General features: G+C 43.6%; 52 protein-coding genes and 1 riboswitch (1 of these 53 cut by a window edge). Of the genes, 10 read left to right on the top strand and 42 right to left on the bottom strand.

Annotated features, from left to right (window positions below):
- On the top strand, nucleotides 1–178 hold the final stretch of the coding sequence (gene modB, locus PV403_RS16785) for a molybdate ABC transporter permease subunit (RefSeq protein ID WP_213529816.1). Its footprint begins 488 nt before the window's first position; only the last 178 of its 666 coding nucleotides appear in the window; its start codon lies off the left edge, out of view; its stop codon occupies nucleotides 176–178.
- 359 nt (nucleotides 179–537) lie between these two features.
- A riboswitch (cyclic di-AMP (ydaO/yuaA leader) is annotated at nucleotides 538–671 on the top strand.
- Between the two features lie 4 nt (nucleotides 672–675).
- Nucleotides 676–1,533, top strand: a complete 858-nt coding sequence (locus tag PV403_RS16790; RefSeq protein WP_213529817.1) for a C40 family peptidase — start codon at nucleotides 676–678, stop codon at nucleotides 1,531–1,533.
- Between the two features lie 434 nt (nucleotides 1,534–1,967).
- On the opposite strand, the gene PV403_RS16795 is transcribed toward PV403_RS16790, so the two are convergent.
- The 9 genes from PV403_RS16795 to PV403_RS16835 all read right to left on the bottom strand — a co-directional run bounded on the left by PV403_RS16795 (nucleotide 1,968) and on the right by PV403_RS16835 (nucleotide 13,171).
- A complete protein-coding gene (locus tag PV403_RS16795; protein ID WP_332085340.1) occupies nucleotides 1,968–2,639 on the bottom strand; it encodes a cell wall hydrolase in 672 nt (223 codons plus the stop codon).
- A 170-nt stretch (nucleotides 2,640–2,809) separates the two neighbouring features.
- Nucleotides 2,810–3,448, bottom strand: a complete 639-nt coding sequence (locus PV403_RS16800; RefSeq protein WP_332085342.1) for a cell wall hydrolase — start codon at nucleotides 3,446–3,448, stop codon at nucleotides 2,810–2,812.
- A gap of 140 nt (nucleotides 3,449–3,588) precedes the next feature.
- Entirely contained in the window at nucleotides 3,589–4,806 is a 1,218-nt protein-coding gene (locus tag PV403_RS16805; protein ID WP_213529822.1) for an MFS transporter, read from the bottom strand.
- A gap of 171 nt (nucleotides 4,807–4,977) precedes the next feature.
- Nucleotides 4,978–5,952 carry a hypothetical protein gene (locus PV403_RS16810; protein WP_332085343.1) on the bottom strand — a complete coding sequence of 325 codons (975 nt, stop codon included), beginning with the start codon at nucleotides 5,950–5,952 and terminating at the stop codon, nucleotides 4,978–4,980.
- Nucleotides 5,945–7,309, bottom strand: a complete 1,365-nt coding sequence (locus PV403_RS16815; protein ID WP_332085344.1) for a nucleotide sugar dehydrogenase — start codon at nucleotides 7,307–7,309, stop codon at nucleotides 5,945–5,947. The genes PV403_RS16810 and PV403_RS16815 overlap by 8 nt, the downstream gene beginning before the upstream one ends.
- Before the next feature lie 159 nt (nucleotides 7,310–7,468).
- The gene (locus PV403_RS16820; protein ID WP_213529826.1) at nucleotides 7,469–8,275 is read right to left on the bottom strand and encodes a response regulator; all 807 of its coding nucleotides are present in this window, start codon (nucleotides 8,273–8,275) and stop codon (nucleotides 7,469–7,471) included.
- A 40-nt stretch (nucleotides 8,276–8,315) separates the two neighbouring features.
- Nucleotides 8,316–9,710, bottom strand: a complete 1,395-nt coding sequence (locus PV403_RS16825; RefSeq protein WP_332085395.1) for a glycosyltransferase family 2 protein — start codon at nucleotides 9,708–9,710, stop codon at nucleotides 8,316–8,318.
- A gap of 22 nt (nucleotides 9,711–9,732) precedes the next feature.
- Nucleotides 9,733–10,932, bottom strand: coding sequence for a HEAT repeat domain-containing protein (locus PV403_RS16830; RefSeq protein WP_332085345.1), 1,200 nt, complete (start codon nucleotides 10,930–10,932; stop codon nucleotides 9,733–9,735).
- Nucleotides 10,933–10,948: 16 nt separating this feature from the next.
- Nucleotides 10,949–13,171, bottom strand: a complete 2,223-nt coding sequence (locus PV403_RS16835; protein WP_332085346.1) for a hypothetical protein — start codon at nucleotides 13,169–13,171, stop codon at nucleotides 10,949–10,951.
- Between the two features lie 802 nt (nucleotides 13,172–13,973).
- Between PV403_RS16835 and PV403_RS16840 the strand changes: the two genes are divergently transcribed.
- The 3 genes from PV403_RS16840 (at nucleotide 13,974) to PV403_RS16850 (ending at nucleotide 16,297) form a co-directional block, all read left to right on the top strand.
- Nucleotides 13,974–15,215, top strand: coding sequence for a DNA polymerase IV (locus tag PV403_RS16840; protein WP_332085347.1), 1,242 nt, complete (start codon nucleotides 13,974–13,976; stop codon nucleotides 15,213–15,215).
- Entirely contained in the window at nucleotides 15,212–15,547 is a 336-nt protein-coding gene (locus PV403_RS16845; protein ID WP_332085348.1) for a YolD-like family protein, read from the top strand. Before PV403_RS16840 ends, PV403_RS16845 begins: the two co-directional genes overlap by 4 nt.
- A 75-nt stretch (nucleotides 15,548–15,622) precedes the next feature.
- A complete protein-coding gene (locus PV403_RS16850; protein ID WP_332085349.1) occupies nucleotides 15,623–16,297 on the top strand; it encodes an SOS response-associated peptidase in 675 nt (224 codons plus the stop codon).
- Between the two features lie 188 nt (nucleotides 16,298–16,485).
- On the opposite strand, the gene PV403_RS16855 is transcribed toward PV403_RS16850, so the two are convergent.
- From PV403_RS16855 to PV403_RS16870, 4 genes are all read right to left on the bottom strand, one after another.
- Nucleotides 16,486–16,773, bottom strand: coding sequence for a stage VI sporulation protein F (locus tag PV403_RS16855; protein ID WP_213529838.1), 288 nt, complete (start codon nucleotides 16,771–16,773; stop codon nucleotides 16,486–16,488).
- 89 nt (nucleotides 16,774–16,862) lie between these two features.
- The gene (recG, locus tag PV403_RS16860) at nucleotides 16,863–18,908 is read right to left on the bottom strand and encodes an ATP-dependent DNA helicase RecG (protein ID WP_213529840.1); all 2,046 of its coding nucleotides are present in this window, start codon (nucleotides 18,906–18,908) and stop codon (nucleotides 16,863–16,865) included.
- A 15-nt stretch (nucleotides 18,909–18,923) separates the two neighbouring features.
- Nucleotides 18,924–19,784: a DegV family protein gene (locus tag PV403_RS16865; protein ID WP_213529842.1), complete on the bottom strand. Its 861-nt coding sequence runs from the start codon at nucleotides 19,782–19,784 to the stop codon at nucleotides 18,924–18,926.
- Nucleotides 19,785–19,808: 24 nt separating this feature from the next.
- A complete protein-coding gene (locus tag PV403_RS16870; RefSeq protein ID WP_213529844.1) occupies nucleotides 19,809–21,590 on the bottom strand; it encodes a DAK2 domain-containing protein in 1,782 nt (593 codons plus the stop codon).
- Nucleotides 21,591–21,922: 332 nt separating this feature from the next.
- On the opposite strand from PV403_RS16870, the gene rpmB reads away from it, so the two are divergent.
- On the top strand, nucleotides 21,923–22,111 hold the full coding sequence (gene rpmB, locus PV403_RS16875; RefSeq protein ID WP_047910965.1) for a 50S ribosomal protein L28: 189 nt from the start codon (nucleotides 21,923–21,925) through the stop codon (nucleotides 22,109–22,111).
- Between the two features lie 136 nt (nucleotides 22,112–22,247).
- Here the strand turns inward: rpmB and spoVM are convergent, their stop codons facing one another.
- The 16 genes from spoVM to PV403_RS16955 form a co-directional block, all read right to left on the bottom strand.
- Entirely contained in the window at nucleotides 22,248–22,325 is a 78-nt protein-coding gene (gene spoVM / locus PV403_RS16880; protein ID WP_091159225.1) for a stage V sporulation protein SpoVM, read from the bottom strand.
- A 168-nt stretch (nucleotides 22,326–22,493) separates the two neighbouring features.
- A complete protein-coding gene (locus PV403_RS16885) occupies nucleotides 22,494–22,754 on the bottom strand; it encodes a hypothetical protein (protein ID WP_160033586.1) in 261 nt (86 codons plus the stop codon).
- 2 nt (nucleotides 22,755–22,756) lie between these two features.
- A complete protein-coding gene (gene rpe, locus PV403_RS16890) occupies nucleotides 22,757–23,419 on the bottom strand; it encodes a ribulose-phosphate 3-epimerase (protein WP_213529846.1) in 663 nt (220 codons plus the stop codon).
- Between the two features lie 2 nt (nucleotides 23,420–23,421).
- Nucleotides 23,422–24,333, bottom strand: a complete 912-nt coding sequence (gene rsgA, locus PV403_RS16895; protein ID WP_213530259.1) for a ribosome small subunit-dependent GTPase A — start codon at nucleotides 24,331–24,333, stop codon at nucleotides 23,422–23,424.
- Between the two features lie 99 nt (nucleotides 24,334–24,432).
- Nucleotides 24,433–26,637: a Stk1 family PASTA domain-containing Ser/Thr kinase gene (gene pknB / locus PV403_RS16900; RefSeq protein ID WP_213529848.1), complete on the bottom strand. Its 2,205-nt coding sequence runs from the start codon at nucleotides 26,635–26,637 to the stop codon at nucleotides 24,433–24,435.
- Nucleotides 26,634–27,410 (bottom strand): Stp1/IreP family PP2C-type Ser/Thr phosphatase, encoded by a 777-nt coding sequence (locus PV403_RS16905; RefSeq protein ID WP_213529850.1) that lies wholly within the window; start codon nucleotides 27,408–27,410, stop codon nucleotides 26,634–26,636. The genes pknB and PV403_RS16905 overlap by 4 nt, the downstream gene beginning before the upstream one ends.
- Nucleotides 27,411–27,424: 14 nt before the next feature.
- Nucleotides 27,425–28,465 carry a 23S rRNA (adenine(2503)-C(2))-methyltransferase RlmN gene (gene rlmN, locus PV403_RS16910; protein ID WP_160033594.1) on the bottom strand — a complete coding sequence of 347 codons (1,041 nt, stop codon included), beginning with the start codon at nucleotides 28,463–28,465 and terminating at the stop codon, nucleotides 27,425–27,427.
- Nucleotides 28,466–28,751: 286 nt separating this feature from the next.
- Entirely contained in the window at nucleotides 28,752–30,167 is a 1,416-nt protein-coding gene (gene rsmB, locus PV403_RS16915) for a 16S rRNA (cytosine(967)-C(5))-methyltransferase RsmB (protein WP_442951770.1), read from the bottom strand.
- Nucleotides 30,164–31,126 (bottom strand): methionyl-tRNA formyltransferase, encoded by a 963-nt coding sequence (gene fmt / locus PV403_RS16920; RefSeq protein WP_213529852.1) that lies wholly within the window; start codon nucleotides 31,124–31,126, stop codon nucleotides 30,164–30,166. The genes rsmB and fmt overlap by 4 nt, the downstream gene beginning before the upstream one ends.
- Nucleotides 31,127–31,130: 4 nt before the next feature.
- Complete coding sequence (def, locus tag PV403_RS16925; RefSeq protein WP_160033598.1) at nucleotides 31,131–31,622, bottom strand: peptide deformylase; 492 nt, start codon at nucleotides 31,620–31,622, stop codon at nucleotides 31,131–31,133.
- A 63-nt stretch (nucleotides 31,623–31,685) separates the two neighbouring features.
- Complete coding sequence (gene priA / locus PV403_RS16930) at nucleotides 31,686–34,271, bottom strand: primosomal protein N' (protein WP_213529854.1); 2,586 nt, start codon at nucleotides 34,269–34,271, stop codon at nucleotides 31,686–31,688.
- Between the two features lie 4 nt (nucleotides 34,272–34,275).
- Nucleotides 34,276–35,487, bottom strand: coding sequence for a bifunctional phosphopantothenoylcysteine decarboxylase/phosphopantothenate--cysteine ligase CoaBC (coaBC, locus tag PV403_RS16935; RefSeq protein ID WP_213529856.1), 1,212 nt, complete (start codon nucleotides 35,485–35,487; stop codon nucleotides 34,276–34,278).
- Nucleotides 35,488–35,653: 166 nt separating this feature from the next.
- On the bottom strand, nucleotides 35,654–35,875 hold the full coding sequence (gene rpoZ / locus PV403_RS16940; protein WP_213529858.1) for a DNA-directed RNA polymerase subunit omega: 222 nt from the start codon (nucleotides 35,873–35,875) through the stop codon (nucleotides 35,654–35,656).
- 20 nt (nucleotides 35,876–35,895) lie between these two features.
- Nucleotides 35,896–36,471, bottom strand: coding sequence for a guanylate kinase (gene gmk / locus PV403_RS16945; RefSeq protein ID WP_191799079.1), 576 nt, complete (start codon nucleotides 36,469–36,471; stop codon nucleotides 35,896–35,898).
- A 13-nt stretch (nucleotides 36,472–36,484) separates the two neighbouring features.
- Nucleotides 36,485–36,745, bottom strand: a complete 261-nt coding sequence (gene remA / locus PV403_RS16950; RefSeq protein WP_006209218.1) for an extracellular matrix/biofilm regulator RemA — start codon at nucleotides 36,743–36,745, stop codon at nucleotides 36,485–36,487.
- An 83-nt stretch (nucleotides 36,746–36,828) separates the two neighbouring features.
- Complete coding sequence (locus PV403_RS16955; RefSeq protein ID WP_213529860.1) at nucleotides 36,829–37,719, bottom strand: YicC/YloC family endoribonuclease; 891 nt, start codon at nucleotides 37,717–37,719, stop codon at nucleotides 36,829–36,831.
- 175 nt (nucleotides 37,720–37,894) lie between these two features.
- Between PV403_RS16955 and PV403_RS16960 the strand changes: the two genes are divergently transcribed.
- A complete protein-coding gene (locus tag PV403_RS16960; protein WP_332085356.1) occupies nucleotides 37,895–38,299 on the top strand; it encodes an acyl-CoA thioesterase in 405 nt (134 codons plus the stop codon).
- Nucleotides 38,300–38,387: 88 nt separating this feature from the next.
- On the opposite strand, the gene PV403_RS16965 is transcribed toward PV403_RS16960, so the two are convergent.
- The 3 genes from PV403_RS16965 to PV403_RS16975 all read right to left on the bottom strand — a co-directional run bounded on the left by PV403_RS16965 (nucleotide 38,388) and on the right by PV403_RS16975 (nucleotide 44,126).
- Nucleotides 38,388–40,280, bottom strand: coding sequence for a bifunctional homocysteine S-methyltransferase/methylenetetrahydrofolate reductase (locus PV403_RS16965; protein ID WP_332085357.1), 1,893 nt, complete (start codon nucleotides 40,278–40,280; stop codon nucleotides 38,388–38,390).
- An 84-nt stretch (nucleotides 40,281–40,364) separates the two neighbouring features.
- Nucleotides 40,365–41,210, bottom strand: coding sequence for a diaminopimelate epimerase (dapF, locus tag PV403_RS16970; protein WP_213529866.1), 846 nt, complete (start codon nucleotides 41,208–41,210; stop codon nucleotides 40,365–40,367).
- Nucleotides 41,211–41,339: 129 nt separating this feature from the next.
- Nucleotides 41,340–44,126: a calcium-translocating P-type ATPase, SERCA-type gene (locus PV403_RS16975; RefSeq protein ID WP_332085358.1), complete on the bottom strand. Its 2,787-nt coding sequence runs from the start codon at nucleotides 44,124–44,126 to the stop codon at nucleotides 41,340–41,342.
- Between the two features lie 264 nt (nucleotides 44,127–44,390).
- Here PV403_RS16975 and PV403_RS16980 point away from each other — a divergent pair, with 264 nt between their 5' ends.
- On the top strand, nucleotides 44,391–46,130 hold the full coding sequence (locus PV403_RS16980; RefSeq protein ID WP_332085359.1) for an Rqc2 family fibronectin-binding protein: 1,740 nt from the start codon (nucleotides 44,391–44,393) through the stop codon (nucleotides 46,128–46,130).
- Between the two features lie 121 nt (nucleotides 46,131–46,251).
- Here PV403_RS16980 and PV403_RS16985 read toward each other — a convergent pair whose 3' ends face one another.
- The 9 genes from PV403_RS16985 to PV403_RS17025 all read right to left on the bottom strand — a co-directional run bounded on the left by PV403_RS16985 (nucleotide 46,252) and on the right by PV403_RS17025 (nucleotide 55,341).
- Complete coding sequence (locus PV403_RS16985; RefSeq protein WP_332085360.1) at nucleotides 46,252–47,142, bottom strand: PHP domain-containing protein; 891 nt, start codon at nucleotides 47,140–47,142, stop codon at nucleotides 46,252–46,254.
- Between the two features lie 67 nt (nucleotides 47,143–47,209).
- Nucleotides 47,210–48,142 carry a selenium metabolism-associated LysR family transcriptional regulator gene (locus PV403_RS16990; protein ID WP_332085361.1) on the bottom strand — a complete coding sequence of 311 codons (933 nt, stop codon included), beginning with the start codon at nucleotides 48,140–48,142 and terminating at the stop codon, nucleotides 47,210–47,212.
- A 107-nt stretch (nucleotides 48,143–48,249) separates the two neighbouring features.
- Nucleotides 48,250–48,687 carry a hypothetical protein gene (locus PV403_RS16995; RefSeq protein ID WP_191799070.1) on the bottom strand — a complete coding sequence of 146 codons (438 nt, stop codon included), beginning with the start codon at nucleotides 48,685–48,687 and terminating at the stop codon, nucleotides 48,250–48,252.
- Nucleotides 48,688–48,935: 248 nt separating this feature from the next.
- The gene (locus tag PV403_RS17000; protein ID WP_213529876.1) at nucleotides 48,936–49,205 is read right to left on the bottom strand and encodes a YlbG family protein; all 270 of its coding nucleotides are present in this window, start codon (nucleotides 49,203–49,205) and stop codon (nucleotides 48,936–48,938) included.
- Nucleotides 49,206–49,300: 95 nt separating this feature from the next.
- Nucleotides 49,301–49,741 carry a YlbF family regulator gene (locus PV403_RS17005; protein WP_332085363.1) on the bottom strand — a complete coding sequence of 147 codons (441 nt, stop codon included), beginning with the start codon at nucleotides 49,739–49,741 and terminating at the stop codon, nucleotides 49,301–49,303.
- A 127-nt stretch (nucleotides 49,742–49,868) separates the two neighbouring features.
- Entirely contained in the window at nucleotides 49,869–51,782 is a 1,914-nt protein-coding gene (locus PV403_RS17010; protein WP_332085365.1) for a helicase-associated domain-containing protein, read from the bottom strand.
- Entirely contained in the window at nucleotides 51,779–53,467 is a 1,689-nt protein-coding gene (locus tag PV403_RS17015) for a DNA repair helicase XPB (RefSeq protein ID WP_213529880.1), read from the bottom strand. Before PV403_RS17015 ends, PV403_RS17010 begins: the two co-directional genes overlap by 4 nt.
- A gap of 175 nt (nucleotides 53,468–53,642) precedes the next feature.
- A complete protein-coding gene (locus PV403_RS17020) occupies nucleotides 53,643–54,074 on the bottom strand; it encodes a CBS domain-containing protein (RefSeq protein WP_332085367.1) in 432 nt (143 codons plus the stop codon).
- A 124-nt stretch (nucleotides 54,075–54,198) separates the two neighbouring features.
- Entirely contained in the window at nucleotides 54,199–55,341 is a 1,143-nt protein-coding gene (locus PV403_RS17025) for a M20 metallopeptidase family protein (protein ID WP_332085397.1), read from the bottom strand.
- A gap of 201 nt (nucleotides 55,342–55,542) precedes the next feature.
- Between PV403_RS17025 and PV403_RS17030 the strand changes: the two genes are divergently transcribed.
- A complete protein-coding gene (locus PV403_RS17030) occupies nucleotides 55,543–55,890 on the top strand; it encodes a YugN family protein (protein WP_160033636.1) in 348 nt (115 codons plus the stop codon).
- 14 nt (nucleotides 55,891–55,904) lie between these two features.
- Entirely contained in the window at nucleotides 55,905–57,179 is a 1,275-nt protein-coding gene (gene ftsW, locus PV403_RS17035) for a putative lipid II flippase FtsW (protein ID WP_332085398.1), read from the top strand.
- 108 nt (nucleotides 57,180–57,287) lie between these two features.
- Here the strand turns inward: ftsW and PV403_RS17040 are convergent, their stop codons facing one another.
- Nucleotides 57,288–57,650, bottom strand: a complete 363-nt coding sequence (locus tag PV403_RS17040; protein ID WP_191799062.1) for an Asp23/Gls24 family envelope stress response protein — start codon at nucleotides 57,648–57,650, stop codon at nucleotides 57,288–57,290.
- Between the last annotated feature and the right edge of the window lie 21 nt (nucleotides 57,651–57,671).

The raw sequence follows: 57,671 nt of genomic DNA on the forward strand, positions 1-57,671 counted from the left end.
ATTTGGGGCTACACTCATGATTGCAGGCAATATCCCAGGAAAAACGCAGACTGTACCCACTGCTATATATATTGCTGTAGACAGCGGTAATACAACCATGGCTTGGGTGTGGACCGTCTCTATTATTGTTATTTCTTTCCTCCTTTTACTAATAACAGGCCGTAATAAAACGACATAAAATGATAACATCTTTGTAATGATCAGCCCAACAACCCGTTAATTCTAAAAATACGGGTTGTTTTTTTGGTATATTCTTACCAACTAACTAGAAAATAAAGGATATTATATGAAATAATAGATAAATATTTTGTAATAAAAATAAGAAAATTAATAATTTTGGTTACAATATTGTAACCAAAAAAGGTGTTTCAGTTCTTTAGATTAGTGATAAAATACCCCTTTTAAAGGAACTTAACCTCTCTACATAAGTATATAACTAAAAATTCTGCCAAGTTTTAGTGTGCAAAAGGTGAATCGCTGGTTACAAAATTGTAACATTCAACGCTTTTTTTATTATATATTAGTTACAGTTGATTAATATTAATAAAGCCGAATCTACTACTTAGTACGGGGGACGATTTACATACTTGGGGTGAATGGATGATGAAGATCCTAGAGTACCTTCTACTCAAACCCGTCAACTAACCTCGGAGGCTAATGGAGGAATAAATAATAATGATGAAATTTGGTAAATGTATGTTGTTAACTACTCTGCTTGGAGCAGGCTTAGTACTCGGAAATTCGCAAGTGGATGCATCTTCTTCAAGTTCAAATAGTGTAAATGTACAACTTAATGATAGTCTTGTTAATTTTGAAGATGCTTCTCCTTTTCTAGATAATAACGATAGAACGCAAGTTCCATTACGTAAACTTGCAGAAGAAATGAATTATACCGTAAGTTCTTCTAAATCAGGTTCAACTACAACGGTTACTATTAAAAAGAATGGAACCACGATTAAAATTAAAACAGGTTCTACAACAGCAACAGTCAATGGAAAAAGTGTAAGTCTTGATACTCAAGTATTTATTCGCGATAGCCGTACATACGTTCCACTTCGTTTTGTATCCGAAGCCATGGGAAGTGAAGTTGTTTGGAAAAAGAGCTACTCTCTTGTTATGGTAAGTACTACAGGTAAAACATATAGCCCGATTCTTGTAGGGAATGATCATGTAAAAGGAACGAGTATTGTTCAAGAAGCTACAAAATATATAGGTACACCTTATGTATATGGAGGCTCTACTCCAAGCGGATTTGACTGCTCTGGTTTCGTGAAATATGTTTTTGAGAAACACAATGTATCCCTTCCGCGTACAGCAGCTTCCATGTATAAGACAGGAACTTCTGTATCAAAGAGTAATCTGAAGCAAGGCGATCTTGTTTTCTTTAATACAACAGGTTCTGTCTCTCATGTTGGCATTTACGTTGGAAACAATAGTTTCATTTCTGCCACTACTTCCAGTGGTATTAAAATCGACAGCTTGAGTAACACTTACTGGGGTCCTAAATATGTAGGAGCAAAAAGTGTACTCTAATATCATAGATTAGAATGATAAGAAGACATTCACTCCGCGTGTTGGAGATGAATGTCTTCTTTTTGTCTTGTAAGATTTCTTATGGTGACTTTGAGTTATAGCGTGAGCAGGATCAGAGCCGAGAAAAATGAACGTCAGGCCATACGTAGAATGTTCACCAATGTCTACGTCAGTGTGGTTCACGAGTATATTGTTTTGATGGAGTATATTGTCCATCGGGTACATGAATGTACCACAGGCCGCACAAGGACACAGAACCAAGGTTTGTTGTTGTCTAACCATTCGCGTTCCTCTACTCTTCTCGAGGCACTAACTATAGTCAAAAAAGGTACGGCTCCTCAACTGTTTTGAGGAGCCGTACCTTTTCTTTATAAGAAGACTTTTAAGCAGTCTCCTTTAAGAACATCTTTTTTTGACTTCAATATTATAAATTCCTATTTTGTGAATACATGATTCCCTATTGTTTTTATAATAGGACGCGCTTTACTCCAAGCCGATGTAGCAATCTTAGGATTATAATAATAGAGCGCTCCCCCTGTTGGATCTTCGCCATTCAGCGCACGCTTCGCTGCTACATAAGCAGATGAATTAGGAGTGAGGTTATACTGGCCGTCATCCACCGCAGTAAACTGTCTAGGATGAAGGATAACATCTTTTATAGAACTTGGGAACTGATTAGACTGGACCCGGTTAAGGATGACAGCAGCTACCGCCACCTGTCCTTTTAATGATTCGCCCCTCGCTTCACCATTTACGGCTTTAGCCAAAGCATTCAGTGTAGTTCCTGCGGCAGGCACCTTAGCCTTCAAAGCGGATATCGTTCGTTTGCCTGCCTTTCCGTCTACAGCAAGACCACTCCGCTTCTGGAAGGTTTGAACGGCTTTCTCTGTTTGCGATCCATAGTATCCGGTTACGCCAGCAGACAAGTAGCCTAGCGTTCGGAGTCTCTCTTGCAGCTCTACAACTTCAGAGTGCTGAGTTCCTTTTTGAAGAAGCATTGCACTGGCCGGGGAAGCCGCTCCTACTGTACCTATTGCTATCGATCCGCTTAAAAGCAAACCTGCTGTGATTTTTTTCCATTTTTTGTTGTTATTTAATTTGTTCATATATCCTATGACAACCTCCAGATTCGTGATGTAAGTGTAATAGTGGGATCTGGCTTTGCCGATCCTGAAAAAAAAAGCCGGGAGAAAGGGAATTGTTCCTGCTTTCTCCCGGCGACGTGTTTTTCAAGTGCACTCATTCTTACAAATTCAATATTTATTTTGTAAAAGATTTATTTTGTGAAAACATGATTACCAAGTCTTTGTGTAACTGGCCTAGAACTCATCCAAGAAGATGAAGCATACTTCGGATTATAGAAGTATAGAGCACCTTTGGAAGGGTCATATCCTGTCAAAGCTCTGCGTGCTGCCTCATAAGCACCCGCCGTTGGCACACTTAGTTTGCCATCCGCTGCAGGTGTGAATTGTCCTTTTTGAAAAATCACGTTCGTAATGGCGTTCGGAAACGCCGAATTCTGAACCCGATTTAGAATGACAGCACCTACTGCAACTTGTCCAGTAAATGATTCTCCGCCAGCTTCATCTTGAATAATACCTGCCAGATGTTTTAACACTTTGTTATTAATCGGCGCTTTGGCTTTCAGTTTGGCTTCTGTCTTGGGACCAACCTTTCCATCGACAGCTAAGTTGTTCACCCTTTGGAATTTCTTCACAGCCGCAACCGTTTTGTCACCATAGTAACCGCTGATGCCAGCCCAGAAATATTTTATTTTATTCAGTCTTTCTTGGACCTCAACTACTTCGGAACTTCTACTACCCTTCTGTAGTGTCGCAGCACTAGCTGTTGATGATGCACCTAGTATGGAAAGAGCACAGGCACATGTTAAGATAAGTGTGGGTATTTTTTTCATTAGTCTTACATATCCTCCGTTTCATTCGTGATCAGATGCCTTGCATAAAAAAATCTCATCACTGAATTTGGCGGCGCTAAAAGTAACACCTAATGTGTACTATAACATAAGTTACAATTTTGTTACATCTGTCGATGGACCTAATCTACAAGTTCGGTGCCTTTTGTTTCCTTACCTAGCACGAGTACCGCTGCTGCACCAACTAATACCGTAACAAAGAACAAAGTGAATATTGTACTAAAAGAAACCCCTTTTTGGACCAAAAGACCTACAAGAAGCGGTGCAATAACGCCTCCTATTCGGCCAACAGACGCAGATAACCCCACTCCAGTAGAACGTGTTCTCAGCGGATATAGTTCCGGTGTGTATGCATACATGCCTCCCCAAGCTCCCAGATTAAAGAAAGAAAGTGACATTCCTGCAATAATTAAGGATAATTCGGAGCTGGCATTTCCAAACCAAAGCGCACTGAATCCTGTCATCACTAAATATACGACAAGCACAAATTTTCTCCCGAATTTCTCAATAAAGTAAGCCGCAGTAAAATAACCAGGCAACTGTGCGAGTGTCATAATAAGTACATACTGAAAACTTTTGACGAGTTCATATCCTTTTGATGTCATGACACTTGGCAACCATAAAAACATGCCATAGTAAGAAAATACAACCGTAAACCATAAGATCCATAACATCAGTGTGGTCTTCCGATGTTCTACGGACCAAACTGATTTGAATTTCTCTCCAAAGGTAACTTTTTTCAGTTCCTTTTTCTTCTTGAATTCAGGTGGATCCTGAATGGCTTTGCGTAAGTACAGCGCATAAAATGCCGGTAGTGCACCGATTAGAAAAGCTACACGCCATCCATACTCGGGGATGATGAAAAAAGAAATGAGAGCCGAAATAATCCAGCCTGCAGCCCAAAAACTTTCAAGCAGAACAACGGCTCGTCCTCTTTCCTTAGCAGATACCGATTCTGATACCAGCGTTGATGCGACTGGCAGTTCTCCTCCAAGACCAACCCCTGCAACAAAGCGAATGAGGCAAAGGAACACATACCCTGTAGCTAAAGCAGAAAATCCACTTGCTACCGAGAAAATAAGCAGCGTCCACATTAAAACGGCTTTTCTTCCATACTTATCAGCCAGCGTCCCTGCGAGGGCAGCTCCAACGACCATACCAATAGAAGTGGAACTTGTGATCAGCCCTACTTCGCCTGGACTGAGGAGCCATTCCTTCGCCAAAGCAGCTACGATAAAGGACATCATACCTACTTCCATGGCATCAAACATCCAGCTCAGCCCGGCGCTAAAGAGCAGCTTACGTTGTTTCGGATTCTGTAAGACTTCGAGTTTACTCATCGTAATACTTTTGCTCCCTTATGTAATGTATTTGAAGTGGAACCCATCATCTTATTTATAATGATTTAAGACAGCCTGTCAACAAAAAAAGAGAACAGTCTGCTTATGAAGTAAGCATACTCTTCTCTTTTTTCTACTAACTCTTATTTCCGCAACAAGATTTAGGTTTTCCTATTTATTTTCTTTACGAACAAGAGATACATCATCCTTCATTTTCTCATACCACACTTCATAATGATGTACCGCAAGTCCTGCAAAGGAATGATGTTTTGTGCCAAGTTCAGCCGCTGTTTCCATCTCTGATTCCATATTCGTAACTGCTTTCCGGTAAAAGGTTAGATGTTCGCCTTCCTCGGTATGACCAAGCTCGGCACCGATCCATACCTTCTTGTCCAGCTCATCTGCTTCAGCAAGTTCTTCCTTGGAGAGATCGTACATCTGCTGACCGCTGTCTCGATAAGCCATGATGGCAATTGCATCAAACTGATCAATCATCCACCGGCTAAGTGTACTCTTACCATCTGGACTTTCTCGCTTATCAAGCCAAAAAGGAACCGCTGCGCTCATATAGAGGCTTCCTTCAGACCCTGCCTGAATCCACTCTTCTATATTTGCGCTCCATTCTGCAATGACTGCTTGCTCCTCTTGTTCCCAGCGCCGCAATTGATACGGCTCGACATCGAACTGCACACCTGCAAACTGCTCCTCTGGTGCTGCTTCCTGGTTAAATTTCTTTACCCATTCCACCCATACGGTGCCTTCTTCTCGTTTTTCTGTATAAGCCCAGTCTGCATGACCATTGAGTGCATGGACTGAAATGTCGTGAGCTTGTGCTTCCGCATTAAAATGCCTGTATGCTTCATCAGACACGCTTTCCTTCGTTTGCAGAAAAACAGTATTCACCTTTTGTTCTGCTAAGAACATCACAATTTCATCTGTACGCTCTTCAATAATCGAAGCATCCCATAGCCATGTCGCTTTATTTTCATTCACCTCAGGTGATTTCAGCATGAAATACAGGATAAGTAAAAGGACAAAGATGATTAATAAGCTGCTTCCTTTTACCCATGCCGGCCATGTATTCCATGCATACCCTCCTTTACTCGGTGGCTTCTTCGCAGCGTTCACCGTATCTTTTTTAAGCAAATACCGCTTCTTCCTGCGACGTCACGGGATGCTGTACAGAGTGGCCTATTTTATAGATGTGCGGTAATGGGTATTCTTTGAATGCATTACGAGTGTCAAGTACAGGTACGCCCAGCGATGCGATTTCATCATACTCTAGATTTTTATGGTTCGTAATTAGAACGATGCAGTCATATCCTTTGAAGTTAGCTGGGTTATACTCCACGCTATGAACCGTTTCTCCATGTTTATCGCGGAAAGTATCTGCATACGGATCAAAGTACTCTACATTCGCACCTGCTTCTTTAAAGAGCTCGTAAACTTCAAGAGCAGGAGATTCACGAAGGTCCGCAATGTTTGGTTTGTATGCCATACCGAGCAGCAAAATGTTTGATTTACGAATGGATTTCGCATATTCATTCAGAATGGTTGCTGTTTTGTTCATTACGTAATACGGCATATTCTCATTAGTGGATTGAGCAAGTTCAATAAATTGGCTGTAGAATCTAAAACCTTTCGCTTTCCAGGATAAGTACATTGGATCAAGCGGAATGCAGTGTCCACCGATACCTGGGCCCGGATAGAATGGCATAAAGCCAAATGGTTTTGTAGCAGCTGCGTCAATTACTTCCCAAATATCAATTCCCATGCGGTCACACATCATCGCCATTTCATTCACAAACGCAATATTTACACTGCGGAATGTATTTTCAAGCAGCTTGGACATCTCTGCAATTTTTGGATTGGATACAGGAACTACCGTTTCTACATACTGGCTGTACAGTGCTGCTCCGAGTTTTAAGCACTCTTCTGTAGTACCGCCAATTACTTTTGGTGTATTAAAAGTAGTAAATCTGCCGTTTGACGGATCCACACGTTCTGGTGAGAAGCAGAGGAAATAATCTTCTCCTACTTTTTTACCAATCGCTTCAAGTTTATGCTCAATCAATTCTTCCGTTGTACCAGGATAAGTTGTGCTCTCAAGCGTGATGAGCATACCTTCCTTCATATGCAATTTGATTTGGTCTACCACGGTTTCAATGTATGATGTATCCGGATCCTGGTTTTCACTGAGCGGTGTTGGCACACAGATACTTAGTGCATCGATCACACGCAACATGCTGTAATCTGTTGTTGGCTGAAAGCGACCGCTTTGCATTACCGTTTTCAGGTCTTCCGAAGAAATATCATGAATATAGGACTCGCCTTGATAAATACTCTCCACTTTGGATGGGTCTAAATCAATACCGATTACCGTAAATCCTTGCTTCACCATTTCTACTGCGAGCGGCAGGCCAACATATCCTAGCCCTACTACACCCAACACGGCTTTCTTGCTTTCAATTGCGTTCATTAAAGTATGGAATTGCTCTTTCACAGTACTTCACCCTCCAAATGGAATTTTAGGTAAGCAGGTTGCATCATTTGATTGCGATGATACACAGCTCACTGACTTTTTATGTGTTAAATCAGGACTACCTTATCAGTTTGAAATCTACTATTTTACAAGCTACGATTACTGTAAGTGCTATGATTTCTATTGAAAACAGCGACGAATACGGGCATCGAGTTCCACAGGTGAAAAAGGTTTGGTTACATAATCTTCTACACCTTTTTCAAAACACTGGGTGATGGTCTGCTCTACTCGCTGGTCTGTCAAAACAATTACTTTTGGCTGCTGTTTTAGATCCAGGTTTTGAATCTGATGGATAAAAGGAACTCCACTCATTCCGTACAAATTAAGTTCGGTCAGAATAAGATCCGGTTCCACTTTTACAGCCATATCGAGGGCACTAAGTCCATCCACTGCTTCATAAATGTCATATCCTTGCAAAGCAAGGCGGATTTGAAGAAATTCTCTTGTTGATTGTTCTTGATCTACAATAAGAATCTTCCCTGGCCGTACCGCTGTTTCATTTGGTGTATATAATTTGATATCTGCATCCGTACTGAGTCTTGCGGATTCAGCCATACTTTTCAGCATGTGCTTGCTTGCTTTCCCCATTTCAGGGAAACTTGCAATTGTCAGACGCGGATCTACACCGGGTAACACTTGCATCAGGCTCTGTTTGATTAACAGTGCCTGATAGTGTGTACGATTAAGTGACATAAAAGGAAGGAAGACCGCAATCGTATTTGTCTGCGTATCTTTCCAGACCTGATATTCCGTTTCGCAGATCCTTGCGAGAATATCCTGCAGCTCCGCATCCGGCTGCTGGTCCCTATCCATGCAGTGGACAAACACAACGCCGCTGTTTTCGTTAGCCATTCCTTTTAACTGCTCATCCAGAATGTCATATACACTGTCCTTCATCTGGCGCTCAAGAGTTACTGTATTTGCCATAAGACTCATCTCCACCTTTCAACATTCACTTTTACCTTACTTAAGCAGCCTCTTCGGCTTTTGGTTCTTCCCAGCTCTGTCTTGTCATCGTTCCCCAGGAGTTATTCTTTCTCATAAACTGGATATGTCCTTGTACTCTCCAGAGGACGCCAAGCTGATGATACCCTACAAACTTAAGAGCAGAAAAAGCTAACATTTTCACAAGATCAGACGGTTTTGGATAACGGCGGAAAGCAATCTCTTCGAGAATCAGGGCTCCTACACTCAGCAGATAGCCGCTTAAGAAATTAAGGAGACCAAAAATCAATAGAACAGGCCATGCCGTCATATCCAGCATAACGTAACCTACTAAAGCTAGAAGTCCAGTAATCCGGAAATAAGGATTCAATGCCTCGAAAAAGATGTTATACGGCATCGTAAGCATTCCCATTGTTTTATACTTGGGTCTGAACATCATATTTCCGTTCTCCAGCATATTTTTCAGGTTTCCCCGACCCCAGCGTTTACGTTGATTCGAAATAATCTGGTACGTATCTGGAGCTTGAGTCCAGCAGACTGCCTCTGGACAGAATGCAATACGATACTTTTTCTTGTTTTCCAGCATATAGCGATGAAGCTTGATAATGATGTTCATGTCTTCTCCGGGATATCCATCACGATATCCACCTACTGCAATAACAGCCTCTTTCTTAAATACTCCAAAAGCACCTGAAACGATAATCAGCCCATTTATTGAACTCCAGCCAATTCGTCCGCCAAGGAACGCTTTTAAATACTCAATAGATTGAAACATCGGCCACATTTTACGCGGAAGTGACACATCTTTTACAGCACCATTTTCAATCTTGCATCCATTTGCAATACGAACATCTCCGCCGATCGCAACGGTTTCTTCTGGGTTCTCCAGATACATACGAGCCATGCGAATAAGCGCATCCTTCTCAAGTAAAGAATCTGCATCAATCGATGAGATCAGAGGATAATGTGAGAAATTAATTCCAGCATTCAGTGAATCCGCTTTACCGCCATTATTCTTATCAATGAGATAGAGAAAAGGATAATCCGGGTTATGATATACACCGCGAATCTGCTCACATCTGATCGTTCCACGGAAAGTCGGATTTTGAACGGGTTTAAGTCCGAATTCTTTGATGAGTACAGGTATCGTCTTGTCTGTAGAACCATCATTGACGACAATGACCTCGTATGTCGGATAGTTGAGTGTCATCAGACATTTTACATTTTCTATAATCGTCAATTCTTCGTTAAACGCAGGTACCAAAAGCGAGATAGGAGGAACGACATCCGATCCCGCTAAGCTTTTAAAGCTGGAATACTCTGCTCGGCGGCGAACTGTAAAGATATCTTTGTAAGAAAAACATAAAATTCCGAAATATAAGACAGTAACAAAAATAACGTAATAAATGATAACCATTCCATAGCCAAGCAATATATCTTTAAGCAGTGAAATCCCCTCCAATAACCTCTGACATACGGCGAGTTTGTTTTTCTTTCGGTGAAGTTCCGAAATAATGTTGATAGATTAGTCTTTTCTTGTTCAGTGACATCATTTTTTCAACTTCTTCTTGGCCGTCAGCCGTAGCCATCGCACGCTCTGTATAGGCAAGAGCTGCTTCCCTAGCCGTACCGCTTGCCGTAGCCGCTGTTTCGCAAAGCACTTCAAAACCGCGCACACCAAGTCCCGCAAGACTTTCTGCACTTTGATTACGCACAAGCACATCTGCATCGCTCAGTCCTTTTTGTAACAGCTGGATACTGTCTTCCGTGTGGATGGAACCAAGAGCGTTTGCCATTGCCGTTCTAACCTCAGGATTTGAATCTCGCATTAATTCTTTCATCGTTTGATCCTTGAGTACAGGACCTCTGCTTAGATAAAGTTTAATCGCATCTGTACGTATCGTTTCATCCTTCGAACGGAACAACCGGATAACAGCCGGCATCACTTCTGGAGATGTATAAGCATAGGAAGCAACGAGTCCCACTTTTACATCATTATAGTGATCTGATTCAAGCAGTTCTTGCAGCAGATTACTCGGTGTAAGACTCGTTTCCATCAGAATATCAGCAGCGAGTTCATAAACTGGTTTTCCTTTATCAAGGAGATATCTGAGCATCTCTTTCAGCTCAGCAGGCCGTTCTGCGCACTTCGCTACCGCTCTGGCGTATATGACAGCATGGGCTACCTTTTTTTCTTCTTTTAGCACTTGCAGCAAAGCTGTCGTCGCTTCGGCAGCTCGTATTCCGCCGAGCCTGTAAGCAGCTTCTATTGTTCTGCTGGTCGAGATGCTGTCAAGCTGTTTCATTTGCTTCGCAATATAACCCGTTTCCCTAGCTATGTCGCGTAGTTTTGCAGCATGCTCTCCTTTAATCTGATCATGGATGGCGATTAATCGATCCATAATTACTTCCTCTTCCATTTTTGTCAGTTTTCCTGGGGGAAGCTCAATTTTCTCATTCCCCGTCAGGTTTGCCTGAACATAAACGAAGTAATCCTTGTGTTTACTTGTATACTCTTCTTTTTTGCGTTCTTTTGAATTGTGGGTCGTTTTCATCGTTATGAGCAAACCGATCCCCACGACAATGAGTCCTGCGCACGAATAAAGGAAAATGTACGCCAGGGCCAAATTAGAAAACATGGATAAGTATCCTCCTTTATTTTTGCTGCGTTTGTAATTCTGAGTATGTTTCTTTCATGAGATCATAGCTCTTTTTAAAACGTTCACTATAATTCACAGTTTCCCATGGGTCCCATGAATAAGCCTGAATGTCTTGTATATCAAATGTATCCTCTTTGCCGCCAGGCCAAGATACGTTACCGCTGCTAAGATCAGTCAACCAAGGGATCAGCCGAATTCCTTCCGTTGTTACCGTCTGAAATTCCTTATTTTCTGTTAACGGGCTGTAATCAATGACCTGTAGTGAACTCGGATCTCCAAAACCAAGCAGCATCCACGGAATGCGGACCTCTATTTCTTTCCCTTCGTACTGCCAAAGGGTTAGTGAATCGTAATCAGCAGCATCGGGATTTGTCGTGCCCCGGTTTAACAGGCCTACAACTTCATCCATATAAGGGTGGGCATATTTGGTATCAGGCGGATTCATCAACAGACTGATGGCCAGCTTCCAAGGAACAAATGACGGTGTATCCTTTGTCTGTTCCTCCAGCATCCAATAGCCTTCCGGTCCATATAATCGCTGGTTAAAGTCATAGCTTTTCGCGATAGCTACTTCCGATTCCTTATCCTTGCCTATTGTAATCAGCGTTTCCAGATCTCCGCCTTTTAGTGTTTTATCTGGAAGAGATTCAAGCGGCTGATTGCCGCCAGGAAGCGTATCTGTACCGATATTCAACTTCGTCTTAGATGGATCAAATGGTTCATCGAGCGTAATCCCCATATATAGATAAGCTTCATCATGAGTTAATTGAATACTCTCGATGCCTTCTGTTTCCCCTTGCCAAAGCTTAATTTGTTCAGCCGGAAGCGTGGACCACTCATCCAGTTTCCCATCGATAAACAACTGGTTTTGTTTGCCTGCTTCCATGGCGAGAATACCGAACATCTTCTCATTCGTGAGTACGTTCAGCCAGTAAGCTTTACGATCTGCAGGAATTTCGAATGGCATCGTATTCCACGTCTTCTTAAACCACTCATCCTGCCACATGAAAAGAACAGCTCCGGCATATCCTTCATCAAAGATATCCTTGGTTAGCGACTGGTTAATCTCACCCTGTTCCTGCTCATTATGTCCCCCTTGATCTTTCCCTCCGGGACCATAATGAGATATTCCGAGAGAAGACGGAACTCCGTATTCTGTAATCATTATAGGTAGATCGGGAAACTCGGATTTAAGCTTACGTAAGTACGCTTTGTACGTGTTGTATTCCCCTTGTTCATCTTTTATCGTCTGCAGCGTTTTGTCTGTACGGAAGAAGTCTGGATAATAAGGATAGACGTGATAGGCTGCAAAATAACCGCCTTGCCAATTCACAGGTTCAATATGTCTCGCATCTACGCTTACCAAATCTTCTTCAAACAGCGGCTCGCCTGGATGTTCAAGCACATCGGTTGTAACCCAGTTGGTAAAAGTTAAGGGGTGTTCCCATCCGTATTTCTGTTCTTCCTTTGCTACTTCATCCAGCAGCTCAGCAAGCCAGTTCTCGAAGGGGCTCGCCTCTTCGGTACCTGAAAAGTGTTCACCGGCATAGCGAGGATGATCCGAATACTTGTTATTTGTTTCCTTTACCATCTCGGGGTCCCACTCGGTACCCAGATGCCATGCTAGCAGATACTGGCCTACATTCGCTCTGTACTTACCACTCGATTCTCCATTCACATGCGGGATATCCGCATCTCCATACACTGCCGATACTGCTTTTTTTATTTCTGCTTTAAATTTTTCTTCAATTCCTTCGGCAAAAGCGTCCCTTTGCTCAATCAGTTGTTCTTCTGGTGACCAGATCCCTTGCATGAAGTACAGCGGGTGTTCCTTGCCTTTGTTATACTCTGCGAGCGCTGAATAAAACACGGGCTGATGAACCGTATAGATGCGGATTACATTTGCGCCCAGATCTTCAATCTGTTGAAACCATCTAAGATAATCTTCTTTTACTAACGGAAATTCACCTGGGTAATGACCTGGTTTCGTTGAACCCAGGTTAACCCCCTTCACAAACAGTTCTTGCCACTTTCCTTCCTGGCTGTATTGTAAGAACTGATTGCCTTCTGTTTTGAATTTCAGTTTCGTTCCGTCTTCTGCTGTAAAAGTATTTTGTGCTGGCTTCAAGTATGAGTATGCTGCCCATCCTCCACCGCCAAAAATAAGAATGCCAATTAAGATGCCTACAGCAAATCGTTTTCTCTGTCGTCTGCTCATGGTTTCCTGGTTCGCTCCACTTCTAAAATCATTCTTAGTCATCGTAAGGCAAAAACGAGTTTTGCAATGCCTCCCTTTAATTTACAGATTGCCTGCAATGCAGAATCGGATTCTGTCGTTTGGCGAATGTCTGTAACTTCTCTATTAACTATATCGCCAAGCTTTCCCTTTTGTAACTAGGCAAATGGAAGGAAAGATAGATTGGATAATATTGCCCAGTTTCAAATCATGATCCTGGGTTTAGGGTCCGATCATCCTAAAAATCCAACTTTCTTTTTACTGCTCTGTCTACACCAAAGCAACACCTGAACTTCTCTTCAATAATCAAGAAAAATCCTTACTCATCAGTAGTTACAGCTCTGTTTTCCTTCCCCTCTGCCTATATAATGTAACGCATGTAATCACCTAAAGTTGCTATTTGTTTACAATTTTAACCATAGTTATTACAAAATTGATACTATAGTCCGATATCAAAAACGTGAAAAGCCTTGATATACCAGCATTCTTAAAATATCAAACTTTACAAAAAAATCGGATGGTCCTGTATCCAGGACAAATTTATTTAATTTTCCTTTATATTCTGCTTATAATCCCCTGATTTCTGACTCCCTGGTCTCAAATCACTCGCTCTTTATGTTAAAAACCGAGTCCTTTTTCCTAATTTCTAATACTTTCTGAGCATTTCAGAAAATCTCATCTCTTTTCAAAAAAATTCCGGTTGCTGTATGTATATTTCTCCGTTATTCTTATAAAATAAGAACATGTGTTCTATTATGGAACGAATGAAGAGGAGTATGGTCTTATGGAGCGGAAAAAACGTGTGATTATGCTGGCTGATTGTCAGTCTTTTTATGCCAGTGTGGAGAAGTCAGCCCATCCGGAGTATATGAGTCGCCCCCTTGTCGTTGCAGGCGATCCGGCTCGCAGGTCCGGAATCATTCTTGCCGCCTGTCCACTGGCCAAGACCTACGGAATTACAACAGCCGAGCGCCTGTCCGATGCAATTGCCAAATGCCCAGATGTCGTTGTAGTCAAACCTCGAATGGCAGAATATATCCGGGTTTCTCTCCATATTACAAGTATTTTTCAATCCTATACGGATCTTGTGGAGCCCTACAGCATTGATGAACAATTTCTTGATGTAACAGGCAGTCTAAGGTTATTCGGTTCACCGGAAGAAATCGCTCGCCAGATCCAGCAGCAAGTTTGGCTTGAAACCGGAGTACGGGTACGGATCGGAATCAGCGATACCAAGGTCGTGAGCAAGATGGCCTGTGATTTGTTTGCTAAGAAAAATAAGACAGGGATCTATATTCTTCCGAAGGAAGATATAGCTGAGAAACTCTGGTCTATGCCCATTCGAGACATGTTTATGGTCGGCTCGAGAATGGCTCATCATTTTTATAAGATGGGTATTCATACGATTGGGGATTTAGCCCGCACTCCTCTCCCACGTCTGCGTGACCGCTGGGGTGTCAATGGGGAAGTCTTATGGCGTATTGCGAACGGAATAGATGATTCGCCTGTAAGACCCAGCACTTTTATACAGCAACAAAAAGGAATCGGTCATCAAATGACCCTTCCGAGAGACTACACTACATGGTCAGAGATTCGTGTTGTCCTGTTGGAACTGGCTGAACTTGTTGCAAGAAGGGCCAGGGAGAAAGGACTTATGGGCCATGTTGTATCTGTCGGCTGCCGGGGAACCAACTTTGACAAACCCACCGGTTTTTCCAGACAAATGAAGATCAAGGAACCTACGCAAATTACCACAGAAGTTTATAAAGCAGCCAGTGAGTTATTCCAGCGCTACTGGGATGGTCAGCCTGTAAGAAGAGTGGGTGTATCTCTAACAGAACTGATCCCTGATACGGAATATCAATTAACCTGGTTTGATAACCGGGAGCAACAACGGGAACTTGATAAAGTAACAGATGCGATCAAACGTAAGTTTGGAGACACTGCTATTATTCGTGCTTCCTCTCTTGAGCATGCAGGTCAGATACATGATCGTTCCCGCAAAATTGGAGGTCACTATCGATGAGTAAAAAATTACAACAAAACGGATTATTTGAATCCTCACGAATGATGCTTCCCGAACATCGCGAAGCTTATGTACAACATCAGCAAAAATTAGCTCCAAGGTCCCGGCCGATCCTTGATCCTCAAGCGTTCGAAGAAATGTCACGTCTACTTGCCGAGTCACTGATGTTACAAGAGCCTGTGACGATTGTCTTGTTCGATGAGTGGGAAGATATCCATCTTACCGGAACCGTTGTCAAGTTTGATCAGGCAGGAAGATCGATTCGTATACAGGACCTGGCCGGACTCCATGATGTTCGAATGAGACATATTATTGATGTTCATGCTAATTAACCTGCTACGTCTTCAAGACAGGTTTTCTAAGGAGTCATACGTTATAATGATACAAAAACGGAAGGTGTGCTAACTTTGTGCGGAAGATTCACCCTTGGTGTCACGATGGAAGAATTGATGCTTCGTTATATGCTTGATGATATTCCAGAATATATGGATTACCGCCCTCGTTATAATATTGCGCCAACCCAGCAGGTTGTTGCCATTATTCATGATGGTACAAGACGAAGAGCGGGTACACTCCGCTGGGGACTGATCCCCCACTGGGCAAAAGATATCAGCATCGGCAGTAAATTAATCAATGCTCGCAGCGAGACCCTGCTCGAGAAACCTGCCTTCCGTGAGTCCTTTCTTCGTAAACGCTGCCTTATACCAGCCGATGGATTCTATGAATGGCAAAAGCAGGAGAATGGAAAAAAGGTACCCTTTCGAATCACCATGGAAGACAAAGGTATTTTTAGTTTCGCAGGATTATACGACATATGGATAAGCCCAGAAGGGCAAAAAGTAAGCAGCTGTACCATCATTACCACAAGGCCCAATTCTCTTATGTCTCCCATTCATGATCGTATGCCTGTTGTCATCCCTTCGGGACAGGAAGATCGGTGGCTGAATCGATCGGTTCAGCGCCCAGAGGAGATATCCTCGCTTCTTAGCCCCTATCCTGCAAATCAGATGCAGGCTTATCCGGTATCTGCTGCCGTGGGCAAGGTAGCGAATGACAGTATCGAGCTGATCTCGCCGGTATAACGGAAGTATCCTAGATTAACACAGGTATAATGGAAGTATCCTAGATTAACTTCAAGCCATAATCAAAAAAGAGGGGGCTGAATATAAATTCAGTCCCCCTCTTTTTTGCAGTTTTTTTTCGCACAACACGCAAGACATCATTTCAGATCAGCAGTAACCTAAACAAAGATCAACCTGCACCCACCTATTCAGCGAAACATTCCCCATAGTTTAATGAGATGCAAAGTATTGTTCGGATCTATCTTTTGGTCAACCACAAATTTGACAAAACGTTCCTCATCCGCCGGCGTAAATTTCTCATTCAATATAGCAGCAGACGATTTTACCAGTCGTCTTACTTTGGCACTATTCTGAAGATCTGATTTTGTAACTCCATCAACCAGCAATTTGACTCGTTCCTTCGCTGCCGGATTTTTCATTTTTGTCTTGATTCGCTCCACCAGCTGCGGACTAATGCCATATTTTTGATAGCTCAAAGAACGTTACACCTCCCGCATATTGTAGTCCCTCATTACTATATGCGAGAGGTGCCCGTCCACTTGACCTCTATTTTATAAAACATGATTTAATCCATGATATCGCCTTGGAAAATTTGTTCCTTCTGCAAGAAACCTCGTAACGCCTCATATCCAGGAGAAGTCCAGAATGACTCACTAGATACGAGTGAAGCAGCATCATCACGGGCTACCTCAAGCACTTCAAAGTCGCTGACCATATCCGCAATTTTAAAGTCAGGCATACCGCTTTGCTTCGTTCCAAAGAAATCTCCGGGTCCCCGCAAATCCAGATCCCGCCGTGAAACCTCGAATCCATCTTCCGTTTCTGTCATAACCTTCATTCGCTCTTGGCCTATCTCTGACTTCGGATCTGCAATAAGTATGCAATACGATGCATGGGAGCCCCTTCCTACACGCCCGCGTAGCTGATGAAGCTGGGAGAGTCCGAATCGCTCTGCATCCATAATAATCATCAGCGTCGCATTCGGTACATCGACTCCCACCTCAACTACGGTAGTGGATACAAGCATCTGGGTCTTGTTCTCATAGAAAAGCCGCATCGACTCTTCTTTCTCTGACGGCGTCATGCGCCCGTGCAGAAGACCTACCTGATACTGAGGGAGAGCTTGCTGCATCGCTACATGCAGATCAATCGCATTCTGAACGTCGAGCTTCTCCGATTCCTCAATGAGAGGGCAGATCAGGTACGCTTGACGACCTTGACTCAGTTCTCGAGTAATAAAACCAATGACCCGATCCATCATATCGTGCTTCACCCAGTAAGTAGAGATTGGGATTCTCCCTTTAGGACGTTCAGAGATAGTGGATACATCAATATCACCAAAGGCCGTGATGGCAAGTGTTCTTGGAATTGGTGTAGCTGTCATCGTGAGAACGTCTGGGTTATATCCTTTACGGCGCAGTACACTGCGCTGATTGACCCCAAACCTATGCTGTTCATCCGTAACAACAAGGCCAATATCTCGGAAAAATACATCATCCTGTATAAGAGCATGCGTACCTACGACCACGTCGATAAGACCCATTTGCAGTCCCGCTAAAATCTCTTTTCGTTTACGGCCTGGTGTGCTTCCTGTGAGCAGAGCCACTTGGATATCAAAAGGAGTAAACAGCTTTTCAAGCGAGCGCATATGCTGTTCTGCCAATATTTCAGTCGGCACCATTAACGCCCCCTGAAAACCAGAACGTACCGCAGCGAACAAAGCGATGGCAGCAATGACCGTTTTACCTGAACCAACATCTCCTTGAAGCAGCCTGTTCATGCAGTGCGGAGAGCGCATATCATGCAATATTTCCAGTTCTACTCGTTTCTGAGCATCCGTAAGCTCAAAAGGTAAACTGCGAACAAACTCTCGAACGGTGCTATTGGAAACGGTATGTACGACTCCATCGCTTTTCCCTCGATTTATAGCACGAAATGCCTGCATTTTCAGTTGAAATAAAAAAAGTTCTTCGTATACCATACGTCTACGTGCTTCTTGACCAGCCTCTGGATCACCAGGCTGATGAATCAGCGCGATAGCCCGTTTACGAGGCATGAGGTTATATTTACTAAGCAGTTCAGCAGGAAGCAATTCAGGTACAAGGTCGCCATATTGCTGAAGTGCTTGGTTAATGGTTTTCCGCAGCCAATTTTGTGTCATCTTCCCGCCTATAGAATAGACAGGCTGAACAGACCCGGTACGTACTGCTCCTTTGTCTGGAAATTCAGACTCCGAGACAGTAAGCTGCATTCGTTTCTGATCCCATTTTCCCGTCAGCGTGATTTCCCGATTCGGCGTTAGCTGATCTTTCAGAAAATGACGATTAAACCATGTCGCTGAGAACATAAAATCTTCTGTCATCATCCGGCAAGTGAGTCTCGACTTGCGACCATATCGCTGCAGCACAGGTACACCCATGATTTTGGCCTGAACCGTCACTCGATCCCCATCTTTCACCTCTGTTAAAGAACGCAGACGGTAGTCCTCATAACGGAAAGGATAATACTCAAGCAAATCTTTCACGGTATAAATGCCAAAGGCGTGAAGCTCTTCTTCTTTAAGAGCACTCACGCCGCTAACTTGCTTCACCGATGTTTCTTCTAACAACATAAAGCATCCCTCATTTTATGCCGGCCATACAAAAATAGCAATCGTTCCAAAACCTACGTGGCTGCCAATAACAGCACCAATGTTCGGATAAACCACTTCACCGAGTTCAAACCGGGTTTGGATCAGTGAGATAAAAGTTTCAGCCGAGGCAGGATTGGCTGTATGACCGACAGCAATATTAATTCGTTTTCCCGCAAAGTCTTGTTCAAACATCTGAATGATGCGTTCCATAGCTTTTTTCTGGCCTCTAATCTTCTCGACAGCGTAGATAATTCCCTCATCGTCTATCGATAGAACAGGCTTAATATTAAGCAAGGTACCCAATACAGCAGAAGCTTTACCGATTCGTCCGCCTTTTTGCAAATATTCTAAGGTATCCACTAAGAAATACAGCTTACGCTGCTGATGAAGCCTAAGTACAGCGGCTTCAATCTCTTGTGCATTCTTTCCCGCCTGTGCCAGCTGTGCAGCATGTACAACGAGCAGTCCATACCCATAGCTGGCAGATTTAGAATCAATAACCGTAATCTCTGCCGTCTGCTCATCTTCAAGCATCGATTTACCAAGCAGTGCAGATTGATATGTTCCGCTCATACCTGATGATAAGTGGATCGAAACAATCTGACTGCCTGGATGATCATTCAGAATTTGGCTGTACACATTCATAAACTCGACTGGCGAAGGCTGGGAAGTGGAAGGCAGTACCTTAGCATTCCCAAGTTTCTCATAAAACGTAGCAGGACTGAGTTCAATCCCATCGAGATATGTTTCCTGATCAAATACGACTCGAAGCGGAACCACATGAATCTGATACTTCGCAACAAGTTCATCAGGAATATCCGCAGTACTATCCGTAACAATGAAAACTTGGCTCATGAAAAAGGACCCCCTTATTTATGATCAAGCTTCAACCGAGAAGAGATAAGCATAGATTGGCTGACCGCCTTCGTGTACTTCAATCTCTGCATTTGGATATTCAGCAGCAAGCCATGATGCTAGACGCTCTGTATCTGCCTCATCGGCTTCTTCACCTGACAGTATTGTAATTACTTCATCACCGCTCTCAATCATCTTGCTCAGCAGCTGCTCACAAGTAGGAACGAGACCTTCCTCCGTAGCCACAATTTTGGAATCATGAATACCAATAAAGTGTCCTGCTTTAATCTCAAGATCATCGAATACCGTGTCTCTTACCGCATAGGTAACTTGACCAGAACGAACATGAGCTATGGCTTCTAGCATATTCTCTTCATTGGACTCTGCACTTTCATCTTCCTGGAAAGCAAAAGCAGCGGAAATCCCTTGCGGAATCGTCTTACTTGGAATGACGGTAACAAGACGCTCTCCTTCTAACAAATCTCTTGCCTGTTTAGCAGCAAGAACAATGTTAGAGTTGTTCGGCAGAATAAATACATGTTCTGCGTCGATGGAATGAATGGCTTTCACAAAATCTTCTGTACTCGGATTCATGGTTTGTCCACCGGATAGAACAATATCTACTCCAAGACTTTTGAATACCTCTTCGATCCCTTGACCAGAAGAAACAGCAATAAAGCCAAATGGTGCAAGTTCATCTGCCGGCGGTATTGACAGTTCTGGAGTAAGCTCTTGTTCCGTCGGAATATCCGCAAAGAGCCCTGGCTCTGCAGCAGCATCCATACCCGCTGTCAGCAAATCACGATGCTGTTCTCGCATGTTCAGGATATGAATTTGTGTTATTTCTCCGTATTGAAGCGCTAAGTTAAGTACATCACCTGGTGTTTTGGAGTGAACATGTACTTTAATGACTTCATCATCTGAGATAATAATGATGGAATCTCCATTTACTGACAACGCTTTCCTAAAATATTCCTCATCGAATGGCGTTCCCTGTGCATCACCTAACTGACGGTTAATGAAAAATTCCATATCGTAAAGGAACTCAATATCCTCAGTTTCCAGTCTAGCTTGCGCTGTGTCAGGAAGTTCACGATGAGTGGGTGGTGCAGTTGGCATCGTTTTTGCAACAGGAGCCGGCGGAGTCATTTCCTTAGCAGGTTGAACTTTAGAATCTGTTTGGGCAGTTCCGCCAAGTAAGTACTCCATAAATCCTTCATAAATATATACAAGTCCTTTTCCGCCGGAATCAACAACGCCTACCTGTTTAAGTACAGGAAGCATTTCCGGTGTTAAGGCAAGAGTTTCATTTGCTTTTTTTAATACTTCACTCATAAGTTCAGTAATGTCAGTGGTTCGACGAGCATAATAAGTCGCATGCTTTGCCGCTTCCTTGGCAACCGTGAGGATTGTACCTTCTACTGGTTTTACTACAGCCTTATATGCGGTATCCACACCGTTCTGGAGGGCAGCAGCAAATTGAACTGTATTCAGCTCCTCATATGGGGCAGCGTAACGACTGAAGCCTCGGAACAACTGCGACAAAATCACACCCGAGTTCCCCCGCGCGCCCATTAGCAGGCCTTTCGATAAAATCCCTGCACAGCTTCCAATGGAACTAGAGCTGTTTCTTTTAAGTTCGGCCACACCGGCACTCATTGTCAAATTCATATTTGTACCCGTATCTCCATCTGGAACAGGAAATACATTGAGGGAATTGACATGTTCAGCATGCTTATGCAATTGATCCGCTCCGGCTAAAACCATCGCGTAGAAATCTGTTCCATTTAAAGAACGTTTACTCAAGTGAGAATTCCCCTTCCTAGCTTGATGCGGGAGCTTGTTCAAAAAAAGGCAGTTGCCTTCGAGAAAAGCTCTAACATCCGTTGTTCCGCTGAGTAGTGACTCAAGCGACAGCGGTCTTTCCGCAGTATTATGGACTATACCTCATTGTACTATAATCATGAGGAGAAATAAATAAAGTTTTTGTTTATGTTGACTAAGCTTTTTCTTATATGATATTATATTTAAGTATTGTTTTATGCAGGTGTATTGGATTAAGTATGGCCAAATTTGGTCTGAAGTACAACCATTGACCTTGCGGATAACGGTTACTTTCAGAATAGGAGGTGTAATCTATGTCTCGCAAATGTTATGTGACAGGTAAAAAACCGGGTAGCGGTAACCATGTTTCTCACGCTAACAACCGTAACCGCCGTTCCTGGGGCGTAAACGTTCAAAAAGTTCGCATTCTGGTGGACGGTAAGCCAAAACGCGTTTATGTTAGCACCCGTGCTCTGAAAGCCGGTAAAGTAACTCGCGTATAATCTTAGCAACGTCTATAGAATACAAAGACAAAAAGCACCTCGCCTTCTGACTAGGTGCTTTTTTCATGTCTGGATTTCGGCGACCCTTCCTATGCCAGCTCTTCTCAGCGTAAAATGAACACACCTCAAGCCGATTTTATTTCTGGAACGTGTTAAGGATCGCTTTCACAAAACCTCCTAAAAATTTTGGAAGCTTAAACGTGTAGAATTTCATACTTAACCCTCCCCATCATCCTCATGTGCTCCACCTTTTATCGTGCAAGAAGCCTTCCTATTCGCTTTAGAATCAAAACCAGGATTATACGAAAAAAGGCTACATGAGAATCGCGCTCATGTAACCATATTTATGCAGGACACTGTCTTGCTATGCCACTAGCTTTGCTTAAACCTGCGGCGGATTCATTTTTATAAAGGTATATGCCGACCATAATAAGATAAATAACAAGTAATATACGGCGGTAAAAATAACAAAAGTAATGCGAATCCCTTTTCGCTCAAACTTACGGAAAAACCAAATCACAAGAATAACACCAAGAAGCGATACGACTGCATTAATAGGAGAAGGGAGTAATGCAAAGGAACCTAATAAGGTTCCCGTAACAAGACTAATAAGCGAAGTCCACATTGCTTCTTTAAAGGTCATTTTTATCCTCCGAGGCTTTGACGTATCTCAGTAATTGCTTCTGCACGATCTTCTCTTCCAAATACAGCACTGCCAGCAACGAGTACGTCGGCTCCTGCCTCCACTACAAGCGGAGCTGTCTCCTTCGTAATTCCTCCATCTACTTCAATATGAACGTCCGCACGTCCTCTTTCTCGCAACGAACTGCGGATTTCGCGGATTTTACGTAATGTGCCTGGAATAAATGCTTGTCCTCCAAAACCAGGATTCACAGTCATAACCAGCACCATATCTACGTCATCCAGAACTTCTTGTACATGAGCTGCAGGAGTGCCAGGATTGAGCGCTACGCCTGCCATGATGCCATGTTCCTTAATCATATGAATTACCCGGTGCAGATGAACACAGGCCTCCGCATGCACCGTAATCATACCTGCTCCTGCTTTTACAAAATCAGCAATATAAAGCTCTGGATTTTCAATCATTAAATGTACATCCAGCAGGAGACTTGTGTGTGGTTTAACTGCTTTTACAATCGGCGGTCCCAGCGTAATATTAGGAACAAAATGTCCGTCCATAACATCAACGTGGATCCAGTCCGCACCAGAAGCTTCTGCTTCTGCTACTTCAGCGCCGAGGCGTGCAAAATCTGAGGATAGGATAGATGGTGCGATTTTAATTGTCATAGTTAGTACCTCCGCTTTTTGTCCTTCATTTCTTCTAAAAATTGAACGTAATGATGATATCTGCTTTCTGCAATCATGCCATCTGCTTTGGCACGAATCACTTCACAGCCGGGCTCATGCGTATGTGTACACCCTCGGAATTTACATCCGCCTGAGTATTCACGGAACTCACGGAAACACTCTCCGAGCTCTTCTACACCGATCTCAAGGAAATCCAGCTGACTAAAGCCTGGGGTATCAGCAACAAAACCACCGTTATCGAGTGGGATCAGCTCCACATGACGTGTGGTATGTTTCCCCCGGCCAAGTTTCATGCTGATTTCGTTTGTTTCAAGAGTAAGTCCTGGCATCATTGCATTTAACAGCGATGATTTCCCTACACCCGATTGTCCTGAAAAAACACTGATTTCACCCGCAAGATGTTCCTTCAGTTCGTTAAAACCAAGTCCTTCCTTAGAACTTGTACGAATGACCTCGTAGCCGATTTTCTTATAGAGTTCAATAATTTCTTTGTATTTTTGTTCGCTTTTTTCATCCACCAAGTCACTCTTGGTCAGACATATGATAGCAGTAAGACCCGCCTGCTCAATGTGTACCAAAAATTTATCAAGCAGCTGAACATTCATTTCTGGTTCTTTTAATGAAAATACTAATACGGCAAGACGTGCATTTGCCATTGGCGGCCGGATCAATTCTGTCTTTCTGGGTAAAACTTCAGTAACGGTTCCTTCTCCATTTTCAGTAAGAACGTACTTCACTCGGTCTCCTACCAGTGGGGAGATACCTCTATTTTTGAAGACCCCTCGCCCCCGGCATTGAACGGAGGATTCCGAATCGATCGGAGCTCCATCCTCTCCAAGTGGCTTAACATAATAATATCCGCTTAATGCTTTAATAATAACTCCATCGAGCATGAATCCACCGTCCTTTATACATTTCATATTGCTACGGAATATAAGAACAGGCGCCTATTCGGCGCCTGAAATGAAGAGTGTATACTCATATTTCATCTATCACTCATCGCCATCCTCATCATCGGATGGATCTTCATCTCCCTGACCGTTACCTTGATCATCGTTCTTATCGTTACCGTTCTCTCCATTATTACCCTTATTGTCATTCTTCTCACTATTGTTCTTGTTTTCATTACCATTATTAGCCGTGGTATCTTTTTCTGGATCTACTGCAGGGGCACCCGGTCCTTCATCTCCTCCTCCGCCTTCTTCCGGCACAGAATTCGATTTGATCTCAGGAATTTCTACATTGCCGTTCTTAGCATCAAAGTATCCCACCTTGTAGGTATCCACAAGCTCTCCATCCCGATGAACCGTTACAAAACCATCACGATTAGGTGCAAGCACGAGCGGAACGGAGAAGGTCTGTGCTTTATTAATCGTTTTGGTACCCCACTCTTGATTTTCCCCTCGAGCATCTGTATACACGACTCGAACTTTACTGTTCTTCCCTTCCTCACTAGGTGCAATAAGGAATGCGAACGTATATTCAATTGTTTCCGGCGAATACCCGGTACTTACATAGATTGTAATCTCTGTACCTGGTGCAATGGAGGATCCCGCGTCTACAGGCCACTGCTGTGTAACTTTTCCTTTTTCTACTTGAAAACTGGACTCTTCCTTGATTTCAGCAAGTTTTAAGTTGTTATCTTCAATCAGTTTAACTGCTTCAGAACGCGACTTATTAATCAGATCAGGCATTAATATGAGTTCTGGGCCTTTACTGACGGTAAGAACAATCTCAGCTGTATCTGGATCAAATTCGGCCCCTGGCGCAATCGACTGACTAATGACCGTCCCTACAACCTCATCACTGAAACTTTCTTCTTTTTTGATCTGATTATCATTTTTTATATTAAGAGCCAGCAACTTTTGCACAGCATCTTCGTAATTTTCTCCCGTTACATCCACCATTTGTTCCTGGGGTTTTTCAGCACCAACGGTCAGGTCAATTAAGGAACCTTTTTTAACGAGACTGCCTTCTGGTTTACTCTGTTCAAATACAATTCCAGGATCGACTCCCTCTTTGTATTCTGCAATTACTTCATCGACTTCGAGTCCACTTTCCGTAAGAAGCTTTCTCGCCGCATCTTCGTCTAAAGAAATGACACTCGGAACAGGTACGTCAGGAACAACAAGCACCTTCTCTACATAAAAGACGACTCCAGCAAGGGCAATAAGGACAACGAGAGTTAATGTTACCCAAAAAGTTGCCCGTTTCTTAGATTTCTTATTTGGCTTAGCACTATGATCTGCAGGTTCCGGATCCATCCCAGATGTATCTGTGTTAACAGCAGTATACTGTTCTGGTTTGATAGCAGGAATGACTCGCGTTTGATCGATATCAAACTCATCATCAAACATCATCTTCGGTTCCTGAAGCCGATCAGGAAACAAACAAGTCTCAAGATCTGTCTGCATCTCAAGGGCTGATTGATATCGTTCATTTGGATCTTTACGCATCGATTTGAGAATAATATTTTCAACACTTTGCGGAATCAGCGGATTCAGAAGTCTCGGTTCCTCAAAATCTTCTTGAAGATGTTTAAGGGCAACGCTGATAGGACTTTCCCCTAAGAAAGGAAGCTGTCCTGTGAGCATTTGGTATAAAACAATACCAAGAGAGTATAGATCGGATTTCTCACCAGTCACTACCCCTTTAGCATGTTCAGGTGAGAAATAATGCACCGAACCAACGACCGAACCGGTTTGCGTTATTGTCGTAGACGTTACAGCCCGAGCGATTCCAAAGTCTGTCACTTTTACCCGGCCGTTTCTGCCAATCAAAATATTATGCGGCTTAATATCGCGATGAATAATCTGGTTATGATGTGCATGATCCAGTGCATCCGCAATCTGGCAAGCGATTCTTACCGCTTCCTCTACCTGCAGCGGCGCACGTTCTTTAATAATCTCGTTTAAGTTCTGTCCTTCAATATATTCCATTACAATGTAATGGATTTCGTCTTCTTGACCCACATCATAAATACTGACTACATTCGGATGGGATAAAGAAGCAGCCGATTGAGCTTCTCTACGAAAACGTCTAATAAATTCTTCATCATGTACAAACTGTTGGCGAAGAACTTTGATTGCGACATTACGGTTCAGCAAGATATCTTGAGCCTTATAAACCAAGGCCATGCCGCCCCCGCCAATGCGTTCTATTACTTCATAACGACCGCCAAGCTGATGTCCGATCATATGTTACCCCCCTGTTCCTTGCCGCTAGCTACCGCTAGGGGCATTTCAAAAAGGGCAACCGTTATATTATCATCCCCGCCAGCAAGTAGTGCCAGCTGAAGCAGTCTTTCCGCCCGTTCAGCCAGCAGAAGATCTGCTTGTCCGACAATCGTAAGGATCTGTTCACTGCTGACCATATTACTTAAGCCATCACTGCAAAGCATTAGTACATCTCCTGGTTCCATTTGGACGGAATAGAGATCTACATCTACTTCCTTATCTGTACCAAGTGCTCTCGTGACGACATTTTTAAGTGGATGAACTTGAACTTCTTCTTCACTGATCTGACCGTTTTTAAACAGCTCATTTACAAGAGTATGGTCCTCCGTGAGCTGTACTACTTTACGATCTGATATAAGATAAGCTCTGCTGTCTCCAATATGGCCTATAACTCCTGCCGAATCGCTCATCAGAACAGCAACAACAGTGGTTCCCATATTATGAAACTTTTCATTTTCTGCAGCCTGACGAAAAATTACCTCATTCGCATGCAGAATTGCATCGCTTAGCGCAGCTGACAGTGTCGATAAAGGCAGTTCAGTCTCAAGCCCGGACAGGTCCTGTGAGACGGTTTCTACAGCGAGACGACTCGCTGTATCCCCGGCCAGATGACCTCCCATGCCGTCCGCTACAATACCAAGAATATAACCTTGATCTAATTGGCGGACCCAGGCTGAATCTTCATTCACGGAACGAACCCGCCCTACGTGGCTGACATGTACTGTATTCATCACCTTCATCACTCACCTCATGCTTCCATGTGCTTGGCGCGCAGCTGTCCGCACGCTGCCGCTATATCGTGTCCTTGCTCTCTACGAATGGTTACATTAATGCCTTGCTCGGCAAGAATTCTTTGGAACTGGAATATGTCTTTACGTGCGGTTCTTACATATTTCCGCTCCGGCACATGGTTAACTGGAATCAGATTCACGTGACATATCATGTCTTTAATTACGCTTGCGAGTTCCTCAGCATGTTCAGGCTGATCATTAACTCCGCCGATTAGTGCGTATTCAAAAGTAATTCTTCGTCCTGTTTTTGCCTGATAATAACGCAAGGATTCCATCACATCATCAAAAGGAAAACGGCGGTTAACCGGCATGAGCTTGGAGCGTAATTTATCATTTGGCGCATGAATGGAAATGGCGAGATTAATCTGCGTGTCTTCATCCGCGAATTGATAAATATTAGGAACGATACCGCTTGTAGAGACGGTAATATGGCGCTGTCCGATATTAAGTCCTTTTTCATGAATCATCGTTCTAAGGAATTTCATCGTCTCGTCATAGTTCTCAAATGGTTCTCCTGTACCCATAATAACGATGCTGCTTACACGTTCGCCGCGCTCATCCAAAATTTGCTGAGAACGGACAACCTGAGCAATAATTTCACCAGCTGTAAGGTTACGTTTTAGTCCCCCGAGTGTGGATGCACAGAAAGTACAACCTACACGGCAGCCTACCTGCGTTGTTACACAAACACTATTTCCATAATTATGTTTCATGATTACTGTTTCAATTGCGTGATCATCATGCAGTCCGAATAGGAACTTAACGGTTCCATCTTTAGACTCAAATTTAGTAATTTCACGCAGCGTAACAAACTGGAACTGATCATTAAGTTTCTCACGCAGTGCTTTTGAGAGATTCGTCATCTCAGAGAAGTCATTTACACGTTTAACATAGATCCAATCGTATATTTGTGCAGCACGAAATTTAGGTTCACCATTCTCTTTAGCCCACGCTTCTAGCTCTTCGAGCGTGTAATCATATATAAAAGGCTTCGTCATTATTTTCAACACCTGTTCTTTCTTCTTAAATAAAGTATCGTAAAGCAAAACATCGTCATCTTATCATTCTACCCATTTTAACATATAATCCCGCATTCATCCATGAAAGCTGATGTTACAGCCTGTCATACATGAATATGATTTGCCGTGTACCAAGCTTCTTAAAAGCAACAAGAAGCCGCCTAAACCTTACGGTTTACAGCGGCAATCATTGATCTACGTATTAAAATCTTATAAAGCTTAGCAGACATCCGATAAGGATACAACATCCTTTTTTCTACACAAGCTATCCAAGACGTTTCAATCTGGCAATATAAAAACCATCACTGTTAAACTTCTGAGGAAGAATCTGAATTCCATATCCCTCTTCGGTAACACAGGATTTAACCTCTTCATTCATGCTCTCCGCAGGAGGAACGGCTGCATAATCAGGGTGTGAAGCTAGAAATTCACGGACAACCTGGTCATTTTCTTTAGGCTCTGTAGTACAAGTGCTGTAGACTAATATACCACCTGGCTTAAGAAGCTTGGACGCCCGGCTGAGAAGTTCACTCTGCAAACTGCTAATTGCTTCCACATCCTCCGGCGATTTCGCCCAGCGAAGATCCGGTTTGCGCCGAATGACCCCGAACCCTGAACACGGAGCATCAAGCAAAATCCGATCAAACGAAGCCTCAGGATAATACGTATCCAGATCCAAAGCATCGTGACAAACCGTTTCAATACTACTAAGGCCAAGCCGATCTGCTTGGTCCTGAATTAATTTGACCTTATGAGGATGAATGTCGTTCGCAATAATAGAACCCTGGTCCTGCATCTTCTCACCTATATGAGACGTTTTTCCTCCCGGTGCAGCACAGCAATCCAGCACGGTCATTCCCGGCTTCGGTTCTACTGCCTCGGCAACAAGCATTGAACTTTCGTCCTGTACAGACAACATACCATCTTTATACCAAGAGGTAAGTGCCATGTTCCCGCCGCTGGATACAATAATCCCGTCTTTGCTGATCAAGGACGGCACTACGATATGACCCGCTTCTTCCATCTCCTGCATTAATTTGTCGCGGGAAATCATGGTCGTATTGACACGAACACTGACTGGCGGCGCTTCATTATTGGCACGGCACATTGCTTCGGCTGTATGCTCTCCGTACTGGGCGACCCATCTTTTCACCAACCATTCCGGGTGAGAGTGCGTAAGGGCAATACGTTTAACTGCTGGTAAATCTTCTGGAACTTTTAACTGATCAAGATTCCGAAGCATGTTACGCAGCACCCCGTTCACCATACCTGAAATGCCTTGATGACCTTTGCGTTTCGCAATGTTTACTGCTTCACTGACTGCTGCATGATCAGGAATCCGGTCAAGGTATAGAATTTGATACAGACTAAGACGGAGCAAATTTCGAACCCAAGGGGTTAGTTTTTTTAAACCTTTCGCAACATAGGACTCCAGGAAATAGTCCAATGTGTTACGCCGAGCTATCGTTCCGTATACAAGTTCAGTAGCAAGACCTGCATCAGCAGGACTTAGATTTGCGCCTTTTAACACCTGATTCAAGAGCAGATTACTGTACGCTCCCTCTTCTTCCACTGCAGTCAAAATGTTCATCGCTGCTTCACGACTAGTTATATTCCGTTTCTTAGGTGCAGAAGGAGCCGACTGTTTCTTAATAGCCTTATGCTGCTCAGATGACTTCACTTCAACACCGTCCCTGCTTTGAGAGATCCGCCGCGAGCGAAATCAGAAGCTTGCATCACTTTTTTACCCGCAGGCTGTACTTCACGAAGCCATAACGAGCCATCTGAAGTCTTCACTTCAATACCAAGTTTAGATAAGGAAAGTACCGTTCCCGCTTCGGCTTTGTTTTGTCCGCTGGATGCATTTTTATACTCATCCGGCAATGCCAAAGGATTTACCGCTGACCATACTTTAAATACCTGCTCGTCCCACAGGGTGAAAGCCCCTGAATAAGGAACAAGACCACGAATTTGGTCGTAAATCTCCCTTGCAGAACGCGCCCAATCGATCTTCTCATCTTCTCTTGTCAAGTTCTTCGCGTAAGTTGCTTCCTCATCATTTTGCGGTATAGCCGTCACTTTACCGCTGATCAGGTTAGGCATTTCACGAATCAGCAAGTCAGATCCCGCTTCACTCAGCTTGGCGAACATCGTACCTGACGTATCTTCGTCCGTAATCGGAACTTCCACTTTGGAGATCATATCCCCCGTGTCGAGACCTTCCGCCATATACATCAGCGTAACTCCTGTAACCTTTTCCCCGTTAATAATCGAACGCTGAATTGGAGCTCCGCCGCGATATTTCGGCAACAGAGAACCATGTATATTAACACATCTGTACTTCGGCATGTCCAGAACAGCTTTAGGCAAAATCTGACCGAAAGCAGCCGTCACAATCAGATCCGGCTCCCACTTTGCAAGTTCTGCCACCGATTCTTCATCACGAAGACGGCGAGGCTGAAACACAGGAATCCCATGTTTCAGCGCAGCCTCTTTTACAGGAGTTGGGGTTAATATTTTTTTGCGACCTTGCGGTTTATCTGGCTGTGTTACTACGAGTTTTACGGAATACCCTTCCGCCAGCAATTTTTCAAGTGCAGGTACGGCGAAATCAGGTGTCCCCATAAAAACAATATTCATATCCTTACCCCCTGTTACTGCGATTCGGCAAATCTGCTCCGATTTCATATATTTTTTCAGCAAGATCTGTGAACAGAACTCCGTTTAAATGATCGATTTCATGCTGGAAAGCACGTGCAAGAAGACCGCTTCCTGTAATCGTAATTTCTTTACCTTCACGATCCAGTCCTTTTACCGTTACCGTCTCTGCACGGCGTACATCTCCGTTATAACCAGGAATACTCAGACAACCTTCGGGACCAAATTGCTCGCCTTCCTTGGATACGATCTCCGGATTAATCATTTTGATCAGACCGTGATCATCTCCTGTATCAATAACGATGAGACGTTTCAAAATTCCTACTTGCGGAGCAGCAAGACCTACCCCTTCAGCGTCATACATTGTATCGGCCATATCATCCAGCAGTTTTTGAACGTTTGGCGTGATTTTGGTAACTTCTTTCGCAACTTTACGCAATACATCATCAGGTTCTTTTACAATTAATCGAATTGACATCTTTATGGACACCATCCTATACGCTTATAAGTTATGTTTTATTCTATGATCAAACCGCTTGGCTTACATCAGCATTTGCGGATCAACATCTATACTAATCAGTAAATCTTTCCCTTGAAAATCTTGTTCCATTTGACGAGCGATGTCCTGAACAAGCCGGGTAGCATCGATATCACCACGCCATTTTACCATACATTGAAATCTGTATCTATTTTTCAGTCTCGCCATCGGAGAGGCTACCGGTCCAAGTACATCCAAAGCGTTAGCACTAAATTTATCTAGACTTCCCAGCATTCCTCGTTTCTGTGCCTGCTCCTTGAGCATCCTCGTGTAGTTCTCGGCAGCTCGCACAAGCAGCGGAAGCTGTTCATGTGAGAATGTGACGAGGATCAAACGGCAATAAGGAGGATACTGCAGAATCTTGCGATGCTTTAATTCTTCCCTAATAAAATGGTTGAAATCATGCTTGCTTGCATGAATGATAGAATAATGTTCTGGCGTGTAGGACTGAACAAATACTTCCCCAGGCAGTTGATGTCTGCCTGCTCGGCCTGCGACTTGTGTCAGCAATTGGAATGTTTTTTCCGCAGCACGAAAATCAGGTAAATTCAGCGCCGAATCAGCCGTAATTACACCGACGAGAGTGACATCTGGAAAATCAAGCCCTTTTGCTACCATCTGCGTTCCAAGCAAAATATCGGCTTTTTTCTCCCGAAAAGCTTTCAGCAGTTTTTCGTGTGATCCTTTTTCTGTTGTTGTATCTACATCCATACGGATCACTCGAACGCCAGGGAACAACTTCGCCAGTTCTTCTTCTACCCGCTGCGTACCGGTTCCAAAGTAACGGATATGTTCACTTCCACAGTCGGGACAAACCTCTGGTACAACTTCTGCATATCCGCAGTAGTGACACCGCATATTATTTGACCGCTGATGATAAGTTAACGAAATATCACATTCAGGGCAGGTTGCCACATAACCGCAGCTTCGGCACATCACAAAGGTAGAATAACCTCTTCGATTTAGTAGCAATACCGTCTGTTCGCCCTTTTCAATCCGCTCCGCAATCCCTTTATGTAGAGCCCGGCTGAACATGGAACGGTTGCCATCTTTGAGTTCTTCTCGCATATCTACAATGTGAACAACAGGCAGTTCATTACCCAGAGCACGCGTAGGCATCTCGAGCAGAACAGGAGCAAATTCATCATTGCTTTGGGATTTTGCAGCATAATAACTTTCCATTGAAGGAGTTGCTGAGCCAAGAATAACGACAGCTCCATGCTGACGAGCACGTTCTACAGCTACATCTCTTGCGTGATACTTCGGCGTTTCTTCTTGTTTATAAGAAGTCTCGTGCTCTTCATCAATGATAATGAGACCAAGGTGTTCAAAAGGGGCAAATACGGCGGAGCGAGCCCCAACGGCTACTTTTGCCTTGCCTTCACGAATTTTACGCCATTCATCGTATCTTTCCCCGCCAGAGAGTCTGCTGTGCATAACAGCGACTTGATCACCAAAACGCCCCTTAAATCGCTCTACCATCTGAGGGGTGAGTGATATTTCGGGGACGAGGACGATCGCCTGGCGATCTTGCTCTATCGCCCGCTGTATTGTCTGTAAATACACTTCTGTTTTTCCGCTTCCGGTTACTCCATGCAAAAGGAATACACCTTGTTTGCGCTCGTCCAATTTCTCCACAATCTTCTGATATACAGCCTGCTGTTCCAAAGTTAGAGGCAGCGGCTGGGTAGGTGTGAAGTGACGGCCCTTATAAGGATCACGAAACACTTCGACATCTTCAAGTACAACAAGCCCCTTATCCTCTAGACCCTTCACCGTACCCGCAGAGACCTGTAAGCCAGAGAGCACTTCTTTTAATGCCATGGGCAGAAAGGAGCTCATCTCCACCAAATAAGAAAGCACTTCTTTTTGCCTCTTTCCCTTAGCCGGAAAATCGGCAAGAGCAGCTTCTGCTTCCTCTAATGGGACCGCAAGGTCAATAGATCGCAACGTTTTTTTCTGCAGCTTATCCTTAATCGACTGGTTCTCTTGAAGCACACCCGTAAGAAGCAGTTCCTTAATAAGGTCAGCGTCTTCAGGGTAACGTTTACCTAAATGATCTAATGTGACTTGTTCCTTACTTCGAACATATCGTATAATTTCATTTTTCACTCTGAATGCTTCATTATCTTCGGGCAGATCAAATAATACGCTGTCCGTCTTGTCTGTAAGCCTAGGTACAGATGAATCCTTATCTTTAGTAGGATCTGCGGCGGATTGTTCCTGTGCCTCACTGTTGACAGAGATATAACGCTTGGCCTTTCCTTTGAGAGCCGTCGGAATCATGGCCTGCAGCGTAAGAATCCGATTGGAAGCATATCGCTTGCTCATCCATCCTGCGAGTTCAATGAGATCTGGTGAAAGCGGAGGTACAAGATCAAGTAATTCTCCAATTGGCTTTAACTTGAAAGTTGTGTTTGTATGATCCGCAATCGAGATTACAAACCCTTGAACTGTTCGATGGCCAAAAGGGACTCCCACCCTGCTTCCTACTTCAACCCAGCCTAAGAGGGATTCCGGAATTAGATAATCGAATTCGCGGTCAGTATCCTTGGCTGGTACATCCACGATTACTTTCGCGATCTTCAAGGGTTTACTCCCTCCCCTCCATTTGCGCAATTGCAATTTGAAATACTTGTCTTGCCACTTCGTCTTTTGATATTACGGCTAATTCTTTAACTAAACCATGTTTGTCATAGATTTCAACCGCATTGGTATCTGTTCCAAATCCTGCTCCCGGTTTCGTTACATCATTAGCAACAATAAGATCCGCATTTTTTCGTTCTAATTTTCCTTTTGCATGGAATTCAACATCATTTGTTTCCGCTGCAAATCCAATTAGGTATTGATGTGTTTTTTCTTTACCAAGTGATTCTAAAATATCGATGGTTTTGACGAGAGACAGCGTGAATGTATCGTCTTTTTTCTTGATTTTTTGTTTCGCAGCTTCCGCAGGTCTATAATCTGCCACGGCCGCAGCTTTAACCATAATATCCGTCTTTGGCCAAAGTTTATGGACCGCCTCATACATCTCCTGAGCAGACTGCACTTTCACTACGTTGACATCTGCCGGATAGGGAACTTGCATATTGGCGGCAACAAGGGTAACCTCCGCCCCCATGTCTTTCGCAGCGGCCGCAAAGGCCACTCCCATTTTCCCAGAAGAATCATTCGTTATATATCTAACAGGGTCAATTCGCTCAATGGTCCCACCTGCAGTAACAACGACTTTTTTTCCTGCCAAACATCCTTTTTGAGAATGACGTTCAAAGAATGTTTCTAACGCAGCTACGATGGTTTCCGGTTCTTCGAGCCTGCCTTTTCCTACATAGCCACAGGCAAGCTGACCTACACCAGGTTCGATAAAATGAACCCCTCTGGAATGAAGGGTATTCATATTCGCAACAACTGCAGGATGTTCATACATATGAACATTCATAGCAGGAGCGATAATAACAGGAGCTGTCGTTGCAAGGAGTGTTGTGGTCAGCATATCATCGGCAAGGCCATGTGCCATTTTAGCAATGGTATTCGCTGTAGCCGGTGCAACAAGTACAAGATCAGCTGTATCTGCTAAATTGATATGAGAGACAACCGAAGCATCTCGTTCATCAAATGTATCGGTATAAACCGGATTTCGCGACAGTGATTGCAGGGTAAGCTCTGTGATGAACTTCTTAGCAGATTCGGTCATGATCACATGTACCTCTGCCCCTTTTTGCACGAGCTTGCTTGTCAGTGCTGCTGCTTTATATGCTGCAATGCCTCCTGTTACTCCGAGCACGATTTTTTTACCTTTCAACATATGCGCTCCCCCTGTTCTTATCATAGATTATGGCAATAACTACGCTTGTATCTTTCGTTAACAGAGCAAAAAAAGAAGTAGAAAGAAAAAAATAACAACCTTCCGGTTGTCACTTTTATCAGGGTGTTACCTATATTAGTAGTTCAGTAAAGAAAGATGAATAGAATTATGCTTCATTTTCTTCTTTTTCGTCAGTACCTGGCTCTACTTTGATGATGTCGTCATAAATCTCTTCAAGAGCAACGCCCACTTGTTTATGAGATTTAGGATTTCTAAGTTCGGACTTTTCGCCTTCACGAAGCTGTCTAGCACGTCTGGATGCAGCAACTACAAGAGAATACTTACTGTCGACTTTGTTCATCATTTCATCAATAGATGGATATAACAATACGAACACCTCATTCGATTCTATTTTTTCGCTACTTTACAATGTTCGGCGATGATGATCGATTCTATTCGCTTGCACGCCAAATCAATTTCATCATTTACTACAGCATAATCATATTTTTCTAAAAGACTGATCTCTTCAGCAGCAACGGTCATCCGGTGATCAATCGTTGCTTGGTTCTCCGTACCGCGGCCTTGGATACGGTCTTTTAGTTCATCGAGCGAAGGAGGCAGTAAAAACACGAAAATTCCTTCTGGGAATTTTTCTTTTACTTTAAGTGCTCCTTGCACCTCAATCTCCAGAATAATATCTTTGCCTGATTCAAGCGTCTGTTCTACAAAATCACGCGGTGTACCATAGTAATTACCCACATATTCCGCATGTTCTAGTAGTTCATCTTTTTCAATCATATCAAGAAATTGTTCACGGCTTTTGAAAAAATAGTTCACTCCGTTTTCTTCGCCAAGTCTTGGCTGACGTGTCGTTGCCGACACGGAGTACGTCAAATTAGGAACTCGTTTACGCAAAGCAGTACACACGGTTCCTTTTCCTACACCCGATGGGCCAGATAATACAATAAGTAATCCCTTAGACATATTACACTCCATTTTATTCGTCGTTGTCATCGTCTTTAGAAGATAGACGATGGGCAACCGTCTCCGGCTGCACTGCGGACAAGATCACATGATCACTGTCAGTAATAATTACAGCACGTGTTCTGCGTCCATATGTAGCATCAATGAGCATATGACGATCTCGTGCTTCCTGGATAATTCTTTTGATAGGCGCTGATTCAGGGCTAACAATAGATATGATACGATTCGCTGAAACGATATTACCAAATCCTATGTTAATGAGTTTAATCGCCATATTCAGGTTCGTCCCCCTATAACTTTTAATCCTTCTCGCAAAGCATTGTTGTTATTTGGCAGCAAGCTTACCTTTATTCTAGACTACTCTAGATTTGCAGCCTGTTCCCTAATTTTCTCAAGCTCGGCCTTCATGTCCATCACGAGATTAACCAAGGTCAAGTGATGAGCTTTCGTACCGATGGTGTTTACTTCACGATTCATTTCCTGAATCAAGAAATCAAGTTTGCGACCTACAGGGTCAGGACTGGTCAGTAATTGCCTGCACTGCGTAAGATGACTAGAGAGACGAGTCAGTTCCTCATCTATGTTGGATCGGTCCGCAAAAATCGCAATCTCCATACCAAATTTATGTTCATCAAAAGATCCATCTGAAATTTCGGCCAATCGCTGCCTCAGTTTATTTCGATATTCGATCACTACTTGAGGTGCAAGTTGAACCATCTTTTCATGACAGGCCCCTAAACTTGAAATCCGGGTCTCTATATCTTTCGCAAGGTGACTTCCTTCACGAGCTCGCATTTCCACCAGCTCCTCAAGGGCATGAGTTATCCCCTCTTGCAGCGCAGTGTCCCAAGCTTCATCTTCTGTTGCCACTCGGAGAATCGCTTCTTCCGGTTTCAGAAGCACGCCAGGAAGCGAAAGTACATCTGATACTTCCATATTCCCTCTCATTCCATAACGAAGCTCGAGTTCTTTGGCTGCTTCTAGGTAAGAAGCTACTACCTGTTCGTTAAGGACTGGGTTCAGATGACTCTCCACTGAAAGTTCCTTCGTTATAAATACGTCAATCCGTCCACGCCTTAGCTCGCGCTGTATGATTTTACGAAGTCCATCTTCGTAGCGTGTCCACTCTCGTGGCATTCGGAATACCACTTCGCAATATCTGTGGTTCACAGACTTCATTTCAAACAATACATTATAGCCGCCATAGCTGAGCGAATATTGACCGTATCCGGTCATGCTGAATGACATCGGCATCACATCCATTACACTATTGTATCGGATTATAGTGGTTGAAACAAGTATGAACATTACGCTTTATCCCCGTTTAATTCCTACCATCATTGCCTAAAAAAGGGGTTCCTAGTAGAATAAATTAATACTTTTTCATAAAAATGATGCTGAACATGGATAAGGAGACCATCTCATGAAAACAGAACTTCAACTTATTGTCCGTCCAACCGAAATCGATGTGAATGGCCATGTCAATAATGCAAAGTATTTAGAGTATCTCGAATGGGGAAGAGAAGAATGGTACGAAGCCGCAGACCTCCCCTATAACAAACTGCTCCAAGAAGGATTCCAAACGGTTACCGTTAACATTAATATTAACTATCGTAAAGAATGTGTTCAGAATGAACGGCTCACCGTCATTACAGAACCAGAAAAAGCCGGGAATTCAAGTTATGTATTGAAACAAATAATTATGAGCGAGACAGATGTTGTCTGTGCTGATGCGGTTGTTACTTGCGTAACGATGGATCCATCTAGTCGAAAAAGTAAACCTCTGCCCGAGATGCTGCGAAAATTCTTTCCGGCGAATCAGTTATGAAACTCATTCCGGCATAGTAAAAAAGGGTGCCTTTGCTGCTGAAATCATTTTCGCAGCAAGGCACCTTTCTGATTAATTCATAATAAATTTAATTTATAATTGCTGGTGATCCTTTTTTCTCCATGATGTGACTCGACTTTTCCCATACAAACTTCGTCAACTCTTCGCTCATACCATAGAACATAAACGGCGTCATAATATAGATTCCATTGAAATGCTCCATAGCAACTTCTATCAATTCCTTGGCAATTGCAGTTCCCGTCGCTCTGCCTTCTTCACCTTCAAGCCCTGCCATCCGCTCTCTTACCTCGTCCGATAACAGAATGCCTGGAACCTCGTTGTGCAGATATTCGGCATTCCGGCCGCTCGCAAGCGGCATGATCCCAATGAAGATTGGAATTTCAAGATGTTTGGTCGCTTCCTTAAGCGCAACAATCAAATCTTTATCGTACACAGGCTGGGTCATGATGTAATCCGCACCTGCCGTTATTTTTTTCTCCAAACGCTGAACTGCCTTTTCTAAATATTTCACATTTGGATTAAAAGCAGCACCCACTACAAAATCAGCTTTTTGTTTCAGCGGCTTACCTGAAAAGGCAATCCCGTCATTCAGCTGTTTGATCATTCGAATAATTTCAAAAGAAGTCATATCATATACCGAGCTTGCCCCGGGTAAATCACCAAACCTAGCCGGATCGCCGGTTACTGCAAGAACGTGATCAATGCCTAATGCATCAAACCCCATCAGATGGGACTGGGTCCCAATTAAGTTTCGATCTCTGCAGGCAATATGGATTAAAGGCCTCATCCCTGTCTGTTCCTTCACGAGGTACCCTAGGGCCATATTACTCATACGGGTAACCGCTAGTGAATTATCGGCCAGTGTCAGCGCATCAACCCCTGCTGCTTTTAGACATTTAGCACCTTTCAGGAACTTTTCAATATCTAGATCCCTAGGCGGGTCCAGTTCTACAATAACGGTATGGCGTTCTTTGACCAGATCCACGATGGTAGGTTCTGTACGTGTTTTTTCATATTGATCCGCGGATGCAAATGAACTTCTAATTTCATCACGTGTAAATAATGCCTCTTCATCGAGAGGTGGAAGGAGAGCTGGCTTATACGCTGCAAGTGCTTCAGCTATTGCCTTAATGTGCTCAGGTGTGGTACCGCAGCAACCGCCAATAATACGGGCGTTCAGATCTGCAAAACGAACCGCTGTCTGTCCAAAATATTCAGCAGATGCACCAAATCGAACTTCACCATCAATATAGTCAGCAATCCCTGCGTTAGGATATACGGACATAGGAATACCGATATCAGATACCGTTTCCATGGCACGCATGATGGCATTTGGACCTGATCGGCAGTTAAATCCAATCACATCTGCTCCTTCTCCGTGTAAGATCGAGAAGGCTTGAGGCATGGTATAGCCATCGAGTGTTCTTCCAATATCGTCAATGGCAAACTGGCAGATGACAGGAAGTTCAGACTGTTTTCTTATACTCCGGAGTGCGATCAAAAGTTCTTCTACATCATAAAAAGTTTCGAGCATGATCCCATCAACGCCCTCATCGATCAGCGCGGTAACTTGCTCCTCAAAATAATATCCAAGTTTACTTTTTGAAATATCAGAACGTTTACCCGCTCTAATCGAACCTGCAGCTCCAACCACATATCCTTTTCCATTTAAAGCTTCCTTGGCAATCCGAACTCCCGCCCGGTTAATGTCCACCACTTTGTCTTCCAGACCGAATTTGGAAAGTTTATCGTAATTGGCCGAATACGTATTGGTTTCAATCAGTTGTGTACCCGCATCGATATACCGCATATGTACATCATGAATGACATCAGGTGATTCTAGATTCAGTTCCTCATAGGAGATTCCGACAGGAAAACCCTTTTGATATAAATAAGTACCTATTGCCCCATCGCCAATCAGGATTTCCTTTTGCAACACCCCGCGTAGATCCACCCTCATTCTCCTCCCGCCACATTTCCTATATTTCACACTAATGTAACATAAAAACATAAAAAGAGGGAACTAGTACGCTCCCTCTTTTTATCAAAATTCCTTTTCAATTATCTTTCCGGTGAATACGAATGCAGCTGGCCCTGTCATATAAACATGATTATCTTCTTCATTCCATTCAATGAACAGATCCCCGCCTTTCAGACGAACCCAAGCCGACCTTTCAGTAAGCCCATTTAATACAGAAGACACAAGCGTTGCACAAGCTCCTGTTCCGCATGCCAGTGTAGGACCCGCCCCGCGTTCCCATACTCTCATGTCAATATGCTCTCTATCCTTTACCGTAGCAAATTCAACATTTATTTTTTTGGGGAAGAAAGGATGTGCTTCAAGTTTCGGACCCCAAGAGGCCAGATCAAAATGAACTGCATCCTCTACATAAATAACACAGTGCGGATTACCCATGGATACGGCGGTAAAACGGAAACCGCTCCCTCCTGCTTCAATCGGCTGATCCACTACAGGACTTTCATCTATGGTAGTAGGTATCTTGAGACCATCCAGTACAGGTGCACCCATATCTACCCGAACTTTACTTACTTTCCCATCCTCCACTGTCAGCTTCACAGGTTGTACGCCGGCTCCAATCGTCTGAATCGTAATATGCTCACGATCAATATGACCATGGTCATATACATATTTGGCTACACACCGGATCGCATTTCCGCATTGTTCCGCTTCTGTACCGTCTGAATTCATGATTCGCATCTGAAAATCAGCCTTCTCTGAAGGTAAAATATATACCAACCCATCAGCACCAATTCCAAAAAAACGATTGCACCATTTGATTGCTAGTTCGGCGGCATCGGAAGGCAGCTCTTTCTCGCCATAGATCACAATAAAATCGTTGCCAAGTCCGTGCATTTTCGTAAATTCCATAATAAAACTCCACTCCTTTTGGCTTGTAATGGCCCCGATGTAATCATCGCCTACAACCATGTAATCAATACGTGATTGAGCGACTTTTCAGGTTAGCATATCTTAAGGAGTGGAGGAATTGTATTGATTTTATGCTGAAAATTTTGTACTTTTTGGTGTGTACCCGCTTGTAGCCAGCCTGCGCTGATTTTTCCTGCCTCCCCATACGCTTCCCGCACCAAGCAAGAACGTTGGAATTCCTGCAGCTACGATAACAAGTGCCCATTCTCTCAAATCAAGCGCCGTAGTCTTAAAAATCGGCTGGAGCTGAGGTGTATACATGACGCCTAATAGCAGTACTACAGAGGAGATAACGGCAAGCACCAAGTATTTGTTCTGCAGCGGATTTCGGTGAAAGATAGATCTTGAACTTCGGCAGTCAAACACATGAATGAGCTGTGCCATAACCAGTGTTGCAAAAGCTACGGACTGTGCTTTCACCAGATGAGCAGGATTATGCGGATCTATGCGAAGCGTAATCCAGAATGCAGCAAGTGTGCATAATCCAATCAGCACGCCGCGGCTGATAATTTTCCAGCCCAATCTCCTTGCAAAAATATTCTCTTTCGCCGAACGCGGCTTATGTTCCATCAAATCCTTCTCCGCCTGATCCACACCGAGTGCCATGGCAGGGAGCCCATCGGTAACCAAGTTCACCCAAAGAATCTGTATCGGAAGAAGCGGAAGCGGAAGACCTGCCATCATCGCAAAAAACATCGTTAAGATTTCACCTACATTTGATGCGAGCAGATAACGGATGAACTTCCGGATATTTTCGTAGATGTTTCGCCCTTCTTCAATCGCTGCTACAATCGTAGAAAAGTTATCATCACTAAGAATGAGTGCCGAAGCTTCCTTCGTAACATCCGTTCCGGTAATCCCCATCGCAATCCCAATATCTGCAGCCTTAATTGCCGGCGCATCATTCACACCATCACCTGTCATTGCGACGACATGCCCTTTTCGCTGTAATGACTTCACAATCCGAAGCTTATGTTCCGGTGATACTCTCGCATACACATAGATCTGATCCACTTCTTTATCGAGGTCTTCGTCACTGAACTGAGTCAACTGCTGCCCTGTCATCACTTTTCCGCCGCGAGGCAGAATACCGAGCTGATGCGCAATTGCTTCTGCGGTAAGAGAGTGATCACCTGTAATCATGACCGTCTTAATTCCGGCTCTTCTACAAGTCGCAATCGCATCTCTTGCTTCTTTACGCGGTGGATCGATCATGCCGGCAAGTCCGACAAATACAAGCTGGCTTTCTGCCTTACACTCATCGGCTACCTGTTCTTCTGGCCTTACTTCACGATAAGCCATTCCTAGTACTCGAAGTGCAGAACTCGCCATTTGCTCATTCGCCTGAATTACTTGCTGCCGGATCGCTGAGGTAAATGGAATGACTTTGTCATCCCATAAAATATAGGCACATTCCTTAATGAGCACATCTGGTGCACCCTTTGTAAAAATAAGTCTGCCTCCCTGATGTTTCATCAGTACGGACATCAGTTTGCGTTCGGAATCAAAGGGAAACTCCTCAACTCGTTCATACAGTCCAGATAAGCTTTGAGGCGACATTCCAAGCTTAGAGGCCAAGGTAACCAGCGCACCCTCTGTAGGGTCGCCTTTTAATATCCATTCTGTTTCCTCATTGCTTTTTTTATTACGCGTTTCCTGAACGGAAACTTCTTCAATAAGTGCGTTGTTGCATAAACTGCTGACTTGAAGGAGCCTGCGCAAGGATTGGTCATTCTTCAGATCTATTACATGATCTTGAAGTGTAAGATGACCTACCGGTTTATAGCCCTCTCCTGTTACTTTGAGCTGCCTTCCGCCCTGCCACACATCCGTTACTGTCATTTTGTTCTGAGTTAAGGTTCCTGTCTTGTCTGAACATATGACAGAAGCCGAACCAAGCGTTTCTACAGAGGGAAGCTTACGAACAATTGCTTTTCGTTTGATCATCCGCTGTACACCAAGCGCAAGTGCGATGGTAACAATAGCAGGCAATCCTTCTGGTATCGCGGCAACCGCAAGACTGACACCCGCAAGGAACATACCGACGGCAGGCTGTCCATGTAAAATCCCAGCTACGACAACGAGTACCGTAAGCACCAGGGATACGATGATCAGAATCTTTCCGAGTTGTTCCAGACGGTGCTGAAGCGGCGTTTCTTGTGCTTCTGTATTCTGTATGAGGTCTGCAATTTTCCCCATTTCGGTATCCATTCCCGTACGAATGACGACCCCTTTTGCGGTTCCTCTCGTAACCATGGTTCCCATGAAGCCAACATTCTTGAGGTCTCCAAGCGGAAGATCATCCTGCTCAATGATTTTGCTGTGTTTATTCACAGGCACAGACTCGCCGGTCAAAGCGGATTCTTCCACATCACAGTTACTTGTCATAATAAACCGAATATCCGCAGGTACACGATCTCCGCTTTCCAGAAGAATAATATCGCCAGGTACAAGGTTTTTAGCCGGAATCTGTTCTACTTTTCCATCCCTCAGCACTTTTGACATAGGAGCTGATAATTTTTTCAGTGCGCTTAGTGAACGTTCTGCTTTGAATTCCTGAACAAATCCAAGAATCCCATTTAATAAAATGATAGCAATGATCGTGATCGCATCCAGGTATTCACCCAGCAATCCGGATAACAGCGTAGCCCCTACCAAGACAAGCACCATAAAATCTTTAAACTGATTTAGAAAAAGGGTGATTGGAGAAATTCCTTTTCCTTCTGACAGCTCATTTGGTCCCGACTTCTTCTGCCTGTTTGCTGCCTCATCCTTGGTTAGACCTAGCTGCGGCTCCACATCTAATTCTGACTTCAGTTCGTCTGCACCCATCTGATGCCACTTCTTCTGTTCCATATTCCAAGGTTCCCCTCCCGCTCTTTAGTTCTGTGCCTGTCCAGCTTTTCTCACACTTGTGTGCATTGCATCAGTCAAAATACCAATTTGTCTAATGCCGGACAAACTTCTAAAACTACTGTATTCGGACAAGGGCGGAAATATCACACAAAGAGGGCTCTTAAGTTTTTGTTCAAACTATGGCATGATAGATGGAGAAGATATTTACACAAGCGCAACATGAATATAAAAACCAACCTGATACAAGATGGGAGAACATAGATTATGGCATTAGACGGAATTGTCGTTCGTTCTATCGTGCATGAGCTTCAAGTGCTCATTGGCGGACGAATGAGTAAAATACATCAACCTAACAGTCGCGATATTGTGATTAGTCTTCGAGCAGGGCGTGAGAACGCTAAATTGCTGATCTCAGCTAGTCCTACTTATCCGCGTGTTCAATTCACAAAACAAACGTTTGTGAATCCAACAGAAGCACCTATGTTCTGTATGCTGCTTCGCAAACACTGCGAAGGGGCTATTATTGAGAAAATTAGCCAAGTCGGCATGGAAAGAATTATTCATATTGATGTTCGGCAGCGGGACGAAATCGGAGATGTTTCCACGAAGAAAATTATTATTGAACTGATGGGCAGACACAGCAATGTGATTTTGGTAGACCCTTCCACAGGCAATATTTTAGATGGAATCCACCATGTGACGCCTGCGATCAGCAGTTACCGTGTCATTATGCCTGGGTTCTCATACATGGAACCTCCGCAGCAGAATAAAGAAAATCCGCTCACCGCAAATGTTTCTTCCTTTGCATCATATGAGAGCTATGAAGGAAGTGCATCGAAATGGCTGGTGGAAACTTTTAGCGGACTCAGCCCGCTGATTGCGGAAGAGATTGCATTCCGCGGCAAGCAGAATGATGCAGATGCGGTACGGGACAAAGAACAACTGTGGAATGGTTTCTCTGAAGTGATGAATCTCGTATCCGGCAACAAGTTCACGCCCGTCATTGCAACGAATGCAAAAGAAAAAATGGTTTTTTCCGCCATTCCTCTCACTCATCTGAATGAGAATCAAACGTATGATTCGATTAGTGCATGTATGGAAGATTACTATGGAGAAAAGGCGGAACGGGACGTTGTCAAACAGAAAGTCAGTGACCTCCTTCGGTTCCTGCAAAATGAACGTAATAAAAACATTAAGAAACTAGATCATCTGAATGCGGACCTTGCGGAAGCAGATGATGCGGATCAGTACCGAATTTACGGTGAACTGCTGTTCTCTTCTCTTCATGCCATTCAAAAAGGAGATAAAGAAGCAGTTCTTACGAACTTCTATGATGAGAACCAAGCTGAAGTACGCATCCCGCTTGACCCGCTTTTGACTCCATCCGATAACGCTCAGCGTTATTTTAAAAAATACAATAAATACAAAAACAGCCTGCAGATCATTGAGGAACAACTGATCAAAACACGCGAAGAAATCATGTACATGGACAACTTATTACAGCAGCTGGCTTCTGCATCGATAAACGATGTCGAAGAGATTCGGGAAGAACTGGTCTCTGAAGGGTATCTTCGGGACCGTAATAAAAAAGGAAATAAGAAAAAGAAAAAGAAGAATCAACTTCCTTCTCTGCAAGTGTTCACGTCTTCCGATGGTACCGAAATTTATGTAGGCAAAAACAACCTGCAAAATGAATACTTGACGAATCGTCTGGCAAGTTCTAATGACACATGGCTTCATACAAAAGACATTCCGGGCTCACACGTTGTAATACGCTCTACCTCCTTCTCTGAGCAGACCTTGGAAGAAGCAGCCATGATTGCGGCTTATTACAGCCAGGCCAAAGAGTCTAGCAGTGTACCTGTGGATTATACGACCATCCGTCATGTGAAAAAACCTAGCGGTGCAAAACCCGGTTTTGTGATTTATGATAATCAAAAAACGCTGTTTGTTACACCGAGCGAAGATCTAATTAAAAGGCTGCCTAGCCACATTAAGAATTGATCTTACTCTCCTTTTCTAAAAAAAGAGGAAATCAAAAAGCAGCGTTCCCTATACGATAGAGAACGCTGCTTTTTACGACTGCAGAGACAAATTAGCTAGTCTAGTTTGTCTCTGCCGTTTTTTATTTTCCCGAACCAGCCTCGTATAGTTGACTGAGAACAGAAGCATCTACGGTCACGCTGCCGAGATCCCCGTGGAATACAACTCCTTGCCTCGCCCCATGAAAATCAGAACCGCCTGTTACAATCAGGTTGTACTGCTTAGCCATTGCAAGATATCGCTTTTCCTCTTCGGGGCCGTGATCTGAATGGTAAACTTCAATCCCCGCCGGATGACCATGTTCTATTATTTTTCGAACGAGTTCATCATCGCCATAAAGCCCAGGATGGGCAAGCACCGGCGTTCCGCCTGCAGCTCTAATCCAGGCAAATGCATCTTCTGGTGTCACCCGCGGAACACTGACAAATCCCGGTTTACCTTCTGCTAAATAAAGATCGAAAGCTTCCCGCATGTTACTTACATATCCTTTTGCTACAAGCGTATCCGCAATATGCGGACGCCCAACTGTCTCATCCTTTTCCAGCGGTCGTCCCATAACCCGAATTACGTCTTCCATAGAAATTACGAGCCCAAGCTCATTTAACTTCTCCAGAATAAGTATGTTCCGTTCCTCACGGGTTCTGCGCAGGGTCTCCAGTCTGTTGAGAAATTCAGGGTTCTTTATATCCACGTAGTACCCCAGCACATGAATTTCTTTACCCTCAAGTCTAGTACTGATCTCTACACCGGGTACGACTATGATCCCGTATTCTTCCCCCGCTGCAAGTGCCTCTTCTACTCCTGCAACCGTATCATGATCTGTAATCGCCACAGCAGCAAGACCTTTGTTATACGCGATGCGAACATTCTCGGAAGACGGCTGCATTCCGTCCGATGCCTGGCTATGCGTATGAAGATCGCATTTTCCATTCAAAAGTTTTACATTAGCTGCTTCTTTTTCCGATCTATTCATACGAATGCCTCCTTTCCATTCCTTTGTCATGCTTTATACAATATACACGGATTCTAGAAAACCAATCCTAAGATGTGCTTTGTCCTATCCTGCCGATCACGTCTAAGTCCTGAGCATACTTTTTCAAATAATTTAAAAAAGTAACGGCTGAGATGGGTAACATGGAAGACTTCGAATATACCTCATAAAATTCCCGTGAGAATGTAATATCTTTTAAATCAAGCACTTTTACAAGGCCGAGCGCCACTTCATGCTTCACAGAATAGGGTGAAATAATGGTGATTCCAACACCCGCTTCCACCGCAGATTTAATAGCCCCCGTACTGCCTAGTTCCATGACGGTATTTAGACTCGATGGTTCAATCCCTTTATCTTTCATCGCAGCCTCCATCACTTGTCTCGTCCCCGATCCTTTTTCTCTTACGATAAATGGATACTCCAGGATATCTTCAAGCTTGACCTCTTGCAGAAGAACGAGTGGATGCTGTGCAGGAACAATCAGCTTCAATTCATCATGCATGCCTGGCTCTACAATAAGATCTGGATGAGACAGCGGTGCCTCAATCATGCCAAAGTTCAACTGGTTTTTCATAATTCCTTCAACAATCTGCGTGGTATTCATTACATTCATCACGATCGAGATATCGGGATACTTCTTGCCAAAAGGACCGAGCAGTCTTGGCAGTACATACTCACCGATGGTCAGACTCGCTCCAATTAATAGACGTCCCTGCAGCCTGTCTGTGTAGGCGGCTACCGCTTCATCCGTTTCACGAAATAACTCCATACTTCTCAGTGCGTAAGGAAGCAGGGCCTCACCTGCTTCAGAAAGCTCTATTTTTTTAGTGGAACGATGAATTAATTTGGTTCCAAAATAATCTTCAAGTGATTGAATTTGCATGGTAACCGCAGGCTGTGTCATATGTAGAGCTTGAGCTGCTGCCGAAAAACTTCCTTTTTCCGCAACCGTATAAAAGATATGTAATTGGTGAAAATTCATCGAACTATCCCCCCTGGCCTTCATCATATTGTAACCGATTTATACCAAAAAAAAAGTGTGCAGCTTCTGCACACCTTATCTTCACTACATTTACAAAAAAGTCCTGCTTATCTACGTTTGCGGCTGTTCTTGACCAGTGTCATGCGCCTAGAATGACGCAACCAGGAATAATAAGTTTTGAGATCTCGAAGTTCCATCGTCTCCGACATTCTTCCGAGGAACGTTACAATAATCATTTTATGAAGGGGATTACCTGTAATATCGTATTCACCAGGCAGCTCCGCAAATTCCGCAACCACGACAAGATCGCCATCAATTAAATATACATCTTGTTCATTTCGATAGTAAGGTGAGATCCTGTTCTGTTTGAGGCATTCCCACAACCATGCTGCAATGTTCTCAAAATCATTATTATCTTGTCTGACTCGGTCAACATATCGAAGTTTAGCATGGTTCGTTATGACAATGTCAGCCACTTTTTTATCACCCAAAGCCACAAAAAAAGGTTCATAGGTGCTCCAACGCTGCATTAACTTGTCACGCATGGGATATCACTCTCCACAAGATAGGTCTTTCTATCTACATATTTATCCAATATATTACATCATAAGTCCCGGAATCTCAAGTTGAAAATTAAGATCCTATCTCATAAATCCTAAATCCTGTAATTTCGAATCGCAGAGCTAAGTCACTAGCACTATTTATTCATGCTCATATAAAATAACAGGAGCGACCAAAGGCGGGCCGCTCCAATCTATAACCTATTCAAAAAGTCAGCATTACCTAGTATCCGTTAACCGATACCGCCATAAAAGCTGGTCTTATCCGGAATATCTTTACTATACTCCGTCTTAATTTCATTACGATAAGATCGTTCTATTTTGCGTACATAAGAGAGTTTACGTACGTTCTTCATTGTATCTTCCGCACGTTCCGCATTCACATACATTACGACATAATGCATTTTTTTAGAAATATAATGTACGGTTCCATACTTGTCTAGATTGCGCGCAGCCTTTACATCACTTACCCATATGATATATCCTGTTCGTTCCGCAAACATGCGAATTTCACCTCTTTTGTAGGATTTGCATCTCTTTCTATCTATTGCAAAATCCTCTTACCAGAATTCAATTCTGGTAAGCGATTCTATACATATTAACCTCCGCAGCCGCAGCTTCCACCGCCGCCGCATCCACCTTTATGGGATGGGTTATTACTTGGTACTTTAATTGTGCTTGATACAGAGAAAGCAATTGTTTCAGACATTTGATGGAGTAGGCTATCGAGCTGTTGCTCCGCTTCTTTAAAACGAATCACTTCTTCGAAAGTATCCAGTTTGTCTTCTACTGCCTTCACTTCATCTTTGGCACTATGGAAGTTAGGATGGAAATGGCCGAAACGCTGTGTTTCTGCAAACAGTTCCTTCTTATCTTCGAGCTTACGTACCCACTCTTGTATTTCTGGATTCGATTGAACCCGCTCTTTCCAATATAAATAATCTGAAACCAACGTGGATTCGTTGATCATATCGCCCAGTTCATAGGCGTAAGTCAACACTTGGGCCATATCGACCGTGTTAAGTTCAGATACGCTCATGAAATTCATCCCGATCTATAATAAAGTTCCACTTCCTTAAAAAATATGAAAGCGGACTATAACCTATCATAACATACCCGATTGTTCATAAGAAGAGTTTTGTTCCTAAACCCTCTCAGGATTTTACTTAATCTGGTAAAATTAAGATAAGCTTTGTCCATTCAGCAGGTACAAGTGTACGCTGCTCAGCTACTATTCTCTTTGGTCCAGGGAGCAGCCAACCATTTACAGCCCATGGCTCGCCTTTGCCGATTGATTCAGGGATGAACTCCTGCCTGTGTCCCTCCATCTCCACTCCCATTCGGGTACGCCAGTTGATGGCCTGCTGTACCAGCTGTTTCGCTGTAGATGGATGGTACTCTCTCCATTCACTTACCCACATCTTCGGTACCTCTGTTATGTCTGGCATAATTGCGGCCTCATCACGGTCCTCCTGTACCCCTTCATAGTAATGCAGGTTTCGGCCTGTGTATACAAATCCCTGCCTTCCTTCTTCATTAAAATGGATAAATGGATTCTCTTCTACTGATGACAGCGTGACCTCGTCCTCTATCGAAACAGCCGGATATTTCCGTTCTTCTGTATCGATTCCTTTAACTGCCTTCGCTGGGGTGAGTCCCATCATCGTGAGTCGCTTTCTTACTTCCATCAATTTGTCTCGCTCCAGTATGAAATGCAGCGGCCCAATTCTTTGTAAAGACTCATTCCACGATGGATATGACTCAATTTGATCTGCATCCTGCTTATTTTCTGCACTTAGCAGCATGACTTGTGAAAAAGAAGTTCTTCCAAGTTCACTTCCCCATTGTTTCAGTGCCAAGAGAACATTCTCAGGAATCAATCCTTGTGCATACCGAGTCAGCCATGTAAGCACCAAGGATGGAGTAATCCCCACTTCAGCACCTTCACTTAGTCGCTCTCGCGTCAGTTTATAGATGGTCATATGGTCTCGTACCGCAAGATCAGCACAGCCTTCTAATAGCCACCTTATAGAATAAGGCGCATCAGGAGGAACAATCACTTCAAAATCGGGCTGTACATAGATAGCTGGCTCTGTATAATGCTCTGTATCTTCCAAGTCATAAATGATAGGATTCGTCCACCGGAAGTATAAAGCCTCGTCCGAAGCCGTAGACATTCCGGTATCTCCATAACCGAACGCAGCGAGCAGCGTGACCCATCCTTTTGCATAACTTTGGAATTCAGCAAGATCTTGTTCATTAATGATACTGACCTGTACAAATCGCTGACAAATCAGATCTATGCTCAGCCAATACCCAGCATCTTTCCGGCTAAATAGGGTCAACAGATAGCGAAAATGCTGCAATCCAGCTTCTCCTGCATTATAGCGCTCCATAATGGCGGTATAGATATTTCTCTCCATCTGATACCTATCTAACTGCACCCAGCGGCTAACGTAGGATTCATCCAGCCCGATTTCTGCCTCGTATTTCTTGGCAAGTCCGAGCGTAAATACTAAGTCGAGAAGCACGGCTACCTGTACAGGATAAATCTCCGGATGGGCATAGGATAATTTCAACAATTGAAAGTCCGTACTTCTTAATACCGTTACATTTTCAATTTTGGATATCGTTTTTTTATGTATCGTCCCTTTTGCTGTCAGCGGAACACCGTGGATCGCAATGTAAGACAGCAGGTGAAGTATTTCCCCCGCAATGTTTGGCCTTGCTTCCATAGCAACTTGTATGTTTCCAGCTGAGCTGCGTGAAATATCACCAATTTCATCATCAAATAAGGGCAGTACATACTTCTCTGTCAAAAAGGAATGATGCCGGGAAGGGATAAAGTAGATATGTTCTCCCCATGTTTTTTTGGCTGCATCGATAAAGCCCTTTCTACGCAAACCAAATAACGCAATATCCACCTCAAGTCCGCTCATTTTCCCAGCAAATAAGCTTTTAAGTTTCTCCATTTGAAATGGATTTCCGCCGAACTCTAAAAAAGCGGCCTGTAGAAATTGAGCTTCATTCGCAGACCACTCTACTTTTTCTAATGATGTTGTCGTTTCTTCATTCTTCAACCGGAGGCAACCTCCTTTTCGTCTGTTACGTGATATTCGTATCCTTGTTCTATTAGAAAGAGTTGTCTTTTTAGAGCAAAATCTTGTTCTTTTGTATTTTCCGAAACCAGCGTATAAAAATAAGCACGGTTATTTCCCTCTTTGGGCCGCAAGATGCGTCCTAGCCGCTGAGCTTCTTCCTGACGTGAACCGAAACTGCCCGAAATCTCAATAGCTAGCGCAGCATCCGGCAGATCAACGGCAAAATTGGCTACTTTTGAAACGACTAACACCGTGATTTCTTTTTCACGAAAAGCAGTATACAGCCTCGAACGCTCCTGTTCACTTGTTGCTCCTGTAATGAGCGGAACACCGAGTTCTTTTGCCATTGCCTTCAATTGCCCAACATATTGCCCGATAATGAGAGCAGGGACATTCGGATGTAGAGCAAGCAGCCTTTTTACCACATTAATCTTGGCTGGATTCTCTGCTGCTAATCGAAACTTCTGTCTGCTCTCCGCGTACATATAGGCTTCCTTAAGTTCATCGGACATGGGAACACGCACTTCATTGCAATTCACCTCCGCAATCCAGCCCTCCTGTTCGAGCTCCTTCCAGGGTAATTCATAACGTTTAGGTCCAATGAGTGAAAATACATCCTCCTCCCGGCCGTCTTCTCTAACAAGCGTCGCTGTAAGCCCGAGTCTTCTGGTCGCTTGGATATCCGCGGTAGCTCTGAACACCGGAGCAGGTAAAAGATGAACCTCATCATAAATAATCAGTCCCCAGCTACGTTCTCCGAACAACTTCATATGCGTAAACTCGCTTTCCTTCGATTTGCGATGCGTCATAATTTGATAGGTTGCCACCGTCACTGGCTTGACTTCCTTACTATGACCAGAGTATTCACCAATCGATGCGGATGGAATCGTTGTCTTCTGCTCAATCTCACGAATCCATTGCCTTACCGAAGTCGTATTCGATGTCAGAATGAGCACTTCCGTCTGTAGTCGTTCCATAACCGCCATGCCGATAATTGTCTTTCCCGCTCCACAAGGCAGAACAAGGATCCCGCTTCCACCAAAGCCATCTTTTCCTTCAAAGGCAGTCGCTGCTTCTCTCTGGTAATCTCGGAGTTCAAAGGGTTTGTTATGTAACGAGCTGCCTGTGTTTCTCCACTGAAAAGAAAGCGGGCTTCCGTGTTTATATCCTGCCAGGTCCATTACCGGGTAACCGAGCCTCGTAAGATCTTGCTTCAACAGTCCTCGGTACTTGCCGAGCACCTTCAGTTCGGTATCCGATAATCTGCTTAACTCGTAAGCAGTTAGTGATGGATGTGCTAGAATTTCTCCGAGCAGGTCCGTATCTTCACTAACCAGCCGAAAATCTTCTGACCGCGCGTCTGCTTGCAGAGTCAACTTACCGTATTTTTCAATAAGCTGCCTGATCTCTTGAGTAAGCGATGCAGGTACATTCCAGCGGGACACAGACTCTAATCTGCTAAGGATCTCATCAGCAGAATAACCTAAGGCAGCGGCGCTCCATAATGTAAGCGGCGTTATTTTGTATGTATGAAAAGCAGGAGGACTCTTAGTCAGCTCCGCAAAAGGAAGAATGAGTTCTCTCGCTTTTTCGGACTGAGGATGGGCTGTCTCCAGCAAAATGGTAAAGTCACGCTGTACAATACATGCATGATGTGAGTTCATAGGTGTTTGCCTCCTTTATATCCAGTATTTCCTTTCAAGCGGACGTTTATATCCATCATGGATCTCTCATCTAACCTAAAATACAAAGAAAAAAGTTCATCTATCACCCATCAGGCGAAAATGAACTTTTTCTTGTTTATCATAGTATACAGGACTCTCGGCTCGTTCCCAAATATTAATGAGAAGGTTCAGAAATGTCGGTAAGAGCACTGCCGGCATTATTCTGAGACGAAGACTCCGTTGCGATATCGCCCAGGGATAAGATACCCACGAGTTCTCCATTATCAACGACAGGCAGTCTACGAACTTGATGCGCTGCCATCATTTTTGCTGCCTCATCAATAGAAGCTGTAGAATTTACGGTATGCACATCCGCAGTCATAACTTCACTTACTTTCGTAGAACCCGGATTTTTTGAGGCAATTCCGCGCAGAACAAGATCACGGTCCGTTACAACCCCTACTAGCTTACGATGATCTTCTGTTTCTACAATTGGAATAAACCCCGTATCATATTCTTTCATATTCAGTGCAACATCATATACATGCTTGTCCAGTGACACCGGAACAACATTGGTGGACATCACATCAGATACATTTTTATTCATTAGAAGCCTACTCCTCATCTATAAGATCTCTAACAACGCCTGGATTCGTGCTCTTTTGTTAGAGTACCCAAATAAACAAGTCACATTCGTTTTCTCTCATGAACTGATCATATTATGCCCTATCTTATGTCCTATCGTATTCTTTTAGGTAATCTTTCGTTATCTGAATAAATAGTTTCATGGCATCGAGCATTGCACTTTCATCAAAATCAAATCTCGGATGATGATGCGGATATACGGCATCTAATTGCTCATTCCCCGCACCGACAAACATGAAACAGCCTGGTTTCTCTTTCAAATAATACGCAAAATCTTCAGCAGGCATCATCTTCGGCGATACGCTTGCCCGCTCTGCTCCGAACTCTTCAGAAACCACCTTGAAAAATCGTTCTGCTTCCTTCTCATCATTAATGACGGGCGGATAACCCATCAAGTATTTGATCTCCGCCTCGGCACCGTACGCGGCAGCGATCTGATTCGTTAATGTATGTATACGTTCTTTTATGATATATCTCGTTTCTTCATCAAAGGTGCGGACCGTTCCACTTATTTTATAGGTTTCGGCAATCACATTCTGAGCAGCCCCTGCCTGAATGGTTCCAATGGTCAGCACAGCGGGCTTAAGCGGATCGACCGAACGACTCACTATACTTTGCATCTGCAGCACTAAGGCAGATCCAGCAACAATACTGTCAATACTCGCATGAGGTACGCCGCCATGTCCTCCTTTACCTTTCAGCTCGATATAGAAGTCATCAGCGCCAGCCATCATGGCCCCAGAAGTGCTGGCATACGTACGGACAGGCATCGGAGACCATAAATGAATGCCATAAATCACATCTACCTCTTCCAAGGCTCCGCTAGCAATCATCTTCACTGCACCTCCCGGAAGAAGCTCTTCTGCGGGTTGAAACAAAAACCTGATCTCTCCAATAAACTCATCTATATGCTCACTCATATAACCGGCCGTTGCCAGCAGCGTTGATGTATGTCCATCATGACCGCAGGCATGCATTACACCATCAACTTGTGATTTATAGGGAACTGACTTTTCATCTTGAATAGGGAGCGCATCTATATCTGCTCGAAGCATCACTACAGGTCCAGGCTGTCCTGAACGCAGTATTCCAATAACACCATGTCCTCCTACATTTGTAATGACTTCAAGGCCGAATGAACCTAGATGTTCAGCAATGAACTTTGATGTTTCGGATTCCTGAAAAGAAAGTTCCGGGTGCTGGTGAAGATGACGTCTCCACTCTATCATCTTGCCGATCCATTCTTCATAGGTATGCTGTATTCTCACGCTCTCCACCCCTTCAAATGATTTCTTAATTAATTGTAGCAGAATTTATATGTAAACGATATGAAATGGAAGGTTATGGAAAGCTTGCACATGCTGAGGAAACATACTAATATGAAACTAGAAATGTAAGGGAGATTTTATATATAGGAGGTATGGTCGTCAATGATATTTGAAAACACAGGCCTGGACGGTTTAAAAAGTGATCTGGCGTACATGGACGAAAGTGCCGAGAAAGTCGGATTTATTCGTTGGCAGTGGGAATATTACCGCGCTACATACGACTACAAAATTGAGGACAACAAGACAAAAAACGAATATTTCTTACGTATTAATACACGGGCAATCGAGGGCAAACTAGAGAAACCAGACACCATTCTTTCGGTAGAAGCTGTTTATATCGGAAGAGCGACATTCCCCCATGGACTAGAGTATGAGAGTGAAATTCCTTCTCCTGTTCTGAATGTAGCTAATGAGAAAATAAAAGAACTCAAGGAACTGCTTGAAGCTTAGGCACTATGAATTCTATGAAGAAAAATACAGCTAGGCCTCAGAGAAAAGGTTTACCTGATTATCAGCTGCTGATCCTCACCTTGCTGCTTACCGGTTTCGGACTGGTTATGGTTTACAGCTCGAGTTCCAGCATTGCCCTCATGTCTGAAAAACTCAACTATGACGCACTTCACTACACGAAAAGACAAGCGGTATATGCCATACTCGGCGTTATAGGCATGTTTGTTGCTATGAATATTCCTTTTGCAAAATACAAGCAATTATATAAACCCTTATTTTTTATTACCATTCTGATGCTCGTTGCCGTTCTATTCGTCGGAGTAGAAATCAACAACGCTAGAAGTTGGTTTAATCTTGGATTTGGAACTTTACAGCCTTCCGAGATTGCCAAAATATCGATCATTCTATATTTAGCTGCACTTATTACTAAAAAAGGCGAGCGTTTCCGAGATCTCAAAACCGGATATATCCCGGTGATGATTATTGTCGGCTTTGTTGCAGGACTCATCATGCTGCAACCTGACTTTGGTACTACCTTTATCCTCGTTGCAACCTGCGGCCTCATTATTTACGCAGGCGGGGCAAGTATGAAGCACATCATGGGTTCCATCGGACTGCTCATTCTAGGCGCGGCCATTGTCATGGGTGCTGGTTATCTAGTGGATTTAATGTCCGGGAATGTATCCGGAAGTTCATACAGTTATAAGCTGGCACGGTTTCAATCTTTTCTCAATCCGTTTCATGATAAGACAGGAGATTCTTACAACCTGGTGAACTCACTTACCGCCATCGGAACAGGCGGCTTTACGGGTACAGGAATTGGCCAAGGGGTAATTAAGCTTCACTATCTACCCAATGCATTTAATGACTTTATCTTTGCTGTCATCGGCGAAGAACTCGGATTCATCGGCACTACTATTTTCCTCATTATTTATGTTTACTTTATCTGGCGAGGGTTTACGATTGCACTTCGCTGCAAGGACATCTTCGGGACACTGGTTGGCGTCGGGATTATGGGGCTTATTGCAATTCAGGCCTTCATTAATATCGGCGGAGTTACTCAAACGATCCCTGTTACAGGGGTAACTCTTCCTTTTATCAGCTTTGGGGGAACCTCTTTGCTTGTAACGATGACAAGTATCGGGATCATGCTTAGTATTTCCCGGGAAAACAATTTGGAAATATCGCAAGAGACGGTTAAATCCGTTCGAACGGTAACGGAAGAACGACCATCCCCTGCTCTTGTCACACGGAATACACAAAAACGACGCAGTACACGGTCCAGGTAATAAAAGAAGGACAGTTTCGGTAAATACCGAAACTGTCCTTCTTTATGCGGCTTTTATGCCATCCATTATGATAGGTAAGATCAAACATTGTAAGATAAGATTTGCATCTTATTGCTCGTCGCCTCGGAAGGAAACACCTTCTACCTTCACGTTCACTTCAACAACTCGAAGACCTGTCATACTTTCTACTGCCTCACGTACATTCTGCTGAAGCATCCGGGATACTTCGTGAATAGGTGTCTCGTAAAGAACAATAATGCGGAGATCAATGGCTGTTTCCGTTGTTCCTACTTCTACAGTGACACCCTTTTGCACATTTTTTCCGCTGAGGCGTTTGGCCCAGCCTTCAGATAAACCTCCAGACATTGCTGCAATCCCCGGAGTTTCTAACGCTGCAAGGCCAGCAATTTTTGCTACAACATCATTGGATATCCGGATGTCGCCTGTTTCGATTTTTAGCTGTTCTGACATGCCATATCCTCCTTTGCTTCT

The sequence above is a fragment of the Paenibacillus sp. GYB006 genome, from assembly GCF_036577645.1.
Classification (GTDB): domain Bacteria; phylum Bacillota; class Bacilli; order Paenibacillales; family Paenibacillaceae; genus Paenibacillus.

Bases quoted from the DNA above. Each gene is read 5' to 3' on its own strand.
- PV403_RS16790 (WP_213529817.1), top strand. From the start codon at position 676: ATGATGAAATTTGGTAAATGTATGTTGTTAACTACTCTGCTTGGAGCA.
- PV403_RS16795 (WP_332085340.1), bottom strand. From the start codon at position 2,639: ATGAACAAATTAAATAACAACAAAAAATGGAAAAAAATCACAGCAGGT.
- PV403_RS16800 (WP_332085342.1), bottom strand. From the start codon at position 3,448: ATGAAAAAAATACCCACACTTATCTTAACATGTGCCTGTGCTCTTTCC.
- PV403_RS16805 (WP_213529822.1), bottom strand. From the start codon at position 4,806: ATGAGTAAACTCGAAGTCTTACAGAATCCGAAACAACGTAAGCTGCTC.
- PV403_RS16820 (WP_213529826.1), bottom strand. From the start codon at position 8,275: ATGGCAAATACAGTAACTCTTGAGCGCCAGATGAAGGACAGTGTATAT.
- PV403_RS16825 (WP_332085395.1), bottom strand. From the start codon at position 9,710: ATGGTTATCATTTATTACGTTATTTTTGTTACTGTCTTATATTTCGGA.
- PV403_RS16830 (WP_332085345.1), bottom strand. From the start codon at position 10,932: ATGTTTTCTAATTTGGCCCTGGCGTACATTTTCCTTTATTCGTGCGCA.
- PV403_RS16835 (WP_332085346.1), bottom strand. From the start codon at position 13,171: ATGAGCAGACGACAGAGAAAACGATTTGCTGTAGGCATCTTAATTGGC.
- PV403_RS16840 (WP_332085347.1), top strand. From the start codon at position 13,974: ATGGAGCGGAAAAAACGTGTGATTATGCTGGCTGATTGTCAGTCTTTT.
- PV403_RS16845 (WP_332085348.1), top strand. From the start codon at position 15,212: ATGAGTAAAAAATTACAACAAAACGGATTATTTGAATCCTCACGAATG.
- recG (WP_213529840.1), bottom strand. From the start codon at position 18,908: ATGTTGTTAGAAGAAACATCGGTGAAGCAAGTTAGCGGCGTGAGTGCT.
- PV403_RS16865 (WP_213529842.1), bottom strand. From the start codon at position 19,784: ATGAGCCAAGTTTTCATTGTTACGGATAGTACTGCGGATATTCCTGAT.
- rpmB (WP_047910965.1), top strand. From the start codon at position 21,923: ATGTCTCGCAAATGTTATGTGACAGGTAAAAAACCGGGTAGCGGTAAC.
- spoVM (WP_091159225.1), bottom strand. From the start codon at position 22,325: ATGAAATTCTACACGTTTAAGCTTCCAAAATTTTTAGGAGGTTTTGTG.
- PV403_RS16885 (WP_160033586.1), bottom strand. From the start codon at position 22,754: ATGACCTTTAAAGAAGCAATGTGGACTTCGCTTATTAGTCTTGTTACG.
- rpe (WP_213529846.1), bottom strand. From the start codon at position 23,419: ATGACAATTAAAATCGCACCATCTATCCTATCCTCAGATTTTGCACGC.
- rsgA (WP_213530259.1), bottom strand. From the start codon at position 24,333: ATGCTCGATGGAGTTATTATTAAAGCATTAAGCGGATATTATTATGTT.
- pknB (WP_213529848.1), bottom strand. From the start codon at position 26,637: ATGATCGGACATCAGCTTGGCGGTCGTTATGAAGTAATAGAACGCATT.
- rlmN (WP_160033594.1), bottom strand. From the start codon at position 28,465: ATGACGAAGCCTTTTATATATGATTACACGCTCGAAGAGCTAGAAGCG.
- fmt (WP_213529852.1), bottom strand. From the start codon at position 31,126: ATGAATATTGTTTTTATGGGGACACCTGATTTCGCCGTACCTGCACTT.
- def (WP_160033598.1), bottom strand. From the start codon at position 31,622: ATGTCAATTCGATTAATTGTAAAAGAACCTGATGATGTATTGCGTAAA.
- coaBC (WP_213529856.1), bottom strand. From the start codon at position 35,487: ATGTTGAAAGGTAAAAAAATCGTGCTCGGAGTAACAGGAGGCATTGCA.
- gmk (WP_191799079.1), bottom strand. From the start codon at position 36,471: ATGTCTAAGGGATTACTTATTGTATTATCTGGCCCATCGGGTGTAGGA.
- remA (WP_006209218.1), bottom strand. From the start codon at position 36,745: ATGGCGATTAAACTCATTAACATAGGATTTGGTAATATCGTTTCAGCG.
- PV403_RS16955 (WP_213529860.1), bottom strand. From the start codon at position 37,719: ATGTCATTCAGCATGACCGGATACGGTCAATATTCGCTCAGCTATGGC.
- PV403_RS16960 (WP_332085356.1), top strand. From the start codon at position 37,895: ATGAAAACAGAACTTCAACTTATTGTCCGTCCAACCGAAATCGATGTG.
- PV403_RS16965 (WP_332085357.1), bottom strand. From the start codon at position 40,280: ATGAGGGTGGATCTACGCGGGGTGTTGCAAAAGGAAATCCTGATTGGC.
- dapF (WP_213529866.1), bottom strand. From the start codon at position 41,210: ATGGAATTTACGAAAATGCACGGACTTGGCAACGATTTTATTGTGATC.
- PV403_RS16975 (WP_332085358.1), bottom strand. From the start codon at position 44,126: ATGGAACAGAAGAAGTGGCATCAGATGGGTGCAGACGAACTGAAGTCA.
- PV403_RS16980 (WP_332085359.1), top strand. From the start codon at position 44,391: ATGGCATTAGACGGAATTGTCGTTCGTTCTATCGTGCATGAGCTTCAA.
- PV403_RS16985 (WP_332085360.1), bottom strand. From the start codon at position 47,142: ATGAATAGATCGGAAAAAGAAGCAGCTAATGTAAAACTTTTGAATGGA.
- PV403_RS16990 (WP_332085361.1), bottom strand. From the start codon at position 48,142: ATGAATTTTCACCAATTACATATCTTTTATACGGTTGCGGAAAAAGGA.
- PV403_RS16995 (WP_191799070.1), bottom strand. From the start codon at position 48,687: ATGCGTGACAAGTTAATGCAGCGTTGGAGCACCTATGAACCTTTTTTT.
- PV403_RS17000 (WP_213529876.1), bottom strand. From the start codon at position 49,205: ATGTTTGCGGAACGAACAGGATATATCATATGGGTAAGTGATGTAAAG.
- PV403_RS17005 (WP_332085363.1), bottom strand. From the start codon at position 49,741: ATGAGCGTATCTGAACTTAACACGGTCGATATGGCCCAAGTGTTGACT.
- PV403_RS17015 (WP_213529880.1), bottom strand. From the start codon at position 53,467: ATGAACTCACATCATGCATGTATTGTACAGCGTGACTTTACCATTTTG.
- PV403_RS17020 (WP_332085367.1), bottom strand. From the start codon at position 54,074: ATGAATAAAAATGTATCTGATGTGATGTCCACCAATGTTGTTCCGGTG.
- PV403_RS17025 (WP_332085397.1), bottom strand. From the start codon at position 55,341: ATGATAGAGTGGAGACGTCATCTTCACCAGCACCCGGAACTTTCTTTT.
- PV403_RS17030 (WP_160033636.1), top strand. From the start codon at position 55,543: ATGATATTTGAAAACACAGGCCTGGACGGTTTAAAAAGTGATCTGGCG.
- ftsW (WP_332085398.1), top strand. From the start codon at position 55,905: ATGAAGAAAAATACAGCTAGGCCTCAGAGAAAAGGTTTACCTGATTAT.
- PV403_RS17040 (WP_191799062.1), bottom strand. From the start codon at position 57,650: ATGTCAGAACAGCTAAAAATCGAAACAGGCGACATCCGGATATCCAAT.